General features: G+C 44.0%; 39 protein-coding genes and 2 pseudogenes. 18 read left to right on the top strand and 23 right to left on the bottom strand.

The genetic code is table 11. From position 1 onward, the window contains the following. Both NB463_RS21640 and NB463_RS21635 read left to right on the top strand, forming a co-directional pair. Positions 1–312 (top strand): annotated as a pseudogene (locus NB463_RS21640) (hypothetical protein); the annotation flags it as partial. A gap of 130 nt (positions 313–442) precedes the next feature. Next, positions 443–604 (top strand): annotated as a pseudogene (locus NB463_RS21635) (DUF3693 domain-containing protein); the annotation flags it as partial. A 174-nt stretch (positions 605–778) separates the two neighbouring features. On the opposite strand, the gene NB463_RS21630 reads toward NB463_RS21635, so the two are convergent. The 3 genes from NB463_RS21630 to NB463_RS21620 form a co-directional block, all read right to left on the bottom strand. Further along, entirely contained in the window at positions 779–2,500 is a 1,722-nt protein-coding gene (locus NB463_RS21630) for an ATP-binding protein (RefSeq protein ID WP_134646607.1), read from the bottom strand. Beyond that, entirely contained in the window at positions 2,490–3,671 is a 1,182-nt protein-coding gene (locus tag NB463_RS21625; protein WP_053807426.1) for an FIST signal transduction protein, read from the bottom strand. The genes NB463_RS21630 and NB463_RS21625 overlap by 11 nt, the downstream gene beginning before the upstream one ends. A gap of 113 nt (positions 3,672–3,784) precedes the next feature. Further along, the gene (locus NB463_RS21620; protein ID WP_041852960.1) at positions 3,785–4,141 is read right to left on the bottom strand and encodes a hypothetical protein; all 357 of its coding nucleotides are present in this window, start codon (positions 4,139–4,141) and stop codon (positions 3,785–3,787) included. Between the two features lie 257 nt (positions 4,142–4,398). On the opposite strand from NB463_RS21620, the gene ccoN reads away from it, so the two are divergent. The 10 genes from ccoN to uspE all read left to right on the top strand — a co-directional run bounded on the left by ccoN (position 4,399) and on the right by uspE (position 13,397). Beyond that, a complete protein-coding gene (gene ccoN, locus NB463_RS21615) occupies positions 4,399–5,826 on the top strand; it encodes a cytochrome-c oxidase, cbb3-type subunit I (RefSeq protein ID WP_005396488.1) in 1,428 nt (475 codons plus the stop codon). Between the two features lie 12 nt (positions 5,827–5,838). Then, on the top strand, positions 5,839–6,459 hold the full coding sequence (gene ccoO, locus NB463_RS21610; protein ID WP_005377475.1) for a cytochrome-c oxidase, cbb3-type subunit II: 621 nt from the start codon (positions 5,839–5,841) through the stop codon (positions 6,457–6,459). 9 nt (positions 6,460–6,468) lie between these two features. Next, positions 6,469–6,642, top strand: coding sequence for a cbb3-type cytochrome oxidase subunit 3 (locus tag NB463_RS21605; protein WP_005396487.1), 174 nt, complete (start codon positions 6,469–6,471; stop codon positions 6,640–6,642). Further along, positions 6,642–7,616, top strand: a complete 975-nt coding sequence (ccoP, locus tag NB463_RS21600; RefSeq protein ID WP_005396485.1) for a cytochrome-c oxidase, cbb3-type subunit III — start codon at positions 6,642–6,644, stop codon at positions 7,614–7,616. Before NB463_RS21605 ends, ccoP begins: the two co-directional genes overlap by 1 nt. Positions 7,617–7,721: 105 nt before the next feature. Further along, complete coding sequence (locus NB463_RS21595) at positions 7,722–8,198, top strand: FixH family protein (protein WP_005396484.1); 477 nt, start codon at positions 7,722–7,724, stop codon at positions 8,196–8,198. A 4-nt stretch (positions 8,199–8,202) separates the two neighbouring features. Beyond that, the gene (locus NB463_RS21590) at positions 8,203–10,566 is read left to right on the top strand and encodes a heavy metal translocating P-type ATPase (RefSeq protein WP_258431068.1); all 2,364 of its coding nucleotides are present in this window, start codon (positions 8,203–8,205) and stop codon (positions 10,564–10,566) included. A gap of 15 nt (positions 10,567–10,581) precedes the next feature. Continuing rightward, positions 10,582–10,746, top strand: a complete 165-nt coding sequence (gene ccoS, locus NB463_RS21585; RefSeq protein ID WP_012841826.1) for a cbb3-type cytochrome oxidase assembly protein CcoS — start codon at positions 10,582–10,584, stop codon at positions 10,744–10,746. Between the two features lie 8 nt (positions 10,747–10,754). Next, complete coding sequence (locus tag NB463_RS21580) at positions 10,755–11,432, top strand: sulfite exporter TauE/SafE family protein (RefSeq protein ID WP_258431067.1); 678 nt, start codon at positions 10,755–10,757, stop codon at positions 11,430–11,432. Between the two features lie 90 nt (positions 11,433–11,522). Then, positions 11,523–12,269 (top strand): FNR family transcription factor, encoded by a 747-nt coding sequence (locus tag NB463_RS21575; protein WP_005377497.1) that lies wholly within the window; start codon positions 11,523–11,525, stop codon positions 12,267–12,269. 180 nt (positions 12,270–12,449) lie between these two features. Further along, positions 12,450–13,397, top strand: coding sequence for a universal stress protein UspE (gene uspE / locus NB463_RS21570; protein WP_053807422.1), 948 nt, complete (start codon positions 12,450–12,452; stop codon positions 13,395–13,397). A 126-nt stretch (positions 13,398–13,523) separates the two neighbouring features. On the opposite strand, the gene ttcA is transcribed toward uspE, so the two are convergent. The 4 genes from ttcA to NB463_RS21550 form a co-directional block, all read right to left on the bottom strand. Further along, positions 13,524–14,417, bottom strand: a complete 894-nt coding sequence (ttcA, locus tag NB463_RS21565) for a tRNA 2-thiocytidine(32) synthetase TtcA (RefSeq protein ID WP_005377502.1) — start codon at positions 14,415–14,417, stop codon at positions 13,524–13,526. Positions 14,418–14,616: 199 nt separating this feature from the next. Next, entirely contained in the window at positions 14,617–15,279 is a 663-nt protein-coding gene (locus NB463_RS21560; RefSeq protein ID WP_074190133.1) for a DUF2987 domain-containing protein, read from the bottom strand. A gap of 13 nt (positions 15,280–15,292) precedes the next feature. Next, positions 15,293–16,129, bottom strand: coding sequence for a glucosaminidase domain-containing protein (locus NB463_RS21555; RefSeq protein WP_031780554.1), 837 nt, complete (start codon positions 16,127–16,129; stop codon positions 15,293–15,295). Continuing rightward, positions 16,122–16,919, bottom strand: a complete 798-nt coding sequence (locus NB463_RS21550; RefSeq protein WP_012841829.1) for a hypothetical protein — start codon at positions 16,917–16,919, stop codon at positions 16,122–16,124. The genes NB463_RS21555 and NB463_RS21550 overlap by 8 nt, the downstream gene beginning before the upstream one ends. A gap of 401 nt (positions 16,920–17,320) precedes the next feature. Here NB463_RS21550 and potA point away from each other — a divergent pair, with 401 nt between their 5' ends. From potA to NB463_RS21525, 5 genes are all read left to right on the top strand, one after another. After that, positions 17,321–18,436: a spermidine/putrescine ABC transporter ATP-binding protein PotA gene (gene potA / locus NB463_RS21545; protein ID WP_005396475.1), complete on the top strand. Its 1,116-nt coding sequence runs from the start codon at positions 17,321–17,323 to the stop codon at positions 18,434–18,436. After that, a complete protein-coding gene (gene potB / locus NB463_RS21540) occupies positions 18,417–19,277 on the top strand; it encodes a spermidine/putrescine ABC transporter permease PotB (RefSeq protein WP_012841831.1) in 861 nt (286 codons plus the stop codon). Before potA ends, potB begins: the two co-directional genes overlap by 20 nt. After that, complete coding sequence (gene potC / locus NB463_RS21535) at positions 19,277–20,047, top strand: spermidine/putrescine ABC transporter permease PotC (protein ID WP_005396472.1); 771 nt, start codon at positions 19,277–19,279, stop codon at positions 20,045–20,047. The genes potB and potC overlap by 1 nt, the downstream gene beginning before the upstream one ends. Before the next feature lie 106 nt (positions 20,048–20,153). Beyond that, positions 20,154–21,185 carry an extracellular solute-binding protein gene (locus tag NB463_RS21530; RefSeq protein ID WP_012841832.1) on the top strand — a complete coding sequence of 344 codons (1,032 nt, stop codon included), beginning with the start codon at positions 20,154–20,156 and terminating at the stop codon, positions 21,183–21,185. Positions 21,186–21,432: 247 nt separating this feature from the next. Further along, positions 21,433–22,470 (top strand): extracellular solute-binding protein, encoded by a 1,038-nt coding sequence (locus NB463_RS21525; protein WP_053807418.1) that lies wholly within the window; start codon positions 21,433–21,435, stop codon positions 22,468–22,470. Positions 22,471–22,560: 90 nt separating this feature from the next. Here NB463_RS21525 and cobB read toward each other — a convergent pair whose 3' ends face one another. The 13 genes from cobB to NB463_RS21460 form a co-directional block, all read right to left on the bottom strand. After that, positions 22,561–23,292, bottom strand: a complete 732-nt coding sequence (gene cobB, locus NB463_RS21520) for a Sir2 family NAD+-dependent deacetylase (RefSeq protein WP_053807417.1) — start codon at positions 23,290–23,292, stop codon at positions 22,561–22,563. A 323-nt stretch (positions 23,293–23,615) separates the two neighbouring features. Beyond that, the gene (locus NB463_RS21515) at positions 23,616–24,836 is read right to left on the bottom strand and encodes an ammonium transporter (RefSeq protein ID WP_258431065.1); all 1,221 of its coding nucleotides are present in this window, start codon (positions 24,834–24,836) and stop codon (positions 23,616–23,618) included. 465 nt (positions 24,837–25,301) lie between these two features. Continuing rightward, entirely contained in the window at positions 25,302–25,787 is a 486-nt protein-coding gene (locus tag NB463_RS21510) for an SMI1/KNR4 family protein (RefSeq protein WP_167426574.1), read from the bottom strand. Next, positions 25,756–29,820 carry an RHS repeat-associated core domain-containing protein gene (locus NB463_RS21505; protein ID WP_258431064.1) on the bottom strand — a complete coding sequence of 1,355 codons (4,065 nt, stop codon included), beginning with the start codon at positions 29,818–29,820 and terminating at the stop codon, positions 25,756–25,758. The genes NB463_RS21510 and NB463_RS21505 overlap by 32 nt, the downstream gene beginning before the upstream one ends. Positions 29,821–30,241: 421 nt before the next feature. Continuing rightward, positions 30,242–30,658: a membrane protein gene (locus NB463_RS21500; RefSeq protein WP_012841836.1), complete on the bottom strand. Its 417-nt coding sequence runs from the start codon at positions 30,656–30,658 to the stop codon at positions 30,242–30,244. Next, a complete protein-coding gene (locus NB463_RS21495; protein WP_005377534.1) occupies positions 30,642–31,694 on the bottom strand; it encodes a formate dehydrogenase subunit gamma in 1,053 nt (350 codons plus the stop codon). The genes NB463_RS21500 and NB463_RS21495 overlap by 17 nt, the downstream gene beginning before the upstream one ends. A 14-nt stretch (positions 31,695–31,708) precedes the next feature. Beyond that, positions 31,709–32,317, bottom strand: coding sequence for a formate dehydrogenase FDH3 subunit beta (fdh3B, locus tag NB463_RS21490; RefSeq protein ID WP_005377536.1), 609 nt, complete (start codon positions 32,315–32,317; stop codon positions 31,709–31,711). Positions 32,318–32,328: 11 nt separating this feature from the next. Beyond that, entirely contained in the window at positions 32,329–35,184 is a 2,856-nt protein-coding gene (locus NB463_RS21485; RefSeq protein WP_258431063.1) for a formate dehydrogenase subunit alpha, read from the bottom strand. A 10-nt stretch (positions 35,185–35,194) separates the two neighbouring features. After that, positions 35,195–35,395, bottom strand: a complete 201-nt coding sequence (locus NB463_RS21480) for a twin-arginine translocation signal domain-containing protein (protein WP_258431075.1) — start codon at positions 35,393–35,395, stop codon at positions 35,195–35,197. Between the two features lie 73 nt (positions 35,396–35,468). Then, positions 35,469–36,095 (bottom strand): TorD/DmsD family molecular chaperone, encoded by a 627-nt coding sequence (locus NB463_RS21475; protein WP_005495048.1) that lies wholly within the window; start codon positions 36,093–36,095, stop codon positions 35,469–35,471. A 9-nt stretch (positions 36,096–36,104) separates the two neighbouring features. Next, the gene (locus NB463_RS21470; RefSeq protein ID WP_258431062.1) at positions 36,105–37,766 is read right to left on the bottom strand and encodes a 4Fe-4S dicluster domain-containing protein; all 1,662 of its coding nucleotides are present in this window, start codon (positions 37,764–37,766) and stop codon (positions 36,105–36,107) included. Positions 37,767–38,074: 308 nt separating this feature from the next. Beyond that, a complete protein-coding gene (locus NB463_RS21465) occupies positions 38,075–38,704 on the bottom strand; it encodes a DUF3306 domain-containing protein (protein ID WP_047008774.1) in 630 nt (209 codons plus the stop codon). Next, entirely contained in the window at positions 38,694–39,158 is a 465-nt protein-coding gene (locus NB463_RS21460) for a DUF3305 domain-containing protein (RefSeq protein ID WP_005396177.1), read from the bottom strand. Before NB463_RS21460 ends, NB463_RS21465 begins: the two co-directional genes overlap by 11 nt. 325 nt (positions 39,159–39,483) lie before the next feature. Here NB463_RS21460 and NB463_RS21455 point away from each other — a divergent pair, with 325 nt between their 5' ends. Continuing rightward, a complete protein-coding gene (locus NB463_RS21455; protein ID WP_005396179.1) occupies positions 39,484–40,317 on the top strand; it encodes a formate dehydrogenase accessory sulfurtransferase FdhD in 834 nt (277 codons plus the stop codon). A 362-nt stretch (positions 40,318–40,679) separates the two neighbouring features. Here NB463_RS21455 and NB463_RS21450 read toward each other — a convergent pair whose 3' ends face one another. The 3 genes from NB463_RS21450 to NB463_RS21440 all read right to left on the bottom strand — a co-directional run bounded on the left by NB463_RS21450 (position 40,680) and on the right by NB463_RS21440 (position 45,970). Further along, entirely contained in the window at positions 40,680–42,272 is a 1,593-nt protein-coding gene (locus NB463_RS21450; RefSeq protein ID WP_012841837.1) for an ABC-F family ATPase, read from the bottom strand. A gap of 217 nt (positions 42,273–42,489) precedes the next feature. Further along, positions 42,490–44,529 carry a sensor histidine kinase gene (locus NB463_RS21445; RefSeq protein ID WP_258431061.1) on the bottom strand — a complete coding sequence of 680 codons (2,040 nt, stop codon included), beginning with the start codon at positions 44,527–44,529 and terminating at the stop codon, positions 42,490–42,492. Continuing rightward, positions 44,519–45,970, bottom strand: a complete 1,452-nt coding sequence (locus NB463_RS21440) for a sigma-54-dependent transcriptional regulator (protein WP_005396186.1) — start codon at positions 45,968–45,970, stop codon at positions 44,519–44,521. The genes NB463_RS21445 and NB463_RS21440 overlap by 11 nt, the downstream gene beginning before the upstream one ends. Positions 45,971–46,056: the final 86 nt, after the last annotated feature.

The following is a 46,056-nucleotide window of genomic DNA, read 5'->3' as shown; positions in this document are numbered from 1 at the left end:
TGTAACTTTAATGGTCTTTCTCTTTGTAAGTGCTTCAGCTTTGTCTGACGACTCGGAAACGAATCCATTGGCTAAAAAGATTAAAACTAAGATTCAAAGGAAAGCAGACAATAAATTTGATGACTACCAAGGTTATTGTGATGTCATGATAGAGATGGAGCACAAAGGTAAAAAAGCAGTAATAAAAAGAGTAACCAGTAGTGGTGACAAAAAGTTTGTCGGTATGTGAAATCCAACTTGAGGAAAGGAAAACGCTATCGTTATAAATATCCAGAAAAGTATATTCGGCTTCATATAGCCACAGGTTCGTGATTGCAATGTTGATTAGAAGCATCGGGCAGCAAGAGCGCAAAGCTTTCAGACTCGATGAACTAGATGAAAATGAAGTGGCTCTCGTGTAATTGGTTGGGAATGCAGGCTAGGTGAGATAAACCAATCAACTCGAAATGATAATCTGCAGATAAAAGCAGTATGGGAAGGAATTGCAAAAAAGTTTAATGGGCTTGGATTGTCAGGAATCTCAATGGCTTGCACTGGATTAGCCTTAGTGATTGCAAGTCCACAGGAACCACTATTACAGTGCGCATTATATGTGTTATGTTAAATGAGATGTGCTCGTACGCCAAATGTTGCCAATGAGCACTCCTATTCCCCTGTGGATTTGAAATTTAAGGTCTCCATCATAACCATTAAACATAATGGCTATTTACCATAAAATACTTAATATAGATCTTAATAATCTATCGATTGTTAAGATCTATATTAATGCTTTTTCTACTTACAGAAATGGCTGTATAGCCTCAAAGATATCTTGTCTTCGAACTGGTTTGGAAATGAATCCATCCATACCTGCGTCAAGGCATTTATCTCTATCACTTTCTAGCGCATGAGCGGTTAATGCGATGATTGGAGTCTTGAAGCCTTTATCTCGGAGAAGCCTTGTTGCAGTAATCCCATCCATCACTGGCATCGAGACATCCATAAGAATCAGGTCGATTAAATCCTCATTTTCCTCTAAGAACGTTAATGCTTCTGCTCCATGACTTGCGATATGAACATTATGACCAAGCTTATTTAAAATAAGCTTTATTACAAACTGATTCGACTCGGTATCTTCGACTACGAGAAGATCCATCGCTTTTATTGGTTGGTTGTTTTCTATTTTAACTGGACGATTTTGATTGCAACGAGTTAAAACGGGAATCTTAATAGTAAATGTTGAGCCGACATGCTCGTCACTTTTAACGATAATCTTGCCGCGCATCATTTCAACTAAATGCTTGGTTATTGCTAGCCCTAGTCCTGTGCCACCAAAGCGTCTCGTGATGGAACGGTCACCTTGATGAAATGCCGTAAATAGATGTTCTTGCTTGGCTTTAGATATACCAATTCCGGTGTCTGATATTGAAATTACAAGCTCAGTGTCTTGCTCTGATACAGAAACTTTTACTTCTCCTTCATCAGTAAACTTTATTGCATTCCCAATAAGATTAAACAGGATTTGAGATAACCGCGTAGAGTCAATCCAAAACTGTTTGTCGGTAGTTACCATGCAATTGAGTTTAAATTGAAGGCTCTTCTTCTTAGCTATTTGTTTTTGTTGAGAAATGACAAAAGTGACAGTGTCTCTTAAATTAACCCACTGCTCATTGAGTTGAAAGCGACCTGATTCAATTTTTGAGAGGTCAAGGATGTCGCTGATAATCGCGAGAAGTAACTCCGCTGAGCATTCCATTTGGCTCAGAGCATCGATTTGCTCTTCTGATAAGGTGGATTGTTTCAGAATATCGAGCATTCCAAGGACGGAATTTAGAGGGGTTCTAATTTCATGACTCATCATCGCTAAGAATTCTGACTTTGAGCGATTTGCAAGCTCTGCTTCTTCTCTTGCTTTAGCAAGCTGAGTTGTCCGCACTTCAACAATACGTTGTAACTTCTCTTTGGTCTCAATATCGATGACAGCCCTCTCAATTAAAGGCCGAAAGCGTCTTAAGGTTTCCTTATTTTCTATGCTAAAGTGCCCTTTCTTAGCACCAATAAGTAAGATGACAGTTTGTGTTACTTCTGAACGTATGCCCGTCAGGACTACCGAGTTTACATGGCTTTTTATAAAGCTGTTCAGGTTAATAAACTCCGCAAGCCTATCTGGTTCGAACAGCAGAATACATTCGCCATTCAGTGCCCTCTCAGATGCGTTACCGTGTAACCAAGATATGTTATCAAATACACTATTTGTCGATATCAACGTTTTGAAGGGGTACCTCTCATCATCACGAGTTAGAACGATAAAATCATCAAAGTTGATGTACTTCTTAAGGACATTATTTAATCCCGTAAATATCTCGTGCCGGTTTTTTGCTTCACTCATCGCGGATATCGCTGAAAGAATAGCTTTATTCTCATCGGCGAGCAGTCGTTCTCTTTGCCTAGCCTGTTTTAGTTCGACTAACGCTTCTTGCAGCGCTTCCTGTTGGTATATGTCTAAGTATTTATCTTTCATAAGGTTTATGGAATATCGCTGATGAAATCATCAGGTTTCCATGTCCATTCTCACCACCAATAAATCTACCTTGCTCACCAAAAGTAAAAGGGCAAATAAAAGGTAACTGTTCTAGTTCTTGGTTAATTTGTTCACAAACGCTATTCATGTCTTGCATTAAGTGCAACATAGGACCTGCGCAAAAGATGTTTATCACCCCAATTTTTCGAGATTCTTCTAATTTTTGATTAAAGGCTGCATTTACAACTTTAGCAGCGCGTGCAACGAGGTGTTCTCTGCTTCCTTTCATTAAAGTGAGTTCATCACCCTCTTCTATTCGTGTAAATAGCTCAATTCCTCCATCTCGCGTCTCACGAATTGGATGGGACAATTTGTAATATGGACGCTCATAGAGGTGGCCAGCGACACGCCCTAGTGGATAAGCGCTCGAGTTTGTAAATAGCAGGTTGTTTTTGCCTACTTGGTTATCTTGATGGTTTGTCCACTTTCTATAAACATTGAGGGCCGGTTCGTCATCAATTTCTAGCAAGCACCTGTCGTTAGTTTTGGTTGCAACCCCTTTGATATTGGTTGGAGTGTGCCCAGCACTAAAAGCAATATCAACAGGCTGTGAGGAGTAAAATAATGTCAGACTTAAACCTGCAGTTTGAGATCCTTGGGTGGTAATGACAGACCATTTTCCCGCGATATGATTATCAGCGGCTGAACCACCAATAATTGGGATCAGCGTACCAAACCTTTCATCTATAGATGCAATGATTGATTCCTCTTGCCCTGGAGTTGCATGAAGCAGTATTAAGTTTGGCACTTCTCCTACGCGGTTAGCGTTCTCAAGAGCCATATCTAAGGCTCTAGTTACACTGTCACCTGAATCATAGTTAGAAATACCAGTGCCATAAGCATGAGGGCCTGAGTCATAAATTGCGAGCGCCGCAATCACTGGGCCCGTATGAAACCCCTGGTCTGTCATTACTGCTTGGCATGAACTGGCGCCATGAAAAGGCACACCGGGAAAATGCTCAAGAAACGCTTCTCGAATTAACTCGAAGTCGTACTCTTCCGTGTAGTAGCACATCACGTAAGACAAGTTCTGTTGTGTCAGTTCGGACCTAAGCGTTTCTATCGCTGAGTCTTCATCTTTAATATGAGTAAAAACTGATTGGCAATGCATACGATTTTATAATTGGGTATCACTCTGCTGTTATACCATTCCAACCAATTTTCTCTAGGTAAGAAGGTGAAAATTTCATTAAGAAGTTGCGATTATCTCGTGACAGATCGTATTTATAATTGAACTACAACAATGTTTTCGCCTTTTTTAAAGGTGATTTTTTTTGATTCAGGCATTGTGTCCCATTCTATTTTCTTATGCTCTCGATCGAGATTGATAAATTCGCCAGATTGATTTGGATCAATTTTTAGAGTGCTACTTTTTATCGTTTCGAGCGAAATTCCCGTTGAGTCACGATTAATTGTGATTATTTCACCTTCAATTGTTACATCGCATCGTTCTTTTTGTGAACAGTCAATGCTAGTAACGCTCTCGTGTGTAAAGGTACGCCAGAAAAATGCGCCTATTAACACACTGAGCATGATTAAGATTTGTGCAAGTCGCGCCTTTGTTAACTTTTGTGCAGGCATAATTACTAATATCCTTGTTACAAACTTCAAACTTTTTAAATAAAAAATGATTTCCAGGGGGCCAGTAAGGTTACTACCCTGTCATTGAATTGTTAATTCAAGTATAGTGTCACGCTGAAAATGCCACTTTTTATTAAAGTCAGCAATGGAAATAAGGTGATGATAACACTTGAATTCTAGAGTTTACTTGGGTGGTGTTACGACGCAAGTCGTGTTGGAAGTAAAAGTGTAGTTAATTAGAAATTGGAAGCATGCAAATGAGCCAAGTAAAGCAGCTTGAACAAAACTACAACTATACAGTCGTTCGCCAATTTACCCTTGTGACCATTTTATGGGGCATAGTTGGTATGGCTGTTGGTGTTTTGATTGCCGCTCAATTAGTTTGGCCACAGCTAAACTTTGATACGCCGTGGTTGACGTACAGTCGCTTACGTCCACTGCATACTAATGCGGTAATTTTTGCGTTTGGTACCAGTGCTCTGTTCGCAACGTCTTATTATGTTGTACAGCGCACATGTCAAACACGTCTTTTTGGTGGCCCACTCGTTGCCTTCACCTTTTGGGGTTGGCAAGCAATCATCCTGGCAGCAGCCATTACTTTGCCTCTCGGTTTAACATCGGGTAAAGAGTATGCTGAGCTAGAATGGCCTATTGATATCGCAATTGCGCTAGTATGGGTATCATATGCGGTGGTGTTCTTCGGCACACTGGTGAAGCGAAACACGTCACATATTTATGTGGCAAACTGGTTCTTCGGTGCCTTTATTATCACAGTAGCAGTACTTCACATCGTGAACAGCATGGCTATTCCTGTGTCACTTGGTAAATCTTACTCGATTTACTCAGGCGCAGTGGATGCGATGGTTCAGTGGTGGTATGGACACAATGCGGTAGGTTTCCTACTCACCGCTGGTTTCCTAGGTATGATGTACTACTTCGTTCCTAAACAAGCTGAACGTCCTGTTTATTCTTACCGTCTATCTATCGTTCACTTCTGGGCGCTTATTTCTCTATATATTTGGGCAGGCCCTCACCACCTTCACTATACAGCGCTACCGGACTGGACTCAGTCTCTAGGTATGGTGATGTCGCTGGTTCTATTTGCTCCTTCTTGGGGTGGTATGATCAACGGTATTATGACGTTATCTGGTGCATGGCATAAGCTTCGTTATGACCCTATCCTACGTTTCCTAATCGTTTCTTTGTCATTCTACGGTATGTCTACCTTTGAAGGTCCAATGATGTCGATTAAGACAGTTAACGCACTTTCTCACTACACAGACTGGACCATTGGTCACGTTCACTCTGGTGCGTTAGGTTGGGTTGCGATGGTTTCTATCGGCTCTGTATATCACTTAGTACCTCGCCTATTTGGCCAAGAGCGTATGTACTCTGTTGGTCTAGTGAATGTGCATTTCTGGCTAGCAACAATCGGTACCGTTCTTTACATCGTTGCGATGTGGATCTCTGGTGTAATGCAAGGTCTGATGTGGCGCGCGGTTAACTCCGACGGTACGCTAACCTACAGCTTTGTTGAGTCTGTAGAAGCGTCTTACCCGTTCTACTTTGTACGTTTCCTAGGTGGATTTATCTTCCTATCTGGTATGTTCCTAATGGCATACAACACGTACAAAACGGTAAGTGCACCAAAAGAAAGCCTAAAAGCTATCCCACATCCGGCATAAGGAGATTTAAGAATGAGTAATAATTCTAATAATCGCCACGAAATCTTAGAACGTAATGTCGGTTTGTTGGCTATTTTTATCGTGTTTGCTATCAGCTGGGGTGCTCTTGTAGAGATCACTCCTCTGATTTTCCAAAAGCAAACGACTGAACCTGTAGAGAATCTGCGTGCTTACACTCCTCTGGAGATGGAAGGTCGTGACATCTACATCCGTGAAGGTTGTAACGTTTGTCACAGCCAGATGGTTCGTCCTTTCCGCTCAGAGACTGAACGTTACGGTCACTACTCTGTCGCCGGTGAGAGTGTTTGGGAACACCCATTCCTTTGGGGCTCTAAGCGTACAGGTCCGGATTTAGCTCGTGTTGGTGGTCGTTATTCTGATGAATGGCACCGCGTTCACCTACTAGATCCTCGTGAGCTTGTGCCTGAGTCAAACATGCCGGGTTTCCCGTGGTTAGCTGAAAACGTTTTAGACGGTAAGCTAACGCAGAAGAAACTTGAGCTATTTCGTGATCAGTTCGGTGTTCCATACACTGATGAAGAGATCGCGAATTCGGCTAAAGAAGTAGAAGGTAAAACAGAGATGGATGCAATCATCGCTTACCTTCAGTCTCTTGGTCATGCAATGAAGTAAGGGGATCATATGGATTTCGGTACAATTCATAGTATTTATACCGTTGTACTCTTCGCTAGTTTTATCGGCATCGTATGGTGGGCATTTAGTAAAAAGCGTAAAGCACGCTTTGAAGAAGATGCCAACTTGGTGTTTGCTGACGAAGAACAAACGACCCCAAATAACCAAGGAGTGAAGAAGTAATGACTACATTCTGGAGTCTCTGGATTATCGTGATTACTGTCGGTACGCTGGTAGGCTGTGCGATTCTCCTGACTTGGTGCGCTAAAGATAAAATGGGCGTCGAGGAAGGGGAAGACATGGGCCACGAGTACGATGGTATTCGCGAGCTAAACAACCCTCTACCAAAGTGGTGGACTTATCTGTTTGTAAGTACATTTGTGTTTGCAGCAGTTTACCTTGCCTTATTTCCAGGTCTAGGTAGCTTCAAGGGCTTTTTAAACTGGCAGAGTTCTGCTCAAACAGTACGTTCACTGGAAGAGTCAAAAGAAGCCATCGCTAAAGCACAAGAGAACAAGCAACTAAACCAATACGCAAAAGAACTGGATGACGCAGATGCATACTTCGGCGAAGCATTCCGTAAACTTGCGCACAATGATAGTGGTTTGCGCCCAATACCTGAAATTGCGCAAGATCCTGAAGCATTGAAAGTTGGCCAACGTTTGTTTTTGCAAAACTGTTCTCAATGTCACGGCTCTGATGCTCGTGGTCAGAAAGGTTTTCCTAACCTAACTGATGATGCATGGTTATACGGCGGTGAACCAGCTGCAATCGTAACAACCATCATGCATGGCCGTATTGGTCAAATGCCAGCATGGAAAGATGCGCTTGGTGAGCAAGGTGTGCAAGAAGTAGTAAGCTACACACTTAGCCTATCTGGTCGTAAAGTGAATGCTCGTGAAGCAGCGGCAGGTAAAGCACGTTTCGTCGTGTGTGCCGCTTGTCACGGTACTGATGGTAAGGGTAACCCTGCAGTCGGTGCACCTGATCTTACAGACCAAGATTGGCTATTTGGCGACTCTCGTGCAGCTGTAACCGAAACCGTAATGAACGGCCGCTCAGGTGTAATGCCCGCGTGGAAAGACATTTTGGGTGAAGATAAAGTTCAGCTCGTTGCCTCTTATGTCTGGAGCTTAAGTAACTCAGAGAGTAAGTAACTGAGATATTAAGTAACATAGCAATAACAGCCCCTTTCATAGGGGCTGTCTTTCCTTTAAATTTAACGCCTTACATTTTTTCATTTAGCTGTTGAGAACTTTTTTATGGTAAAGCCTTGGTATAAACAATTTTGGCCGTGGTTCCTAATCATCCTTCCTCTTACTGTCGTAGTTTGGACTGTGATTACTGTGGTCGTTTTCTCGAACAACTCTGTTTCTTTAGTCGCCGAGGATTACTATAAAAAAGGCAAAGGCATTAACATCGACATTAGTAAAATGAATGTCGCTCGTGACCTAGGTCTTAACGCAGAGATTTCTTCTGAAAATAACAATGTTGTGATTGTTTTCGCTAAAGGGAAGCTATCTCATTACCCTGCTCTAACGGCCACTTTCACTCATCGTACTCTTCCTGACCGTGACTTTACAAAGCTCGTTACGGCGGATGCATCTGGTAATTACCGCCTAACGGCAGAAGAATCTATTCAAGGCCCTTGGTTTGTCGAACTACAACCACATGACCAACAATGGATGATCCAAGGTAAAGTTGAATTTCCTGCCTCGTCAACACCGTTAATGAAGTAAGCATATGTGTGAATCCTGTTATCACTGTGGTGAAGATGTACCAGCCAACACGGATTTTAAAGTTGATATACTCGGTGAATCCCGCAAGATGTGTTGTCCTGGCTGCGAGACGGTTGCTCAAACCATCGTAGACAGCGGCTTAGTATCCTACTATCAATATAGAACTGCGCCTGCGGAAAAAGCAGATTTAGTACCAGAGCAACTCCAAGCTTTAATTCATTATGATAATGAAGATGTACAATCAGAATTTGTGCGAAATCGTGAAAATGTCTCTGAAGTAACTCTTTCTTTAGAGGGCGTTTCATGTGCAGCTTGTGCGTGGTTAATCGAAAAGCAAGTCTCTAATACGGCTGGGTTAGTGTCTATCCGCGTGAATACAACCACTAACCGCGCGTTACTAGCCTGGGATAACACTCAGGTGCGATTAAGTGAACTCCTATCTGTCATTCATAAACTAGGTTATAAAGCCGCACCATTTGAAGCTGATAAGCAAGAAGCCTCTTATCATCGAATGATGAAGCAATACTTATACAGATTAGGTATTGCTGGTTTAGCTACCATGCAAGTTATGATGCTAGCCGTCGCATTGTATCTAGAAGTTTTTGGTGACCTAGAGCCGGAGTTTAAAAATTACTTTCGTTGGGTAAGTCTGATCTTTGCTACGCCAGTCCTACTCTACTCTGCTCTTCCGTTTTACTTAAATGCGTGGCGAAGCATCAAAGGCCGAACCCTCGGTATGGATGTTCCTGTCTCGATTGCACTTATTTTTGCCTATGTAGCCAGCTTAATAGCAACCGTTACAGAACAGGGCGAAGTCTTCTTCGAATCGATTTCAATGTTCACTTTCTTCCTATTAGTCGGACGATTTTTAGAGATGCGAGCGCGTCGCAAAGCCGCAGCGGCGAGTGGTAACCTATTAAAGTTGATCCCAGCGATCGCCACGACGCTGGATGGCGAGCAAATACCAGTGAAAACTCTTAAAGTTGGAGATCGTATTCGCGTCCTTCCTGGCGAACATATCCCAGCTGACGGCAAAGTTATTTCGGGTCGTATTCATATTGATGAATCCATGCTAACGGGTGAATCCGTACACGTGGTGAAACGAGAAGGCGATGCGGTTTATGCAGGAACATTAAACGGTGATGAGTCATTTGAGCTAGAGGTCATGAGTTCCAAAGCTGACTCAATGATTTCCAATATCGTGCGTTTACAAGATGAAGCTCAACACTCCAAACCTAAAATCGCAGAAATTGCAGACGTTGTTGCTCGTTACTTTGTTGGAGCGATTCTTATTATTTCTGCTGGTACTTGGTTGTACTGGCATCAAACAAAACCAGATGATGCGTTTTGGATCATGCTATCCGTATTGGTAGCCACCTGTCCATGCGCCCTATCTCTTGCGACACCAACTGCTCTAACTTGTGCTACCTCTCGTATGGGAAACTTTGGCATTTTGCTTCGTAAAGGTCATGTGTTCGAGACGCTATGTAAGATCAACCACTTAGTTGTAGATAAAACAGGTACTCTGACGAAAGGCGATATTGAGATCTGTGATACACAAGTGTTGAGTGATCTTCCAAAAGAAGATTGTCTCTCTCTAGCCGCGGCATTAGAAGCTCATGCAAACCATCCTATCGCTCGCTCTTTTGCAAGTTACGCCAATGATGACTTTGTTGTGTATGAAGTGCAAAACGTGATTGGTTCAGGGATTGAGGGGATCTGGAATGGTAAAATCGTTAAGATAGGCAGTGCGGCTTTTGTTCAAGGCAAGGAAAGCGAAGAAAGCCACGCGGTCTATCTTTCAGTTGATGGCGAGCATGTCGCTAGCTTTTACTACCGCGACCCTATCCGAAAAGAAAGCAAAGCCTTTATTCAACGTTTTGCTGACGCTGGAATTAAGACAACGCTGCTAACAGGTGACGCTCTCTCAAACGCTCAACCTGTAGCGAATGAAATTGGTATCGATCACGTCGTTGCGTCAGCAAAACCAGAAGACAAACTCGCGTACCTTAAGAGTCTTGATGAAGACAGTATCACTATGATGGTTGGCGATGGCATCAATGACGCACCTACTCTCGCCGGAGCTCATCTTTCAGTTGCGATGGGCGGTGGTACAGATGTCGCTAAAGCTTCTGCTGATATGACGTTACTTGGGGATAATCTCGAAAAGCTACTAGAGGCACGTTTGCTTGCACTGCGTACAAGAAAGATTATTCGAGAAAACTTGGCTTGGTCTTTGGGTTACAACCTGTTAATTTTGCCTTTAGCTGTCGCTGGTTTAGTGGCTCCCTACATTGCAGTAGTTGGCATGTCTGCAAGCTCAATTATCGTTGTATCTAACTCTTTGCGCCTGCTCAAAGAGAAATAAGTAGAGAAAGCAAACATGGAAAGTCTTTATATATTGATTCCCATCGCTATCGTTCTCGTTTGTGTTGCTGTTGCCGTTTTTCTTTGGGCAGTAAGAAGTGATCAGTTTGAAGATCTAGAACGACAAGGACATAACATTCTTCTTGATGAAGAAGACAAATCTAATAGTGATAAAAAATAGCAACCTTTATGACTCCTGACTTTATTGGTGCTTTGATGATCGGCCTCGTTGGGGCTGGTCATTGCATGGGAATGTGTGGTGGCATCGCGTCTCTGCTTACCATGGGCTCTTCTACAAGTAAAAGCTCCCCCCTTATTCCACTCTTCTACAACCTAGGGCGACTGAGCAGCTATGCCGTAATCGGTGCATTAATAGGCGGAGCAGTATCAGGTTTATCTGAGCTAAGTGGGTTAACGCATTCTCTTGCTTGGTTAAGGCTGATTGCCGCATTGTTCATGATTCTGGTTGCGCTTTATATTGCTAAATGGTGGCAAGGTTTACTGTTAATAGAAAAGTTAGGGCAGCACATTTGGCGCTTTATCTCACCTGCTGGTAAGCGTTTGTTGCCATTAAAGCACCCTCTTCATGCTTTACCATTTGGCTTCATTTGGGGCTGGTTACCATGCGGCTTGGTTTATTCTGCGCTAACTTGGTCGGCGGTTTCAGGCAGCGCAATAAACGGTGGTCTTATTATGCTCGCGTTTGGCCTCGGAACACTTCCGGCAATGCTTATTATTGGATATGGTGCCAACCATTTTCAGAAATTACAAAAGTCGTTAATATTTAGAAATATTTCGGCATTAATCCTTATTGGATATGGTTCGTACACTGCTGTAGGAGCTTTAGAGTTACTCGGTTTCATATAACGTTAAACTCTATTGAGGTGACATTTTTGCTACCCTTTAGGATTAAGCGATGCTAAAATATTGATGTATATCAAATAGTGAAAGGTTGTTATGATTTCTGAAAAACCTGCAACAAAGCGTATCCAATCAGGCGGTTGCGCCATTCATTGCCAAGATTGTAGCATTAGTCAGCTGTGTATCCCGTTCACTCTGAATGAGGCAGAACTTGATCAGCTTGACCAAATCATCGAACGTAAGAAGCCTATACAAAAAGGACAAGAGCTTTTTAAGGCTGGTGACGAGCTAAAATCTCTGTACGCTATCCGCTCTGGTACCATCAAGAGCTATACGATCACAGAGCAAGGTGATGAGCAAATCACAGCGTTTCACTTGGCCGGAGACCTAGTTGGTTTCGATGCCATTACAGGTGACTCCCACCCTAGCTTTGCTCAAGCGCTTGAAACGTCGATGGTATGTGAAATCCCATACGAAATTTTAGACGACCTATCAGGTAAAATGCCTAAGCTTCGCCAGCAAATTATGCGTTTGATGAGTAACGAAATTAAAGGTGATCAGGAAATGATTTTGCTTCTTTCTAAAAAGAATGCAGAAGAACGTCTAGCGGCTTTCCTATACAACCTATCAACTCGTTTTTCTCAACGTGGCTTCAGCCCTAGAGAGTTTCGTTTAACGATGACTCGTGGTGATATTGGTAACTATCTTGGTCTTACAGTGGAAACCATCAGTCGCTTGTTGGGTCGTTTCCAGAAATCCGAGATCCTAAGTGTAAAAGGTAAATATATCACTATCTTAGACCACGATGCATTGATGGAACTTGCTGGTGTAACTAAAGAATAATACACCCCAATTATTGATGTAGCTCGAAAATGAGCTACATCATGTTTCTCATAAATTCCTTTCGAAAGTCCTCAAAAAGTTACCCAAACTAAGCTACAGTAAAAATGTACGGTGAGTACTCCAAAATACTGATTTAATTTATATTCAGTATCTGGTTTTGCAATAGAAGTGGGCTTAGTTATGAGTATATACAGTAAGATCCTTGTTGTAGCTGACATCAATAATGATGAGCAGCCCGCACTTGCAAGAGCTGTTCAATTAGCTCAAAAAAGTGTATCTAGAAGCCGAATCACTTTCTTTTTATCCATTTACGATTTCTCTTATGACATGACGTCAATGCTATCAGTGGATGAAAGAGATGCTATGCGTCGAGGTGTTATCCATCAACGTGAGCAGTGGATGCGTAAAATTGCTCAACCTTATCTAAACGATGGCTTCGACTTTGATGTATGTGTCGTCTGGCACAACCGTCCTTACGAAGCAATTATCGCTGAGGTCTATGCAGGCAGCCATGACCTAGTCATTAAAGGCACACGTAAGCACGACGTGTTAGAATCTGTGATTTTCACTCCGACCGATTGGCACTTGTTACGTAAATGCCCTATCCCAGTACTTCTGATTAAAAATGCAGATTGGCCAGAACAAGCAAGCATTCTTGCCTCGGTGCACGTAGGCTCTGAAAATCCAACTCATATTGATCTCAACGATGCCATGGTCGAGCGACTAAAAGAAGTCACCACCCGACTGGATGCCAAACCATACCTTGTTAATGCGTATCCCGTTACACCGGCGAACATTACCATTGAACTTCCTGAGTTTGATCCAACGACTTATACCGATGCCGTTCGAGGTCATCACTTAACTGCGATGAAAGCATTACGCCAAAAACACGGCCTTGATGAAGAGCAAACGATTGTTGAGCAAGGCTTACCTGAAGATGTCATTCCAGCAGCAGCAGAGCGCTTGAATGCTGCAATGGTTATTTTAGGCACCACAGGGCGAACCGGGCTTTCTGCTGTCTTTATTGGTAATACAGCTGAGCACGTGATCGATAAAATAAATTGCGATGTATTGGCTCTAAAACCAAAAGGCTACATTAGTCCTCTTGATCCAAACACAGCAACCTAATCTCTCTTTATGAGCGCTTTCAAACAGACGCTAATAGATCCCCCTAATAAAGGGGGATTTTTGTTTGGGGACAGTTAAAGCATTGAATACAAAAAAGGAGGTCTAGTTGACCTCCTTTTTTACGAGTTAGATGTTCGTAACATCGATGAACATTGATTCATCAATATTCGTCGAAGAAACGACAGCCTCATTAAATTCATACTCTTCGCGGTTACCTTCACGATCTAGCGGTAAGTTAACAAAGTCGAACAATTCGCGGTCTGCTAGTTGGCTTGGGCTTACGTTTTGAATTGATTTAAAAATCGCTTCCACACGCCCTGGCGTCTTCTTATCCCATTCAATCAACATTGCTTTTATAGATTGACGCTGAAGGTTCTCTTGAGAGCCACAAAGGTTACACGGAATAATTGGGAAATCCTTGTGCTCAGCGTATTTGATCAGGTCTTTTTCACGACAGTAAGTTAATGGACGAATGACCACGTTACGACCATCATCAGAGCGTAGTTTTGGTGGCATCGCTTTAAGGCGAGAGCCGTGGAACATATTCAAGAACATTGTTTCGACGATGTCATCCATGTGATGACCTAGCGCAAGCTTAGTTGCACCAATCTTCTCTGCAAATGAATACAGCGTACCACGTCGCAGGCGCGAACACAGACCACAAGTGGTTTTGCCTTCTGGTACCTTCTCTTTTACGACGGAATAAGTGTCCTTATCGACAATATAGTAAGGGATATTCAGTGTTTCGAAATACTCAGGCAGAATGTGCTCAGGGAAGCCCGGTTGTTTTTGGTCTAGGTTTACCGCAACCACTTCAAATTTGATCGGTGCGGCTTTTTGAAGATTCAGCAGGATATCAAGCATCGCGAATGAATCTTTACCACCGCTAATACATGCCATCACAACATCGCCTTCTTCGATCATGTTGTAATCTGTAATGGCATTTCCAACATGTCTTCTCAGGCGTTTCTGAAGCTTGTTGAATTCTAGGGTTTCTTTTCTTGTATCTATTTGGTTCATTGCGGGCTCTCACATCGCCGATAAATCGACTAGGACTTCCTAACATGGGTTTCTTTGGGGCGTGGATTATACGAGCTTTTTACGCAGGATTAAATGCTTGTCTTATTGAGATATTAAGAAAAGGACACGAAAGGTAGCTTAGTTACCGTCACAAATGAAAAAAGAGCCGCAATTGCAGCTCTTTCTAAACTCTCAGTGTTCACTTCTTTGCGTTAGGCAGATAAGGTAGCACTCGCATCGTCGGTTCTGGTAGTGTCATTGTGCCACCTTGCCCTATTTCACTTAGTGCGACTTGTATCTTGCCATTGACAATTGGCTTTTCGGTTCCGTTTGAGAAAATCACTTTATCATTCAGTTGATTTGCAAACTCCATCGTCACACCTTGAACTTCAGGTGTAAACCAACCCGCAAACATACCGCCTAAATCTTCCAGCATCGTCTGCATTTGAGGTAGAAGAGGCTTAAGTTGCTCGTAAGAAACGTTACCCTGTAATGGTTCTTTGGCCATCACGACAAGTGAGTAATCGCAGCGAGTATCTTTTGGAGTATCGACAAAAACCAACGGATTCGCTGACTTTAAGTTTTTATCGACTGGCAGAGGCAACTCTTGTGAAGCAGGGATAACAAACTCTTCATAGTGCTCTTCTTTTTCCATCCAAGCTTTTTCTATTGTACAAATTTGCTTAGTTTTCGCATCCACAAAGAAGACACCAACTTTCACGTCGTCATGCCCTTCTTTATTGTTGTTTTTGAGTTGGGTGTATAACTTCGAGTACGTGAACATGTACTCTTGAGCTTGGGTTATTGGCGATACAAGAATTAGCGCCGCACTTCCCAATAGACTTAGGCTTAACTTTTTCATTTTATCCGTTATTTTATTGTGTCCAGTAGGCGTTATTATGACGAATCATAGCGCGAAGATCGTGTACATAAGCAATGCCACGTTCAGAATATGCTAGCAATCCATGAGTTAACTCTGACGCCGTTGCGACCGATAACAGGTCTTTGTTCTTTTCGGCTAGAGAAGCTCTGATTTCACGTAGTTCAGCATACGCTGGGTTTCGATTAACATTCATAAAGTAGCCATGAACCGACTGCTGTACAGAATCGAATTTTTCAACTTCATGAGCTTTGCCTGCGCCACGTTGCGCAGGAACAATTCCACAACCCTTTTTATAACACCATTGGCCGAACAAGTTGTTCGCTTGAGTGGCAAAACGAGAAGTGCCCCACGCAGATTCATTTGCTGCTTGAGTTAGAACCAGCGCTTCTGGTAAGACATTCACTCGCACAAGCATTTCACCCAACCACGCGTGATCGACTTTGTTGTCGCTCAAAGGTAAAGAATACAGAGCCGCTAGTCGCTGAGCGTACTCTTCTTGCTCTTGAGTGATTTGTCCCACCTTTAAAGAAGTAAGAAACGCTCGTTCATGGCGAATTCGTTGATTCTCAAGTGCTATTTTAGGCCTTAAAAAATCAAAAAACGCCGCTTTTTTCTCTTTGGTGTCTTTTATTGCGTTGAAGTCAGGGATATCACCAATGTGTGGCAAATGAGACAAATCGACATGCTTAATTGTCCCGGACAGCACATCAGGATTCTCAACATATTTAAACTGTTGCTCGTAGTGTAAATACGGTCCAATAGAAATGAAAGTGGCGGCTATACAGGTAGCCGCCACTCGTAAACTTATTGATTTTAAAGAATTAGGCATCAAACACCTGTGAGTTACCATCGTGATCATTGTCGTTTTTCTGTGTTGCAACGATCTTGAGCTTAATTCCAAACATTTCGCGGTAGAGTATGCCTTTCAAATGAAAGAAGAATGGCAACACAAAAATCAAGCCAATACCGTAGAACATCGCTGCGACAATAAACATCAACATCACGCCTAAGTAAAGCCCTGCGACAACAAAAATCTTCTTGTTAATAGCGCGAAGTGATAACAGTAGCGCCTGCATTGGTGGCACTCTTTTTTCACAAATCAACAAGATAGAGTGACTAAACGCTAAAGAAAGATACAGGGACAGTAGAGGGAAGATCATACCAACTACGCCTTGCAGCATTAGGCTCATCAGCGTTGCTAGGATCACGGGAATAGTAAACTGCAGCCCTTTGCCTACATGGCGCAACTTAGTCTTTAGGCCCGCGATATGGCTCATCGCCATCAAGCTGATCCCTGCATAAATTGGGGCGCTGATCACCTCATAACTAAAGTTCGCGACATAAATAGAAGACACAATATCGTTAGTGAATGATTCTGGATTCTCAAATGCATCAAGAATAACGGTCAGATCACCCAACTGCAGTTGTAACGCGATATAGAAAATACCTAACTGGACAAAAAGCAATACAATAATAGCAGGAGAAAAGGATAAAAAGTGCTGGATGGTTGCTCGCCAAGCTTCATTGAAAACAGCCCCAGCTTTAAGCTCGTAGTTGCCAGACAAAGCTCGCTCTACACTCCCCCCAAGATTGAAATCTTTCTCAAAATCGTCGTTCATAGTTTATCCAAGATTAACTTGTAAAATTTTCACTGGAATTCCAGTCAATTAATGTGGCCGTTATTATAAAGAAATCTTTCCACATCTAACATCACAACTCACGTACTATCCTTGCAATCTCAACTGTATGGTTGATAATTAACCACTCTCAAAGTTATGAAATTGAAAACAATTATTGAACAGAGCTTAGTGCTATCAAACTGTGTTTAAATGCCAATTAGTCTTATAAAAACAGTATGGTAAGGAATGATGACTTTTGCCTGCAAAATTTTTTCTGTTTCAAGATAAGAAAATGCTTTAATTTCACAATTTTGGTGATTATGATGCGCGCCTCAAAAGTGAATGGCTAGTGTCACATCAGCTGGGATTATCCCAGCTTGAACGTGGGGGAAATACAGACGTTGAACGCAAAACCGCAAGCAGGAAAGCCAGTTATTCGTTTATCTGGTATTAGTAAAAGTTTCGATGGTAAGGAAATCATCGGTAATTTAAATCTGGATGTTAATCATGGTGAGTTTCTGACGATTCTTGGGCCTTCTGGTTGTGGTAAAACGACTGTTTTACGAATGATCGCTGGTTTTGAAGCGGCGGATAACGGTCAAATCATTTTGGATGACCAAGATGTAACACAGGTTCCTGCTGAGCAGAGACACGTCAACACGGTATTTCAAAGCTACGCACTGTTTCCACACATGACCGTTTTTGACAATGTCGCTTTTGGTCTTCGTATGCAGAAAACACCTGCAGCAGAGATTGAACCAAGAGTAATGGAAGCATTACGCATGGTTCGTCTAGAAAAAATGGCACAGCGTAAACCGCACCAACTTTCTGGTGGCCAGCAACAGCGTATCGCAATTGCTCGTGCAGTTGTTAATAAACCAAAAGTACTTCTGCTCGATGAATCGCTGTCGGCGCTGGACTACAAATTGCGTAAACAAATGCAGATCGAGTTGAAGCAGCTTCAGCGTCAACTTGGTATTACCTTTATCTTTGTAACACACGACCAGGAAGAAGCCCTATCGATGTCAGACCGCATCATCGTGATGCGTGATGGCGTTATCGAACAAGATGGCTCTCCGCGTGAGATTTATGAAGAGCCTAAGAACCTGTTTGTTGCTCGCTTTATTGGTGAGATCAACGTATTCAATGCAACCATGCTAGAGCGCATCGATGACAAACGCATCCGCGCAGAAATTGAAGGTGTTGAATCCGTCGTTTACTACGATAAGGAAGCACAGAAAGGCGACAAACTACAAGTACTACTTCGCCCTGAAGACTTACGTATCGAAGAAATCAAAGAGTCTGAAGAAAAAGGCATTGTTGGTCACGTAACTGAGCGTACTTATAAAGGTATGACGTTAGATTCTGTTATCCAATTGGATTCAGGTATGCGTGTAATGGTAAGCGAATTCTTTAACGAAGATGATCCTGATGTGGACCACTCACTTGGCCAGAAAGTCGCTATCACTTGGGTTGAGAGCTGGGAGGTAGTACTCAATGATAAGCAAGAAGATTAATCTTCAGAACGCGATCATTGCCTTAATCGTAGGCTGGCTAACACTGTTTGTGTTGGTACCAAACGTGATGATTATTGGTACCAGTTTCTTAACGCGTGATGAAGCAAACTTAATCGAAATGACATTCACTTTCGACAACTACTTGCGTCTGCTGGACCCACTGTATGCGAAAGTGCTGATGCACTCGTTCTACATGGCAATTGTGGCAACGTTGTTGTGTTTAGTCATTGGATACCCGTTTGCTTATATCGTAGCGAAAATGCCTGAAAAATGGCGTCCGTTTATGCTGTTTTTGGTGATCGTACCGTTTTGGACGAACTCTTTGATTCGAACTTACGGACTGAAGATTGTTCTCGGTACACAGGGCATTTTGAACAAGTCGCTGATGGCAATGGAAATCATCGACAAGCCGTTGCGTATTATGTATACCGAAACGGCTGTAATGATTGGTCTTGTATACATCCTACTTCCTTTCATGATTCTGCCGCTTTACTCGGCAATCGAGAAGTTGGACAACACTTACATCGAGGCAGCAAAAGACCTCGGTGCGAACAAGCTCCAAACCATTACTAAAGTAATTCTACCTCTGACAATGCCTGGCATTATCGGTGGCTGTTTGTTGGTTCTACTGCCTGCGCTGGGTATGTTCTACATCTCAGATCTTCTAGGCGGTGCGAAGAACCTACTGATTGGTAACGTAATTAAGAGCCAAGTATTGAACGCTCGTGATTGGCCATTTGGTGCTGCGACCAGTATCGCCCTCACCTTCGCAATGGCGGTAATGCTTTACGCTTACTACCGAGCAGGCAAATTATTGAATAAGAAAGTGGAGCTAGACTAATGGGACGCACAGTTAGATTTAGCTTTATGGCGTTGGTTTATGCATTTTTGTATCTGCCAATCGTTGTACTAATCGTAAACTCATTTAACGCCAATAAATTTGGTATGAAATGGGGTGGTTTCACCACGAAATGGTATGAAACCCTAGTCAACAACGACAGCCTAATGCAGGCTGCATGGCACTCATTGAACGTGGCGGTATTTTCTGCAACAGCGGCTACTATTATTGGGAGCTTAACAGCTGTTGCCCTATTCCGTTACTCGTTCAAAGGCAAAGGTGCTGTAAACGGCATGCTGTTTGTCGTAATGATGTCTCCAGATATTGTCATGGCGATTTCATTACTTGCTCTGTTCCTAGTATTAGGCGCACAGCTGGGCTTCTTTACTCTATTGATTGCCCACATCACCTTCTGTTTGCCATTTGTGGTGGTAACCGTATACAGCCGCTTAAATGGCTTCGATGTGAAGATGTTGGAAGCAGCAAAAGATCTTGGCGCAAGTGAATGGGTTATCTTAAAGCAGATCATCCTTCCTCTTGCAAAACCAGCAGTTGCGGCAGGCTGGCTGCTTAGCTTTACCTTGTCTCTGGACGACGTAATTATCAGTTCGTTCGTAACAGGTCCAACGTATGAAATCCTACCATTGAAAATTTACTCGATGGTTAAGGTGGGTATTTCACCGGAAGTGAATGCTCTTGCAACGGTCATGTTGGTGGTTTCTTTAATTCTTGTCGTAATTTCTCAGTTGCTCGCAAGAGAAAAAGTAAAGTAAAATCCACATCCGTTAACATCACGAAACAGAATGGTTACATGCCATTCTGTTTTTCTATCTACCGTCCAAAATGATTTGGACAACGTTTGGTTTGGAGCTAACGTCAATGAAAAAATGGGCTACTCTATTAGCTGGTAGTGCATGTGCGCTTTCTCTGTTCTCAGGTTCAGCGGCAGCGGACGATAAAGAATTGGTATTTATGAACTGGGGGCCTTACATCAACAGTAATATCCTAGAGCAATTTACCAAAGAAACTGGTATCAAAGTGATCTACTCGACTTACGAGTCGAATGAAACTTTGTACGCAAAGCTAAAAACTCATAACCAAGGTTATGATCTAGTGGTACCTTCAACGTACTTCGTAGCAAAAATGCGCGATGAAGGTATGCTACAAAAGATCGATAAGACTAAGCTTAAAAACTTCGGCAACCTAGATAAGAACTATCTAGACAAGCCTTACGATCCAAATAACGACTACTCTATTCCACACGTTGTTGCGATTACAGGTCTAGCGGTTAACGCAGACATGTACGATCCAAACGACTTCCAAAGCTGGGCAGACCTATGGAAGCCTGAGCTTGAAGGTCAAGTAATGCTGATGGACGACACTCGTGAAGTCTTCCACATCGCACTTCGTAAACTCGGCTATTCAGGCAACTCAAAAGACCCTAAACAAATCGATGAAGCGTACGCTGAGCTACAAAAGTTGATGCCAAACGTTCTAGTTTTCAACTCTGACAACCCAGGCGCACCTTACATGTCTGGTGAAGTGGGCGTTGGTATGCTTTGGAACGGCAGCGCTGCAGCTGCTCAAAATGAAGGCCTAAATCTTAAACTCGTATTTCCTAAAGAAGGCGGTATCGGTTGGGTTGATAACTTCGCTATCTCTTCCGGTGCGAAGAACGTAGAAGCAGCTCACAAGATGATCGACTTCCTACTACGTCCAGAAATCGCAGAGCAAATCTCTCGTGATACTGGTTACTTAACAGCGGTAGAGGAATCGAACGCTAAGTTTAAAGATGTTGCACCGCTATTTCCTTCTCAAGAAGATCTTGATCGAGTGGAATGGCAAGATGCGGTTGGTGATCTAACCGTTAAGTACGAAGATTACTTCCTAAAGCTGAAAGCGGGACAGTAATCGAGCTTGTGTAACAAGTCATCGACTAAAAGAAAATAGGCAGCAATACGCTGCCTATTTTTGTAATTGACTGATATAATTATGCGTTGCTACGTTTATCTGGCTCGATGTCTAGTTTTATCTTCTCACAAAGCGGAGATACAGCCCTCGAGCTAAATAAACAGATTTGTGCTTACTGCGATTTGGCTCAACTTGACAACTCCAGCTAGTATTGACTTGTCCAATCGCGAAACAAAACGGAAAACAAATGAAAAGTAAATTCTACGCAAGCGCTCTATGTGCAGCGACGCTCATCGCTACCCCTGCAATGGCTGCTGATCAAGAACTGTATTTCTATAACTGGTCGGAATACATTCCAAACGAAGTTCTTGAAGACTTTACAAAAGAAACTGGAATCAAAGTTATTTACTCTACATATGAATCTAACGAGAGTATGTACGCAAAACTTAAAACCCAAGGTTCTGGTTACGACTTGGTAGTACCGTCTACCTATTTCGTCTCTAAAATGCGTAAAGAAAGCATGCTGCAACAGATCGACAAAGAGAAATTGTCTCATTTTGCCGATCTTGATACTAACTTCCTTAACAAACCGTTCGATCCGAACAACAACTACTCTATCCCTTACATTTGGGGGGCGACTGGTATTGGTATCAATGCTGACATGCTAGACAAATCGTCTGTTACTAAGTGGGATGATTTTTGGGATAGCAAGTGGGAAGGTCAACTAATGCTAATGGATGATTCTCGCGAAGTATTCCACATTGCATTGACTAAACTTGGTTACTCACCGAACACCACTAACCCAGATGAAATCAAAGCGGCTTATGAAGAGTTGAAGAAACTAATGCCAAACGTATTAGTATTTAACTCAGACTTTCCTGCAAACCCTTACCTAGCGGGTGAAGTTTCACTTGGTATGCTTTGGAACGGTTCTGCTTACATGGCTCGTCAAGAAGGCGCGAACATCGACATCATCTGGCCAGAAAAAGGAACGATCTTCTGGATGGACAGCCTGGCAATTCCAACTGGCGCGAAGAACGTTGATGCGGCTCATAAGATGATTGACTTCTTACTGCGCCCAGAAAACGCAGCTAAGATCGCACTAGAGATTGGTTACCCTACTCCAGTGAAAACGGCACACGAACTGCTACCGAAAGAATTTGCTAACGATCCAAGCATCTTCCCACCACAAGAAGTGATGGACAGCGGTACTTGGCAAGATGAAGTTGGCGAAGCGAGCGTAATGTACGATGAGTACTTCCAAAAGCTAAAAGTGAACAACTAATTCGTTAGTTTTAAAGATATGAAAAAGCGGCTCATGAGCCGCTTTTTTTGTTCTTAATGACAAGACAAAAGCTCTCCTCTGTGAGAATTATTACGCTCTTTCTTTTCCTTCTAGAGCCAGTATCTCGTCAACTAATTTTGGAACCTCGACGCTTGCTTTTCCGTAGCGTTTTTCCTCAAATTCACTTTCTACGGCACTAGGTTCAAGGTTAATTTCGATGGTGTGCGCGCCATGCATTTTTGCATCATGAACAAAACCTGCTGCGGGATATACAACGCCAGAAGTCCCGATAGAAATAAATAAATCTGCTTCTTCTAATGCTGCGTAGATATCCCCCATTCGTAGTGGCATTTCACCAAACCAAACAATATGTGGTCTCATTTGTGAAGGGATCTGACAGCAGTGACAAAGCTCACCAGTCTTAATGTCCTCACTATGTTCTATAACTTGGTTTGATTCACTGCACCTCGCTTTTAAAAGCTCACCGTGCATATGAATGACGTTATGGCTGCCGCCTCTTTCGTGAAGGTTGTCTATATTTTGAGTGATGACCGTCACTTTACCTTCTAACTCAGCCTCTAGACGACCCAATGCTTCATGCGCTGCATTAGGCTGTATAGCATTGTCTTGAAGTTTCTTGCGGCGTTGGTTGTAAAAGTCTTGAACAAGGTCCGGATCGCGAGCAAACCCTTCAGGTGTTGCTACATCTTCAATACGGTGATTCTCCCAAAGGCCATCTTGCGCACGAAATGTTTGAATACCAGATTCGGCCGAGATACCTGCACCAGTAAGTACTACAATATTTCTATAAGGGAAATTCATAACTCATCCTTGCTGTTTTTTCATTAGCTTAACACTGAAAGAATAGCAACAGTAGTAATATGGATTAGACCATGGTCGTAATGGGCACTATTAGAATTACAATTTAATAGGAACAGCAATGAGACAAGTATCTCTAGCGCTTATATTACTTACGACTTTAGCAGGTTGCCAATTAACCAATGTTGAAGGTGAAGTGGACGACGTAAAAGTAAGAGTCAGCACCAATGACGATAACCATCGTGGTAATGGAGATTTCTGTCCCCCTGGCCAAGCAAAAAAGGCAATTGCTAAAAGAGCGGCTTTATGCCGCTCCCATATTGGCCTCAATCCTCGTTGGTCGAAGATATTTTATGAATGGCTAGGTCAGCGCCATTGAATTCGTCTTCTTCTGAAAGCCTTAGTCCCATACTGGTATTAATCGCGCCGTAGACTGCAAGTGCCCCAAGCACAGCGATGGAAATGCCCAAAAGCGTTCCTAGAAGCTGAACGATAATGCTCACGCCCCCTAGCCCACCCAACGAGATTTGGCCAAAGATCCCCGCAGCAATACCACCCCAAGCGCCACATACACCGTGTAAAGGCCAGACACCTAGCACATCATCAATCCTGGTTTTGTTTTGTAGGTGGGTAAAAAGATAAACAAATAGCACGCCAGCAATCGCACCTGTCACTAAAGCACCGATAGGATGCATTAAGTCTGAGCCCGCACATACAGCAACCAAGCCAGCCAGTGGGCCGTTATGAATAAAGCCAGGGTCATTCTTACCAGCCAACAATGACGCGACAATGCCTCCGACCATTGCCATCAAAGAGTTCATAGCCACCAAGCCACTTATGCCTGACACAGTTTGAGCAGACATGACGTTGAAGCCAAACCACCCCACACATAAGATCCAAGCTCCCAAGGCCAAAAACGGAATATTCGAAGGTGCAAAGTTGGTGTGCTTTCCTGCTCGAACTCTGCCTTTTCTCATGCCCAAAAATACGACGGCAACAAGCGCTATCCAGCCGCCAACACCATGTACAACGACTGAACCTGCAAAGTCGTGAAAGCCATAACCAAAGGTATTTTCAAACCAAGCTTGAACACCAAAGTTTCCGTTCCAGATCATTCCCTCAAATAACGGGTATACGATGCCGACAGTGAAAAATGTTGCGATTAGAATCGGATAAAAACGAGCTCGCTCTGCGATACCACCAGAAACAATAGCAGGAATCGCTGCAGCGAAGGTCAGCAAGAAAAAGAACTTCACCAACTCGTAACCATTGCCTTGAGATAACGTCTCTGCATCAGCAAAGAAGGTGCCGCCATAAGCGACCCAGTATCCAATGAAAAAATACGCAATGGCGGAAATACCGAAATCGGCCAAGATTTTAACTAAAGCATTAACTTGGTTCTTTTGGCGCACGGTTCCTACTTCAAGAAAAGCAAAACCAGCATGCATCAAAAAAACCATGATTGCGCCAAGTAGTAAGAAAAGTGTGTCGGAACTTTGCGTGAGAGTTTGTACAGCGCCGTGTACCTGATTGGCAGTTACACTCATTATGATTGTCTCCGTTGATCTGTAGCGCACTTATCCTGTGCATCAAAGTTAGGCTCATCACCAATTTGGTGAACTTAATTTATAGAGCGTCTAACAGAGCAATTCTCATTCCACAATTTACATTTCTAACACTTACACTTTAATTTATTGTTTTGTATGAACTTTAATAAAACTACGCATTCTTGAAATGGTGCTTAACACGCTAATAAATGCACCAATGTGGTTTTAGTGCACCAACATAATGCGCACCATATAGCTCAACAAAACGTAAAAGCCACCTCATGAGAGGTGGCTTATATACGGAATTGCTAACTAAAGAGGTTTATCGAGTGATCTTCCCTGCTTTTACATCCTCTAACCAGCGCCCGTCTAAATGCCTCCTCCCGAAAAAAGCATCAGACAAATTATCCAAAAAAACAGTGTAATTTTACTAAACAAGGCAGTTATGCTAATTATAACAACAAATCAAAGGCTGAGCATATATTCCAAAAATGCCTCAAATGTTGCCCATGATTGGGCTTCTTTACCAAACAATTCATCAATAAAAAGGGCTACTTGTCCCGACCTTTCTGATTCATTTGAAAATAAAAAGTAGTAGCCACCTCCAGCATAGCTCTCTAATACGCAACCGTTTTGTGGTATTCTCTCAAAATCACTCGGTATCTCATCCTCGCGAAGTTCAAGAGTACGCTCAACTGTAAGATAGTCCTCATCTTCAGAGTATCCATAAATCGTATGACCAAACCACTCAACGTAACCATATTTCCTTAGAAAAACTTTATATGGCTCCGGAAAGGATACTCCTAGCTTATTTTCCATTTCATGAATTGATACGTCATTCAACTCTCCAAAGCATTCAAACCCTTCCTTTTCGGTGAATTGATCGAGCATTACGTCTAAGCTTCTCATATTTAAAACTCTATTTTTGATAAATGTTTTTGCCTTCATCATACCAGTGCAATCGCTTATTGTACTTCTGATGAAACTTGGAATTCATTACCCTGAAGTTATCGAACGAGTTATCCCCTCCCCGAAACAAAGGGGTCTTATGGTGAATGATAAATCCGTCGGGAAGTCTTCCTGATTTAATCATTTTGACCAACTGCTTTGAAGTAAAACGCTTCGCTGCCTCTTTTGTATTCGCGTAACAACGAACAAATTCGGGTTTGATGCTCTCAAACTCTTTTCTTAGTAGGTTAACTTCATCGACGCTTCTTTTATGGGATTTAGTAGGAAAACCTCTCTTCGTAAAAACTAAACTTTTTATTTCTCCAGATACATGTGCATTAACAAAGTCATTTATACTGATAGCATGTCGGAATTCTCGTTTGAAACCGTCAGAATAATTAATATGACGATAAAAAGTAATCTCGTTCTTCTCACAATCAATATGGTCTAAATCGTATTCATATCGAATATTGTTTTTACCATTGGGTTTTCGGATTTTGACTTGCGAGCGAACGCCATCTTCTCCGACAGATGACTCTTTTGCTGCCTCTAAAATCTGATCACAAACCTCTTGGGGAACGTTGTTTTGCGCCTGATACTCAGCCAGCATTTGCTGTAAGCGTTTTAGCCCTTCTTCACACAAGAAGCCTGTTGGGTCAATCCACTGGATAGGGTTGACTGCATATTGGTAATGATTAATACCACCAGCAATAGATATCGGATCTTGTTGGATAAAGCGTCCTAGCTTAGGATCGTAATACCGAGCGAGGTTGTAGTGTAAGTAGGTTTCTTGATCGAAGTACTGCCCTTGAAAACGCAGTGGATTTGCTACATTTTCAATATGTACATGAGCAAAGCCGTGAGCATCGTAACTGGCACTCCATACAGCATTCCCTTCGCAATCGATCAGCCGCTCTGGTTTACCAACTTGATCACACTGGTACCAATAAATAACGTCATTTTCTAGCAGTGCCACTGGCGTGTAGGTTTCTGGTTGATATAGGTACCAGCGGAAAGCACCTGAAGAGCGTTCACCAATTAAACGTTCACCTTCCCACAAGAACTCTGTAACGCCTTTTTGTGTAATTTTCTTCGTTCTGCGCCCTAGAGCATCATATTCATATTGACTGATGCCATCGTCGGTGTGAACTTCAATGAGCTGATTTAACGCATCAAATACGCGAGTCTGAACGTGTCCTTGCCCCTCACGTTTTGTCTGGTTTCCTTGCGCGTCATATTTGAACCGGACCTCATCGTGCACTTCAATACGATCAGCGAATACCTCTGAAGATGGCAAAGTAGGATTGCCAAAACTATCGTATTCAAACTTAGTAACTTCTCCGGAAGCATTGACTCGTTTCAGTTGCCCTAAGGCATCGTACTGATAGTGTGTTGCTCCTGCCGTATTATCAATGATTGATGAAATACGGTTTTGCGCATTGTAAACGTACTTTTTCTCTCTATCTGGCCAATGTTGTTCAACCAAACGACCAACACCATCATAAATGATGCGCTCATTAAAATGTGCCGTTTCAATTTGGGAAACTCGTCCCATTTCATCGTAATGAAATTTGATTTGAGGTAAATCTAGGTTTCCAAACCGAATCGCTGAAAAACGCCCATATCGATCATAAGAGAAGTTCAGCTCCGTATTATCTGGCAGTACCTGAGATACGCGTTGGCCAACTCTGTTAAACTCCTGCGCTATCTCAAACTGGCCTTGAATGCGCTTTGTTAAATGCCCGAATGAAGAGTATTGGTATTGCAATGTGTGATGGCGATTGGATGCGAAAGTAAGTCGCCCACCAAGCGTATAATTGAAGTGGTTCTCTACAATACTGCTACCATTTCCTGCTTTGACGTGCTTGAGATAACCCGCAGCGTCATAGCGATACAGCACCGTCCTATCGGCGACTTGCTTACGATGGATCCGCCCCATATGATCATAATCAAATTGGCTTTGTAGATTATCAAACCCGACAGTTCCTGACAGCTGGCCTTCATCGTCATACAGGAATTCGAATTCTAAGCCGTCACTCCGAACTAATTTAGTCAGGTTACGTTGTTGATCGTATTCGTAAGAAATATGGCTGCCATCGGGAAAGATGACTGCTTCTTGTTGCGCGAGTGCTCCCCATTGATACGAGGTAATGCCTGCTGGCGTTCGAATCTGAGCAACACGGCTGTGCTCATCGTAAGAATATTCTTCGCTATAACCGACTTTGTCTTCGTCGTTAAAATAACGAACTGATGTACGCCTGCCAAATTGATCATAAGCGAGTTGAGCAATACACCCATCGGGATAAGCAACGCCATTCACTAAATCTTCTTCATTGTAGCTGTAACGAAGTAATGTACCGTCTATTTCATTCGCGATAAGTCTTTGTTGTTCATCCCACCACCATTGACTTTTCTTACCATCTTCAGACTCTTTTTTGACGACTTGCCCGTGTTTATCGTAATCATATTCCGTGACACAGCCAAACTGGTCGGTATCCCAAACTCTTTGACCGAGGCTATTGTAGTAAGCCTTCTCGATATCCCCATCTGGCGAAACCGTTTTAACTAACTTACCTAAGCCGTCATAACCATATTGAATTTCTTTGCCAGAGGAATGAAACTTAGAAACCAATTGACCATGCTGATTATATTGATAATTGACCGTTGACTGATCAGGATAGATAGCTTGTGCTTTTCGCCCTAATTCATCATATTGCCATCGCCAAGTTTTACCTGTGGGGCTTATTTTCTCGAGTAAGTTACCCTGCTCGTCATGCAAGAAAGACCATTGATGATCTAACGAGTCAGAATAAGAAGAGTGATTTCCTTGATAATGGAAGCGATAGTCATAAATTCCTGCGTCCCCAACGTTTCTGATGCATTTCGCTTTTGCACCTTCGCCATCCCATTCAAAATAATGAGTAAAGCCAGTTGGTCGTACACGTTTAACAATTAAATGCCCGCGGTATTGATACTGTTCCTTTAAGCCTAAATGATTAGTTGCACTGACCAAATCATCGTGCTCATCATAGGTATAAGTTGTCAGAACTTTTTGGGACTTTGCATTTAGCAGTTCTACAAGGCGTCCTTGCTTATCATATTGACATTCAAGAACCGGACGCTTGTTGTATGCAATCTCGATCAATCGATGGTTTCGAGAATACTGCAGTTGAAACGTTGAAAACGTGCCATTTCTGACTTGTTTAACAAGCCAACGATCATCTTTCTGTTCAAATCGATATTGATGCCCATTAGCGAGCGTCACGATCCGAGTTGCTGAATTTAAGAAATAACAGCTCGCACCAGCGTATATCTGGTAACTTGTTGCTCCAATATCTACTGGCTCAAATTCTGTGATATCGGCCTTATCGTCAACAAACTCCCAAGCGATAACATTGTCTTTCTCGTCCGTCTTTTCGCGTAATTCAAACTGAAATGCATGTCGCCAACCAAAGCCCATTCCATGATTTACATCCGACTGCGAAGAGCGATAAGTACGCTGCCAAGTAGTGCCTTGTTGTAGCTCGATATCATAGAGTTCGAGAATTTCTTCACCCGTCACAAGTGATACAGGATCACCGGCTTTCTCATGTTTTTCGCTGCTTTGTTGCTGAGGCTTGGCGGATGCGGCGCTTCTGCCACTCTTTTTATTCGACTTCCCCTTTCCCTTCGATGGTTTTGCATTGACGGTATTTTGAGTCGGTGGAGGCGTAACCGCTGACGAGAGTGCGTAGTTTTCGCCGGTAGGTACAATTCGAGCGACATGCAAGTCACCGTTCACCAAAGCATTGGCAAACGTTGAATTACAGTGTTGGGAAGTAAGCTCACCGTCAGGTATGTTTGGCTTGAATTGACCAATCGCATAGAACAAGTCCTCGACAGAGCGAAGGTCAAGCTCACCAAAGCTCTCAAGAAACTCTATTGCCTCTTGTTTGGTCACGAATGTTTTAGGTTCGCCGCTAGTAAGTAACTGACCAGAGAAGTGATAACTTTCGCCAAAGCGATTCGTGATAGGAATGACGAATTGAGGGATCATAGCCGTAACGTGTTTGTCCTTTTCTTACCTTGCCGCATCATTTAATGCTCGTTTCGCTCTTTTTATTTGTGAGAGCAAGATGCCTTAATCAAACATCCTCCGATAGAGATTCCTCTGTATGCGTAGACTGAATGTATTGATGGCAATTTTCACGTATGCAACTCTTTGAATTTCTGAGCGCAGCGTACTTTAACGGGACGATGAATCCTGAGTAAATGAACAATAGCGTGAGTGAGACTAATGTCTCATCGTGATGCGATTTTTTACATGTTTCTTACTTAACTATGATTTCCTGCCCAGTTACGTAAATTCACTCAATAAGTTGCATCAAATATCACCCCTGCGACTAAGTGCTTCATATTTGAGACAAAACAGCAACAAAAAACCGCCTGTTACGGCGGTTTTGCTTAAAGAATATTGATTAAAGGTTTGGACCTGTCGATGGTCTGTGTGGTTGGTTATTGCGCAGTTGCTGCATCCCTTGAAACATTCGCATAAACCACACCAAGATGGCTAATGCAGCAAACACCATCCCTACCCAAGGAATAAAGTAAGCGATGGTTTCAAGTAAAGTACTATGCAACCAATAATCACTCACGCCAACGAGTACACCATTAGAAGTCGCGACGGTGACGATCAACACAACAAAAAACGTCAGGTAGAGAAAGAAGGTACGAATTAAACCGTAGTAATGAGAAATCACTACGTCGCTGTCTTCTCCCTTATCTAATCGGTAACCCGCATAGATAATTGCGATAACGCCTGAGATCAGAAACGTAAACGGGGTCAGACAGCTCAGGATGTACGCAACCCAAATCCCGTTATGAGGTTTGTTCATTCGCTTTCGCTCCTTTTACTTCCGTTTGTGCCGTATCTGTTTCGCCCATTGCTTCTTTGGACTTCACTTCCTCATACCAAAGATCGTGGTGTTCTTTCGCCCATGTCTCGTCAACTTCACCAGTCACCATGCCTTCTAACGCACCTTCCATACCGAATAGACCAATATAGATGTGGAAGATAAAGCCACAGATTAGAATCAGTGCCGAAATCGCATGAACTAAGTTAGAAAGCTCCATGTCACGGCGAGTTTGGCCAAAGATAGGAAAGTCCAGAACTAAGCCACTCACTGCCGCGATAGCACCAAAGAAGATCAACAACCAATAGATTGCCTTCTCGCCACCGTTTGAGAAACCAGCTGACGGATGTGTGCCTTTGTGTTTACCAACCATACCGCCCATTTTCATAAACCAACGAACATCTGTCATGTTTGGAATCGACTTGCGCCACCATTTAAAGAGCACGAGCATCAGTAAAATGAAGAACAATGGTCCCATGTAATTGTGGTACTGCTTCGCCAACATGACGATAAAGCCCCAGAACTCAGTAGGAACGTACGGTTTTAAGAAGTGCTTACCGTAAACCAGCATCAAACCACTGAATGCCAGCGTTAAGAATGTAAACGCCATACTCCAGTGAAGCGCGCGGTCTAAACGAGACCAACGTTTCATCTTTTTACCAGTACGCGGCTTGCTAAGCATCAAAGGACCAACGAATACGTAAGCCATGATAACCATCGCGATACTGCCGAAAATCGCGACAGCACCAGCAGGAGACATCCATTTCTCTTTTAGAATGTACCAAGTCTCACCAGGTTTACTGATCAATACGCCATGTTCTGGCGATTGAGACGTGGTGTAGCCTTCTTGCCCCTCTCTGACTTCGCGCCAATAGTCTGCCCCGGCGAGTTGCGTGATCTCCTGTTGAATAACTTTAGAAGATTGTTCCTCTGCTGAAGCAGGCATTGCAAAAGTCAGCAGCAATGCCGTCATCATTGACAGCATTGCTAGAGATGCACGTTTAAGCGTGTTTAACATGTGCCTCTCCTTACTTAGCTTTTCGTCGCATCGTAAGAAAGATCGTTTCCGTCTGTCCAACCTGCGTTTTTCGCGCCGCGTTCTACTACACGTTGACGGAAAATGTCAGAGACTTTCTCTGCGTCACCCGCAAGCAGCGCTTTTGTTGAACAAAGCGATGCACACATTGGTAACTTGCCTTCTGCGATACGGTTCGCACCGTATTTTTGGCGCTCTTCCTCAGAGCCAGGCTCTGTTTCTGGGCCGCCCGCACAGAACGTACATTTATCCATTTTGCCACGTTCACCAAACGCTTCTTGTTTAGGGAACTGAGGTGCGCCAAACGGACAAGCAAACAAACAGTAACCACAACCGATACACAGATCTTTATTGTGAAGTACGATGCCGTCTTCGGTATGCTCGAAACAGTCTGCTGGGCAAACTGCCATACAAGGCGCATCGGTACAGTGCATACAAGCAACAGAGATGGAGTTTTCACCAGCTTCACCGTCGTTTAGTGTTACCACGCGGCGACGTTGAATGCCCCATTCAAGCGCATCGTCGTTTTCGTTCTTACATGCAGTAACACAGCCGTTACACTCGATACAGCGTTTGGTGTCACATAGAAATTTCATTCGTGCCATTGTCAGACTCCTTACGCTTTACGAATGTTACATAGGGTTACTTTGGTTTCCTGCATCAAGGTAACCGGGTCGTAACCGTAAGTGGTTGCCGTGTTAGCCGATTCGCCAACAACGTAAGGCTGTGTACCTTCTGGGTATTTAGGACGTAGGTCTTCACCTTCGAACTTACCGCCAAAGTGGAACGGAATGAACGCCAAGCCTGGTTTCACACGACGTGTTACCATCGCTTTCACCTTGATTCGTCCCTTCTCTGCACCTTCAACCCAAACATCATCACCATCTCTGAAGCCAAGATCGTTCGCGTCTTTCGGGTTCACTTCAACAAACATTTCTTGTTGAAGCTCGGCAAGCCAAGGGTTTGAACGCGTCTCTTCACCGCCACCTTCGTATTCAACCAGACGACCAGAAGTCAGAACGATTGGGTACTCGCCCGATTTGTCTTGCTCTTGAATGGATTTATACAACGTAGGAACACGGAAGATCGCATCTTTGTCGTCCCAAGTTGGGTAGTCCGTTACAAGGTCACGACGTGGTGTGTACAGTGGTTCACGATGCAGTGGTACGCGGTCTGGGAACGTCCAAACAATCGCACGCGCTTTCGCGTTACCAAATGGAATACAACCGTGCTTGATCGCGACACGCTGAATACCGCCAGAAAGGTCAGTCTTCCAGTTTTTACCCTCTGCTGCCACTTTCTCTTCAGCAGTTAGGTCGTCCCACCAACCAAGTTGTATCAATAACTTATCAGTGAACTCTGGGTAACCGTCTTTGATCTCACAGCCTTTCGAATAACTGTCTTCTGCAAGAAGGCTTTTGCCTTCGAATTCCACACCAAAGCGCGTACGGAAGTTACCGCCACCTTCTGCAACCGTCTTAGACGTATCGTACAGAATGTGTGTGCCTGGGTGTTTCATTTCCGGTGTACCCCAACATGGCCAAGGTAGACCGTAGGTTTCACCGTTGACAGGGCCACCTTCCGCTTCCAATGTGGTTTTGTGGAACGTATGCCAGTTTTGTTGGTGCGCTTTCAAACGCTCTGGGCTTTGGCCTGTGTAACCAATCGTCCACATGCCTTTGTTGAATTCACGCGTTAGGTCTTCAATCACCGGCTGGTTGTTTTCAACACGGATGTTTTTGAACAGAAGATCTGAATAGCCCAGTTTCTTCGAAAGCAGGTACATGATTTCGTGGTCTGGTTTTGATTCGAACAAAGGTTCAATCACCTGATCACGCCATTGTAGAGAGCGGTTAGAAGCGGTAACACTGCCGTATGTTTCAAACTGCGTTGTTGCAGGAAGCAGGTAAACGCCGTCCGTACGGTCGTTCATTACCGCAGCAACAGTTGGGTATGGGTCCACAATCACCATCATGTCCAACTTCTGCATCGCTTTTTTCATCTCAACACCACGTGTTTGAGAGTTCACTGCGTGTCCCCAGTAGAACATTGCACGGATGTTTTCGCGTTGACGAATGTTGTCTTTGTTTTCCAGTACACCATCGACCCAACGAGATACTGGGATACCTGCACTGTGCATTGGTTTCTGACCGCTATAAGCGTTGTCATCGAAACGACCTTTGATCCATTCGTAATCGATTTCCCACACTTTTGACCAGTGACGCCAAGCACCTTCAGAAAGGCCGTAGTAGCCCGGTAGCGTGTCAGAAAGTACGCCAAGGTCGGTTGCGCCTTGTACGTTATCGTGACCACGGAAGATGTTTGCGCCGCCGCCTGATTTACCAATGTTACCAAGCGCTAGCTCAAGCACACAGTAAGCACGTGTGTTGTTGTTACCGGTAGTATGCTGAGTACCACCCATACACCAAACGATACAGCCTGGGCGATTTTCAGAAAGCAGTTTTGCTGTTTGGTAAACGTCTTCTTCGCTTACGCCTGTTACACGCTCAACTTCTGCTGGCGTCCACTTCGCTACTTCAGCACGGATTTCATCCATACCGAATACACGTTGACGGATGAAATCTTTATCTTCCCATTGGTTTTCGAAGATGTGCCACAACACACCCCAAATGAATGCTACGTCAGAACCAGGACGAAGTGATACATAGTGATCAGATTTCGCCGCCGTACGAGTACGACGAGGATCCGCTACGACAATCTTACAGTTGTTCTTCTCTTTCGCGATCAGAATGTGCTGCATCGCTACTGGGTGAGCTTCAGCTGGGTTTGAACCAATGAACAACATCGACTTACAGTTGTGCATGTCATTGAAAGAGTTGGTCATCGCACCGTAACCCCAAGTGTTCGCTACACCCGCCACGGTTGTTGAGTGACAAATACGCGCTTGGTGGTCAACGTTGTTAGTGCCCCAAAGTGATGCCATTTTGCGGAACAAGTACGCTTGTTCGTTGCTGTGCTTTGCGCTTCCCAAGAAGTAAACCGAATCAGGGCCAGACTCTTTGCGGATGTCCATCACCTTGTTACCGATTTCTTCGATCGCTTGATCCCAAGAAAGCTTTTTCCACTTACCGTTTTCAAGCTTCATTGGGTATTTAAGACGGCGCTCACCGTGGCCATGTTCACGTAGTGCTGCGCCTTTTGCACAGTGACCACCGGCGTTAAATGGGTGGTCGAATGCAGGCTCTTGACCCGTCCAAACACCATTTTGAACTTCTGCGTAAATACCACAACCCACTGAACAGTGAGAACAGATAGTACGTTTTACTTCTGTTTTCGCCTCTGGATCGACTGATTTTGCTTGCGCTTTTTTCATCATTCCCGGTGCGAATAGACTAGCACCAACCACTGCGCCACCAGCGGCAAGCGAAGTGTTTTTCATGAATGCACGACGAGATACGCCAAGCTGGTTCGTTTCTTTGCTCACACTGTCGGAGCGTTTGACAAGTTTCATCCGTTATCTCCTAAAGTGTGTCGTAGTAATCGCGAATGTGTTGAGTTTCACGATACCCTTTCTTCTTCACGTCTTTTTCAGAAGGCTCAACCGTTTCTGAAGCAACGGCCACTTTCGTGGTTCCCGCAACAACAGCACCAGCAATGGCAGCGGTTGTGAAGCCTTTTAGGAGATCCCTACGGCTTGTGTTAATTTCTTTATTATCTTTCATCATTGCTTCCTTACCTTACGGTAGATCTTTGGAGACTCATGCCTCTCTATCGATATGACCAAGTACTGCTCGATTACTCGTAATCAGTGACGTTTTTCACATCAATTTTTAATTTGCTCTTACTGCTTTTGGTGTTCACGCTAAAACGCACTTGCTCTAACGTTAAAAACGCATCGCAAAGCTGCGCAGCTGGCTTGTAGAAGTTCACGCTTTCGGCGTTCTCTAGTTGGCGCGTAAAAGATTGGAACCAAGGGGCGATGTGTTTGTTAAACACCGCTTGTTGAAGTTCTTCCTCTTCACCCGTCAGCATTGCCATCACTTCGCACAGTGCAGAAATATGGTCTTCAGGCTCTTTCACGTTCTCTTCTCGTTCGATGCCTAAAAGATCCAAATCGCGACGAATTTCTGCTAACGGTTTTTCCATCATCGAGCCAGTGCGATGCCAAGATCCGAATGGCACAACTTCACCACGTCCAATGCCAATAAACAGATCTTGATATTCTTCTTCTAATGCTTCTCGTTGCGCTTCGTTCGCGGCTTGTTGCAGTGCGAGCCAAGCTTTTTGCATCGCGCTCTCAGACGGCTCAATTTCTAGCGATTTCAAGAACGCCAGCATTTCATCACTTGGCGCACTACGAAAAAGTGCAGATAGAACGAGATAAATGTCTGTTCTCAGTGTTTGTTCTTGTTGTGTGTCCACTGCGAGCTCCTAGTATTTCAGTTGTTTCATTGGGTCTTCTGCCATCGACTCAAACATGTCGATCACACGGCAGTCTTCACACATCGCGATACGATTGATCGCCGCTTCATCAGAGAAGTGAGAATGACCACGAAGCTTGTTTTGCAGCATATCGATCATCGATTGCGGAGCAAAAGGCTTGTGACAGCGAATGCACTCGGCTGCCTTTTCTTCATGAATCACAACCGCTTTCTGGCGTTCTTCTTTCACCCAGTTCATACGAGGAGTAAGCGTCAGCACTTTCTCTGGACACGCTTTCTCGCACAGCCCACATTGAATGCAGTCTTGCTCGACGAATTTAAGCGACGGAGATTGGCCGTCCGTATGCAATGCACGTGTTGGACACACCGCCACACAGCTCATGCACAACGTACAATCTTTGCTTTCACAAGAAACCGTGCCGTAAGGTGCATTCGCTGGCAGTTCAACAATGTTCTCAACTGGAACACGCGATGCTGACAACGCATCCAACGCCGTAAATAGACGCTGACGTTTGTTACCTTGCAAATCACCTAATGCCAAATCAAAAGACTCGGTACAAAGTGTCGGAGCACCTTCACGTAGTGATTCTAGATACAGAATGTCGATGGTTTCTTTGGCGATACCAAGCTGGTCGAGCAACTCTTGAGCAATACCTACTTCGCTATTAAGCACACGAATAATGGTTTGAGGCATAAAACGCGAAGCCGCAAACAGCACCTGAGTGGCACCGTTCACAAGCGCAGCGAACCAAGTATCAATACCAACCGAAGGCAGTTCTTCCACCACAATTGGAATCACATTATCTGGCAGTGCTTTTAGTGCCATTACGTTGTAGCTCTCGTGGCGAGAACTGCAAATCAATACGATAGGCTCTAAACCACCCGCTTGCTCATAGTTGGCGAGCGTACGTTCAATAAACTTTTGCGTATCTTCAGGGTTTGGCAGTGCGTAATGAATCGCTTCTGTCGGACACGCTGTAGCACAAGTACCGACGCCTTGACATAGGTATGGGTTGATCTCGATTCGATGACCCGTTTTGTCGCTGCCTTCACTAGATAGTGCCCCTGCCGGACAAGCATCCACACACCGTTCGCAACCTTTTACGCCACGAGAGCTGTGTGCACATAAATCGGTATCTAAACGGAAGAATTTCGGTTTATCGAACGTCCCCATTAAGGTTGGAATCTCTTCCAACGCTTCAGCCAGTTTCGGATAGCCACGGCCAACTGGGTAGTAGCCCGGTACTGGGACTTCTTCCGACATGCAGCTGTTAAGGCAAAGATCGAGTACGATATCGAAACAATCGCTATTGATCGCGACCTTGGCAAGATTGTTGGTCGAACCATGATTTTCAATCAGAACTTCAAACGTACCTAAGAACCCTGAAACCTGAACCGAATTGGCGTAATAAAGCTCGGGATTTGTGCCCTTTTCGCCATCGGTAGAAAGCAGCGTTAGGCTGTTCATTTGCGACAATTGCGCTGCCGCACTTTCGATGATTGCCGTTGGGCCCACAATCAAAGTATTACCGCCGCTTTCATAGCTTACGGTTGGTGGAATAAGATTGGTCAACTCTACGGTATTTTCGAAAGCGTACAGCCTCGCTTTACCGTTATTGGAAGTTGCTTGTTCTAATAATTGTTTCAGCATTGCTCAATTCCATTTATGAACATGGATAGTCTTTTCCATCTCTTAGTGTAGTTAGCGCCGGAGATTCTGCTGATTAACTTATCAATGAGCATTCTTATTCCGCCATCTATAGGCGATGAATACTACGCAGTGCGTCCGTGCTAACTTCAACCAGATTGGTATTGAGCAACAAATAGCAAATGTCATGCCAATAAAATATCAATTAAAATTCAATCACTTAGATATTTTACCGACAAATAGTAGGGATAAAAAAACCGGTTGAGACATTTTGTCCCAGCCGGTTCATTGAGTGTTTAGTCAAAATGTACCTATTCTTTGTGTGGTATATTTTGTCTCACCTCGTTAGGCGGTGATTCCTCAGCAAAAGTATCACTTTCACCAGACACTGTATTTATATACAGTTCATTTTCATCTTGGGTAATTCCGGCACTTTTTTCGGCGTTTAGTTCTGAGTCTTCAACCACCTCAGATGCGATATCGTCAGCGTTAAGTTCAGATCCTTGCGCCGTTTCAGCGTCTGGTTCTTCTTCCACTTTTTCTTTAACCCAATCACGCAGCGTCTCTGCGACGTCTTTAGAAAGTGACTTTAAGTTACTGTAATCATCATCGTAATCGTCTAGGCCATCACGCACGTTAAATTCTTCGGACAAGAACATTTTGCGCAGCGCGGCTTTCTTAACACTTTCTGAAGCTTCAGAAACCAGCAGTTGCGCCACAGACATTTCTTCGGGCTTTTCAGTCTCTACACTCGCGGTAGTGTCTGGTGACTGACTAACCTCATTGACGTTCAAAGCGTCTGAGCTTTCGTCAGCGTTTGAAAGCGCTGTGACACTATCTTCGGATTGCTCCGTCTCTGCTATCGGCGTGATCTCTTCATCATGTTGGGAAGATTCTTCTAATTTACGTTTCGACCAACGGCTTAAAAAACTAGTTGCCATTTGCTCTGCCCGCTCCTTTGCGTTTCTTACGTCTTACTTCTAACAACTCACCGTGGCGACCGATGAAGGCTTCCATCCAAGCCTGAACGGCTAACGGCATATCGTTGGATAGTACAAGGTTGTCGCCATCCATATATTGCGCCGCGACAGATTGTGAAGCCGTTAGTAGCTGTATCGCTGGTTTTTCACCAGACTCGACGTTATCCATCACTAAAAAAAGTTTAGGTTGCTGAGAGCTTAAGTTAAAGCGGTAGTCTGTACGCTCGTCTTTGTGCAATTGCAACAGACAAACATCTGGAGTCTCTTCCGTCGGATTTAGCGCAAATCCCGTCAACTGCCATTGGGTTGTTACCCAAATCCCTGTACTGATCTCATGCTCAACAAGCTCTACGCCAATTGGCCATGCGTCTTCGGTCTTCTCGTAATTGTTCTCGAAATCTTTCTTATCCGACATAACTCACCCAGTTTTTCTATTTTGGTCTGAAAGCAATCAGGACACTTTGACCTTACTTTCGACCATTTTATTGACTTATAAGCAATAAACGAGCCACACTGATAAAGCTTAGCCTATTCATGTCCTCTGGCTATAAGTACCAAACTAGCCGAAACTCAAATGTACTGATGTGTCATTACTGCGAACTCGCAGTTTTAATGCGTTGTTGACATAAAACCTCGCAATTATTGTGGGAACCGCTATTTTGGAACGAGATTTGCTTTGCTAACCACTTAGCAAGCTAAATGCGTAGCAACCTAACGCTCTTAATCACTAGGACACGACTGTGCTGAAACCAAATATTATTAAAACCAGTGAAAATCCCCTGCAAACCATTGAAGTCGACGTGTACGACGAGTACGGCGAAAAACTGACAAAGCAAATCGCGTGCGAGCGCCCTCTTACGGTCATGCTGAACTGGAAAGAAGTGGTCACGCTCATGACGCTAGGTTCGCGTCCTGAAGCGCTGGTACTGGGTTATTTAAAAAACCAAAGCTTCCTGTCTGATCCAGCAGCGATTGAATCCGTCATTATTGACTGGGAAACGCATTCCGCAGCGGTGATTACTAAAGAAAATACCGAACATTTAGAAGGCGCTCTGAAAAAGAAAACCGTCACATCTGGCTGTGGTCAAGGCACCATGTATGGCAATGTGATGAAACAACTTGAGAACTACCAAGTGCCTCAAGTTCCGCTTAAACAATCAGAAATTTATTCTGCGCTGGAAGCGTTAACTCATTACAACGACACCTACAAAAAAGCGGGCGCAGTACACGGCTGTGCGGTTTGCAAAGGGAATGAGGTGTTGTCATTTGTGGAAGATGTCGGCCGCCACAATGCTGTGGATACGCTTGCAGGTGAGATGTGGCTCAAAGAAGAAACAGGTGAAGATAAAATTTTCTACACAACTGGTCGCCTTACTTCAGAGATGGTGATTAAAGTGGCCCAAATGGGCATTCCTGTTCTACTTTCTCGCTCTGGCGTTACTCAAATGGGGTTAGATCTTGCGAAACAATTTGGCATTACGACGATTGCGCGAGCAAAAGGTTTACGCTTCCAAGTATTTACCGGAGCCGACAAGATTGAGTTTGATGTGAAAGGCGAAAGTGCATCTCGTTAACGAGAAAATAATACAAAACCGTCGATTCGTGTAAACTTATAACAATTGGGATAAGTAAATCATCACGTTATGAAGGCTTAATTAAACGATATAAGTCAGAAATAGCAACATGTGTTGTAGCAATAACAACGCTTGCTTTAATTGATGCTAACTACAGCTCATTCACAAAGGATGTGAACTATGGACAATGACCAACTGTGGAATTTTTTGCTCACGCCCAGTGGCATCATGCTCTCAATGATCATTACATTTGGTGTCGTCGGCATATATGCGTATATAACCGGTCAGTTTAAGGATTAAGACCAATATAAAAAGCCTCGCTAAATAGCGAGGCTTTTGCTTTTTAAACGCTTCTCGAGTAATTACGCGTCAACGCCACGAGATTTTAGGAACTCAGAGTACGTGCCTTTGAAGTCCGTGATCTTGCCATCGCGGATTTCGATAATACGCGTTGCTAGCGAGTCTACGAATACACGGTCGTGAGATACGAAGAACAACGTGCCTTTGTATTGCTCAAGCGCGGTGTTCAAAGATTCAATCGATTCCATATCCATGTGGTTGGTAGGTTCGTCCATTAGCAGCATGTTTGGCTTGTGCATCATCAGCTTACCAAGCAGCATACGACCTTGCTCACCACCAGACAGTACTTTTACTGACTTCTTAATGTCGTCTTGACCAAACAGCATACGACCAAGGAAACCACGAACGACTTGCTCGTCATCACCTTCTTGACGCCATTGACCCATCCAATCCGTTAGGTTCATGTCTTCTGCAAAGTCATGCGCGTGGTCTTGCGCGTAGTAACCGATGTTTGAGTTTTCAGACCATTTGTACTCACCCGCACGCGGTTCAAGCACACCAGCAAGCGTGTTTAGAAGTGTTGTTTTACCCACACCGTTCTCACCGATGATCGCAACGCGCTCACCCACTTCAAAAATTGCATTGAAGTCTGAGAACAAGTCCTCTTCGAAACCTTGGCTTAGGTTTTCAACAATCAGAGCGTTACGGAACAGCTCTTTCGACTGTTCGAAACGAATGAATGGGTTTTGACGGCTAGACGCTTTAACTTCATCCAGTTTGATCTTGTCGATTTGCTTCGCACGAGATGTCGCTTGTTTTGCTTTCGATGCGTTTGCTGAGAAACGTGCAACGAACGTTTGTAGCTCTGCAATTTGTGCTTTCTTCTTCGCATTGTCGTTTAATAGACGTTCACGAGCTTGAGAAGCTGCTGTCATGTACTCATCGTAGTTACCTGGGTAAATGCGCAGTTCACCGTAATCCAAGTCAGCCATGTGCGTACATACTGAGTTTAGGAAGTGGCGGTCGTGCGAGATGATGATCATCGTGCAGTTACGCGCGTTTAGCGTGTCTTCCAACCAACGGATCGTATCCATGTCCAAGTTGTTGGTAGGTTCGTCAAGCAGCATAACGTCTGGGTCTGCGAATAGAACTTGCGCTAGAAGCACACGAAGTTTCCAGCCCGGCGCCACTTCGCTCATTAGGCCGAAGTGCTGCTCCATTGGAATACCCACTGCAAGAAGAAGCTCGCCCGCTTTGGCTTCTGCCATGTAGCCGTCCATTTCCGCAAACTGAACTTCTAGGTCAGCCACTTTCATGCCGTCTTCTTCACTCATTTCAGCAAGTGAGTAGATACGGTCACGTTCTTTCTTCACTTCCCATAGCTCTTTATGACCCATGATAACGGTATCGATTACCGTAAATTCTTCGTAAGCGAACTGGTCCTGGTTTAGTTTTGCAACGCGCTCGTTTGGATCGTAACTCACGTTACCGCTGGTTTGCTCAAGCTCGCCGCTGAGGATCTTCATAAAGGTTGATTTACCACAACCGTTAGCCCCAATTAAGCCATAGCGATTACCTTCGCCGAACTTAACTGAAATGTTTTCGAATAGCGGCTTAGCGCCGAATTGTTGAGTAATATTCGCTGTGGAGATCAAAACCTTTACCTTAGCAATTGGGGTGTATTTAGAAAAACCGGGCAACGGTACTTGTTCATGCTACATACTGCAAGTGTTGTTTTTATTAATTCATCGCTAGTGAAACCATCGCAGTGCTTCTTCAAAGCAAAAAGCTCAAGCACAAATGCGTCATTGAATACAAAAAAGAGCCAGTATTATAACTGGCTCTTTCTTCCGTAATGCTTACAACAAGTGACTAAGCGATATTCGTCACCTCTAGGATCAGCTCGGCTTTTTTAGGTAAATAAATACTGAATTTACTGCCCTTTCCCCATTCCGACTCGGCTTTTAGCTCACCACCCGTTTGGCTGAGGATACTTTGAGAGACCGACAGTCCCAATCCAGTACCCTCTCGCTTCGTCGTGTAAAATGGTGAGAAGATTCGATTCAAGTTTTCTGGCTTAATACCGCAACCCTCGTCAATAACATGAATCGCGGCTCCTTTCACTTCGCCCTCGTCAATCCAGTCTTCACTGACTACGGTTAACGTGCCTTTGCCGTTCATTGCGTGAATGGCATTCATTTGCAAATTAACTAAGATTTGTAGCAAGTGGTGACGGTTTATCTCAACGGACGTATGCGCTTGTAGATCAGTCACAAACTCGACGTCGCGTTTCTTGGTGCCCGTTTTAACCAAGGTGATGCTTTCATCAATGATAGGATTGACATGTTGCCAAGTGATTTCATCTTGAACACCACCTTGGCGACTGTATTGCAATAAACTGCGCGTGATATTGCGGATACGATCAATTTGCGCGTGAATCGCATCAATCTCTTCTTGTACTCGATTTGCATCGTCACCCAACTCAAAGTGGATCAACTCCACGTTGCCAAGGATCACGGCGGTTGGGTTATTAATTTCGTGAGCAATCCCCGCGGTGAGTTCTCCCAGTGCTGCCAGTTTTTCATGAACAACGAGTTTGTCGCGAGTTTGGTTGAGCAATTGAATATGCAGCTCTAGATCTTGGGTTTTTTCTCTAAGGCTTGCCGTACGCTCTTGAACTTTGCATTCAAGTTGCGCTGCGGAGTTCTTCAGTTCAATTTTGCGCTCTTCTAGCGCGTCTAACATATCATCAAACTGTCTGGCTAATTGTGCGAGTTCATGATCGGCATCCAATCCCAACGGACCAATCCGTTTTTCTTTTCCTTGTTGGACCTGCTTCACCACTTTATGGATGCGTTCGATCGGTCGAAACAGATCATAAGAGCCGCGATATACCATCACGCCGGAAACCAGCAATAACATAACCGTAATCAAGCTAATTTCGGCAATGTTGGTCATGTAGGCTTTAACGAATGGCCACATTAGGTAACCCGTATAAAGCATACCAATAACATTGTCGTATTGGTCTTTGATCGGTTGATACGCCGTAATATACCAAGCGTCATACACATAGGCTCGGTCAACCCACTGCTCACCTTTTGAAAGTACTTGGTTATACACTTCTGCGCTCACGCGAGTTCCTATGGCGCGCCCTAACCTATGCTCGCTGTCTAGAGGGACGTTGGTGCTTACACGCAAATCATCAAGAAATACCGTCAACGTACCCACAGGGCGAAGGCGGTCATTATCACTTAAGTATATGAGATCGCGGATTTGATCCACCAGCACTGTACTATTGTTAAGGAGCAAACCACCATCAAGAAAGCCGATCAAATCATTCGTTTGGCTATGTACAGGAATCACGGTTCGACTGACTAACCCACGCGCTTCCATGCCACCATCGGCAAGAATAGGCACTTCCGCTCGTTTAGCGAGTTCAGGATCGAGGCGTTCGAGTTCTTCTTTATTGAGTACATCAAAAAACGATTCTCGCTTAGTGAGATCCATAAAGCGGAATTTGTTTTCCATCGAGTTGACGCGTTGGAAAGAGAGAAAATCTAAAGCATATCTTTTCTTCTGCTCAGTGACCCACTTTTGCAGCTCATCTTGCGGTATCCCTTGATTGATGCGAATACGAAAATCGTATGAGTCAGCAAACGCACGTACGTAATTCGATTGCTTTTGCTGTAACAACGTTACGCTGTTATTCGCAACACCAAGACGCTCAGAAACATCAAGCAGTGCATTTTGCCACGTATAATGGATGGACCAATAAATGGTAATCCCGATCAGGGCTATCAAAGTCAGAAAGATAGGTGCGGAGGTTAAAAATAATAAGCGATAACGCACCATGGTTTTAAAACGGTGCGTCCATTTCGACAATCCTTTGTGCTGCGGGCCGTTAGTCGGCATATTCCTCATCCTCAGAATCCCATTCTTTATACTTACGTTCTAAGGTCTTACGCGCAACGCCTAAGTCACGAGCAGCGGCTGACTTGTTGCCTTCGTGCAAATTAACGACCTGTTTTATATGCGCTTTTTCGACTTCTTTCAGAGTCCAGTTGTTTGGATACCCCTCCCCGGTGAACTCTCTACCTTCTTTAAATGTCGGTAGTTCAGCAGAATGAGAAACAGTAATCGACACATTAGGCAATGAGTGTCCACCATTTAGCTCCCGCCAATAATGCGCAGGCGGTTTCCCAAGCAAAATGCATCGCTCAATCAAGTTTTTCAGCTCACGAATGTTTCCCGGCCAATCGTACTCACTCATGGCTTCCATGTCCTCGTGTGCCCATTTGGGCGCAGGCATACCAAGCTCCCGCGTCAGCATATTGCTGAAAAATGGCACGAGCTCAAACAAATCGGTTTTGCGCTCACGCAGAGGACACACTTCGATTTTGAGCACATTCAAACGGTAATACAGGTCACTGCGGAAGTTGCCTTGGTTGACCTCTTCTTGCAGGTTTCGGTTGGTGGCAGCAACGATACGGACATCAATGCTGATTTCTTTTTCTGAACCAACAGGGCGGATAGTACGCTGCTCCAAAACGCGTAACAGCGAGGCTTGCATTGCAAGTGGCATTTCCCCGATTTCATCGAGGAACAAGGTGCCGCCATTTGCTACGCGGAACAAACCTTCACGAGATTTTTTCGCACCGGTAAACGCGCCCGATGTATGACCAAATAACTCACTTTCAAGTAGCTCTGGCGCAATGGCGCCACAGTTGATTGGCACAAATGGGCCCGTTCGCCCACTCGCTTGGTGAATACCTCGCGCCACCAGCTCTTTACCCGTACCCGACTCACCTTCGACCAACACAGAAGCACGCGACGGTGCAAACTGGTTAATAAGCTGCTTAAGCTGACGCGTTTTCTCTGAACCACCGATGATCTCGGAGGTATTGTGACGTTGGTAATCGCGCTTCATGGCGTACTGCATGCGCTCGTTCAAGCGACGATCCATGCAGCGACTGACCGCTTTTAGCATTTGTTCTAGGTTGAAGGGCTTTAGGATAAAGTCAGAAGCACCAAGTTGAAGTGCGCGAATAGCAATCTCTAAATCCGCATAGCCCGTCATGAAGATCACATCGGCACGTTTGTCGTCATCTTCAAACGCTTCTTCCCACTCAATCCCAGAGCGCCCCGGCAGATTAATATCCAGTAAAATCAGATCATAATGTCGAGAATTACGCAGTTGCTCTGCTTCTTCGATGCTGCCAGCAGTGTCGACATGTGAGAAAAGCTTCCCCAATGCCTTTTTCAAAATGGCTTGCATGCCCAATTCATCATCAACGACCAGTACGGAAAAGGCGTTATATTGTTGGTTTGTACTAATATGGGATTGAGTAGACATATTTACCCCAGATGGCTTCGGATGGGACAGAGTGTACCAAGTTTAAACAGAGATACCCTACAAAAAGTGCGACATTTTGTACCAAC

This window comes from Vibrio sp. RM-41-2B (assembly GCF_024744415.1).
In the GTDB taxonomy this organism is placed as follows: domain Bacteria; phylum Pseudomonadota; class Gammaproteobacteria; order Enterobacterales; family Vibrionaceae; genus Vibrio; species Vibrio diabolicus.
This window is presented reverse-complemented; position numbering and strand designations above follow the sequence as displayed.

Coding starts and splice junctions, on each gene's coding strand:
- NB463_RS21495 (WP_005377534.1), bottom strand. CDS start 31,694: ATGTTAAACACGCTTAAACGTGCATCTCTAGCAATGCTGTCAATGATG.
- NB463_RS21515 (WP_258431065.1), bottom strand. CDS start 24,836: ATGAGTGTAACTGCCAATCAGGTACACGGCGCTGTACAAACTCTCACG.
- cobB (WP_053807417.1), bottom strand. CDS start 23,292: ATGAATTTCCCTTATAGAAATATTGTAGTACTTACTGGTGCAGGTATC.
- NB463_RS21460 (WP_005396177.1), bottom strand. CDS start 39,158: ATGTCGGATAAGAAAGATTTCGAGAACAATTACGAGAAGACCGAAGAC.
- NB463_RS21465 (WP_047008774.1), bottom strand. CDS start 38,704: ATGGCAACTAGTTTTTTAAGCCGTTGGTCGAAACGTAAATTAGAAGAA.
- ccoS (WP_012841826.1), top strand. CDS start 10,582: ATGGAAAGTCTTTATATATTGATTCCCATCGCTATCGTTCTCGTTTGT.
- NB463_RS21485 (WP_258431063.1), bottom strand. CDS start 35,184: ATGAAACTTGTCAAACGCTCCGACAGTGTGAGCAAAGAAACGAACCAG.
- NB463_RS21580 (WP_258431067.1), top strand. CDS start 10,755: ATGACTCCTGACTTTATTGGTGCTTTGATGATCGGCCTCGTTGGGGCT.
- potC (WP_005396472.1), top strand. CDS start 19,277: ATGGGACGCACAGTTAGATTTAGCTTTATGGCGTTGGTTTATGCATTT.
- NB463_RS21445 (WP_258431061.1), bottom strand. CDS start 44,529: ATGCCGACTAACGGCCCGCAGCACAAAGGATTGTCGAAATGGACGCAC.
- NB463_RS21440 (WP_005396186.1), bottom strand. CDS start 45,970: ATGTCTACTCAATCCCATATTAGTACAAACCAACAATATAACGCCTTT.
- ttcA (WP_005377502.1), bottom strand. CDS start 14,417: ATGAACCAAATAGATACAAGAAAAGAAACCCTAGAATTCAACAAGCTT.
- NB463_RS21505 (WP_258431064.1), bottom strand. CDS start 29,820: ATGATCCCTCAATTCGTCATTCCTATCACGAATCGCTTTGGCGAAAGT.
- ccoP (WP_005396485.1), top strand. CDS start 6,642: ATGACTACATTCTGGAGTCTCTGGATTATCGTGATTACTGTCGGTACG.
- fdh3B (WP_005377536.1), bottom strand. CDS start 32,317: ATGGCACGAATGAAATTTCTATGTGACACCAAACGCTGTATCGAGTGT.
- NB463_RS21480 (WP_258431075.1), bottom strand. CDS start 35,395: ATGAAAGATAATAAAGAAATTAACACAAGCCGTAGGGATCTCCTAAAA.
- NB463_RS21595 (WP_005396484.1), top strand. CDS start 7,722: ATGGTAAAGCCTTGGTATAAACAATTTTGGCCGTGGTTCCTAATCATC.
- NB463_RS21575 (WP_005377497.1), top strand. CDS start 11,523: ATGATTTCTGAAAAACCTGCAACAAAGCGTATCCAATCAGGCGGTTGC.
- NB463_RS21525 (WP_053807418.1), top strand. CDS start 21,433: ATGAAAAGTAAATTCTACGCAAGCGCTCTATGTGCAGCGACGCTCATC.
- potB (WP_012841831.1), top strand. CDS start 18,417: ATGATAAGCAAGAAGATTAATCTTCAGAACGCGATCATTGCCTTAATC.
- NB463_RS21605 (WP_005396487.1), top strand. CDS start 6,469: ATGGATTTCGGTACAATTCATAGTATTTATACCGTTGTACTCTTCGCT.
- NB463_RS21590 (WP_258431068.1), top strand. CDS start 8,203: ATGTGTGAATCCTGTTATCACTGTGGTGAAGATGTACCAGCCAACACG.
- NB463_RS21555 (WP_031780554.1), bottom strand. CDS start 16,129: ATGCCTAATTCTTTAAAATCAATAAGTTTACGAGTGGCGGCTACCTGT.
- NB463_RS21510 (WP_167426574.1), bottom strand. CDS start 25,787: ATGATGAAGGCAAAAACATTTATCAAAAATAGAGTTTTAAATATGAGA.
- NB463_RS21630 (WP_134646607.1), bottom strand. CDS start 2,500: ATGAAAGATAAATACTTAGACATATACCAACAGGAAGCGCTGCAAGAA.
- NB463_RS21560 (WP_074190133.1), bottom strand. CDS start 15,279: ATGAAAAAGTTAAGCCTAAGTCTATTGGGAAGTGCGGCGCTAATTCTT.
- NB463_RS21550 (WP_012841829.1), bottom strand. CDS start 16,919: ATGAACGACGATTTTGAGAAAGATTTCAATCTTGGGGGGAGTGTAGAG.
- NB463_RS21530 (WP_012841832.1), top strand. CDS start 20,154: ATGAAAAAATGGGCTACTCTATTAGCTGGTAGTGCATGTGCGCTTTCT.
- NB463_RS21500 (WP_012841836.1), bottom strand. CDS start 30,658: ATGAACAAACCTCATAACGGGATTTGGGTTGCGTACATCCTGAGCTGT.
- NB463_RS21470 (WP_258431062.1), bottom strand. CDS start 37,766: ATGCTGAAACAATTATTAGAACAAGCAACTTCCAATAACGGTAAAGCG.
- NB463_RS21620 (WP_041852960.1), bottom strand. CDS start 4,141: ATGCCTGCACAAAAGTTAACAAAGGCGCGACTTGCACAAATCTTAATC.
- ccoO (WP_005377475.1), top strand. CDS start 5,839: ATGAGTAATAATTCTAATAATCGCCACGAAATCTTAGAACGTAATGTC.
- uspE (WP_053807422.1), top strand. CDS start 12,450: ATGAGTATATACAGTAAGATCCTTGTTGTAGCTGACATCAATAATGAT.
- ccoN (WP_005396488.1), top strand. CDS start 4,399: ATGAGCCAAGTAAAGCAGCTTGAACAAAACTACAACTATACAGTCGTT.
- NB463_RS21625 (WP_053807426.1), bottom strand. CDS start 3,671: ATGCATTGCCAATCAGTTTTTACTCATATTAAAGATGAAGACTCAGCG.